We start from the raw sequence: 57,671 nt of genomic DNA on the forward strand, positions 1-57,671 counted from the left end.
ATTCTTGTAGAATGTTAATCGTTCTCTCTATCTCCCAACGGTTTTTATACTTCTCCGCATATATTTGCCTCAATTGAATGCCCAGCCAACGAGCCTGACACTGTTTTTCCAGTGATACACCTTTCCTTTTGTTTGTGTCTATTACTGGTATCATGCTACTACAATCGAATATATAACGGTATATCTGTTGCGAATCATATGCGCTGTCTGCGAGGAAATACTTATATCCCTGGCCAGAATCTATTTGTGCCTTTGCCACCGTCGAATCGTGTACAGCTGCTGGCGTTGTCATCCAATCTTGAATCAATAGGTTCTGTGCATCCAAACTCATATGTACTTTTCTTCCATATTCCCAGCCTTTTGTCGTCTTTGTCCAACTGGATTGGGGGTCTTTGTATTTCCCTGTCCTTCTTCGTCTTTGTGCTGTATGGGCTTTACAAGTCTTGGTCACGAAAGGAATCCACCACCAACTCAATCCTTTCAAGTCCTTCTATATCCAAAAAGAGGTTTACAACATCTTTGTTTATCCTGTGAAGAGGCAATTCTCTTACTCTCCTGGATATAGTCTGGAATGGTGGTATGTTTTTCAAGTCCAAGAGTTCCATGTATTTGGGATTCTTTTCTAAAAAGTTCTTTGCCCCACGATATGAGACATCGCATAGCTTCAATAAAATGGAAAGTTTCAAGATGCTCTTGTCAGAATAAGCCTTTCTTCTACCTCTGCCTTGTTTGTTAACGAAGTTAGAAGGCAAAAGCTTGTCTAACTGCTCAATAATCTTTACAATATCGCTTTTTGTGAGTTCTTGTGGTACCATTTATTTGGGCCTCCTTTCTTGTTTTGGGCTATTTCAATGGTACCACCATTGGAACTTGGGAGGCCCGCTTTTTTTCGTGACACCCTATTTTTGAATGATATTGTTAGTGTGTAGCTATATTAGATCAATCTGGATTTCTTTTGTTCTACTGTACTGAGTATTTTACGTTTACTGAGCATAATTTTCTTTATTTGGTCTTCTTTATCACTTTTTCTTTGGTTTCCTTTTCTGACTGTAAAAAGTGAGGTCCACAAGGGACCTCACCAGATCATTATTAGTCTTTACTGTTGGAAGGTGGTGCTCTTCTCCTATCTTACATCTCCTTATATCAGTAACCCAGAGATCTCGGGTCAAGCGCATCTCTCAGGGCGTCACCAAGCAGGTTGAACGCCATAACAACGATAAAGATGAAGATACCGGGTACGAGAAGCCACGGCGCTTCCGTCATAACCTTTATATTCTGAGCCTGACTCAGCATCAATCCCCAGCTGGCAGAAGGTTCCATGATCCCGAGCCCAAGGAAGCTGAGTCCAGCCTCACCGAGTATGTATCCGGGTATAGACAGGGTTGCAGATACGATGATGTAGGTTGCGGTATTCGGAATGATGTGTTTCCAGATGATCCGGCTTGATGGATATCCCATTGCGATTGCTGCCTGAACGAATTCCCTTTCTTTTAACGGAAGTACCATACCACGTATGACCCTGGACATACCGGGCCAACCAAGGAAACTGAGGATGACAACGATGAGCAGATAGGTTATGTGTGAGGGGAGATTGGTCGGCAGTATGGCTCTAAGGGATATCAACAGGTAGAATCCAGGGATTGACATCAATATTTCCGTCATTCTCATGAGACTTTCATCAACCCATCCACCGTAGTATCCTGCAACTCCACCTATGAACAAACCGAGCGTGAAGGTTATCATGATAGCCAAGAGACCGATAGACATGGAGATTCTCGAGCCGAATAGAATTCTCGAGAATACGTCTCGTCCGAATTTATCTCCACCGAAGAAATAGATTCTTGCCGGGTCATCAACTCCTATTAAATGGATATCCATGGGGATGAGCCAGAGGAGTTTGTATTCCCAGGAGCGAACGAAAAACTTTAGCGGGAATTTCCTCATTTCGAAGTCCACTACTTTTGGGGTGACTACCACATCGAAAAGCTCAGGATCTATGTCCAGTTCGGCGAGGAGTTCCTTTCCCAGTTCAAAATCCCCGCCTTCGACATCTATTATTTCATTAACCAGACTTATGGCTTCTGTTACCACGTCTCTTACTTCATTCCTTTTTTACAGCATAGATCCTGTGAAGCCTTTTCTCAGTGACAACCTTTACGGGATCACCGATATTTCTGAGGGTTCTATATTTGTTTGGAGCCAGGGCGTTGAGAACATCTTCGCTGGTGTTTTCTTGGAACAAAGGTTCTTTCAGCATACCGATTTCCGATAGTTTGACTATTTCCAGGGTCTTATAGTCTGGATTCCCTAATATTGCTTTCTTACCTTCGGCGTCTTCAGCATATCTAATGGTCTCCACCACAAGATATATAGATCTAACGTCATCATTTCCAATTGTGAAGACCTTCTTTTCACCTGTTGATTCATCAATCGCAGTAATACTTTGCAGAGATGACCCCTCTGCAAAGGTTGTTTTGTACGTCACTGGATCCCTTTCGAGAACGTAGGGATAAACATAGGGCGGGTGAATTTCCCATCTTCATCCTTCCAGTGGATGTTGGAAGGGGGAGAATAGGACAAACCCTGCCATTGTTCATACGGGTCGTGCGGAGAAAGGAAATCTGCGAATATGGCAACCAGGTACATGATTATGAGAATCCAAAGTGAGATCATACCAAGCTTATGGCGCCTTAGGACTCTCCAGGCGAGTTGCCAGCGGTTCATGTATTCAACTTCGAACAGATCATCTTTTTTTACATCTTCTGTTTTTATAACTGCTTTTTGTTTTTTCAAGGCCACATCACTCCTGACTATCTCAATCTGAACCTGATTCTTGGATCTACCCAGGCAAGCAGAAGGTCTGCAACCAGGTTACCAGCTATCAGCAACAGCGAACTGAGTAATAGAGAAGCCATGACCATGAAAAGGTCCTGAGCAGTCAAGGCTTCTATAACTAACCTTCCCATTCCAGGCCAGCCAAAAACTGTTTCTGTAAGGACAGCACCACCAAGCAACCCTGCGAGTGCGTATCCAAACATAGTGACTATCGGGTTTATAGCGTTTCTAACCGCATGTTTGTAGATGACATTATCCTCAGGCATACCCTTGGCTCTGGCGAAGAGAACATAATCCTGCCTCAGCTGGTCGAGAAGCTGTCCTCTCATTTGTCTCATCAGACCTGCAAGTCCAGAGGTACCAAGAGTTACAACTGGACCGATAACGTGCCATAGATAATCGAGAATCTTTCTCCACCATGTGAACTGATCGTAATTGTTGGATATGATACCACCGATCGGGAACCAACCGGTCTTAGCGGACATGTACAACCATAGAAGAGCGAAGAAGAAATTAGGGATTGAAATACCAATGAACGCCAGGAATGAAAAGAGTTGATCATTGAAGGAATATTGATGGAGCGCTGAATAAATCCCCAGAGGGATGGCAATTCCCCATATAAATATCATCGTCGAGATACTTAAAAGGAGTGTTGCGCCCAATCTTCTCCAGATGATACTAAAAACGGGAACATGATACACGAATGAATAACCGAAATTGCCTTTTAAAACCTGTCCCAGCCATTTGAAGTATTGAACGATGATTGGTTTATCAAAACCAAACTGTTTTTCAAGCAGTTTTACCTGCTCCGCACTTATAGAAGGATTGAGCCTGTAGTTATCGAGAAAGTCACCAGGCGCTAAAGAGATTATTATGAACGAAAGGATGGAAACACCTAACAAAACCGGTACAGCGAGTATAAGTCTTCTAAGTATATATCTGAGCACCTTCTTCCCTCCTTAAACCAGTAAAGACAATGAAAGCGGGAGGGATGACCCTCCCGCAAACACGAGGTCACCCCCGTGGATTATTCCCCTTCTTTCCAGATACCGTAAACCTTCCAGAGCATGCCAGCTGCTGGGTTGGGTTCAGGATTGGCGAGATGTATGTTGCCCTTAAGAGCGTAGAGGTAGTTCTGTGCAACGGTGTAAACCAGTGGCATATGCTCTGCACAGATCATCTGGAATTCGGCAAAGAGGTTGTATCTTTCCTGTTCGTCAACCGCGGATGTCTGGATCCTGAAGATTTCGTCGATTCTCTTTTCCCAGTCGGGGCTCCACCATATCTCTTCCGGAACTGTGTCGGGTCTGAGTTCAGGTGAGTAGTTCCAGAAGTGCAGACCACCGTCGAGTCTCCAGACGTTCCATCCGGATCCTGGATCGACAGAGCCGGTGAGACCAATGATGACAGCTTCATAGTCGGGTGTGAGGAGTTTCTGAACGAGTGTGTTGAACTGTATCGGGGTGAAGTTGATCTTCATACCGAGTTTCTTGGCGCTGTCAACGAGGATGTTACCGATGGCTTCACGGACGTTGTTACCGGCATTGGTCATGAGGTTGAATTCAACAACGTTGCCATCTTTGTCGACAAGTTCACCGTTTGCATTCCAGCTGAATCCACCCTTCTTGAGTTCGAGCCTTGCCCTGATGATGGAGTACTTGTAGGCGAACTTCTCGATTTCGGGATAGTAGAATCCGCTGGATGGGCTAACAGGTCCGTAAAGTGGTGAACCGAGACCATTGTAGAGGGTTTCGATCAGAGTGCCTCTGTCGAGCATGTAAACAAAGGCTTTTCTGAAGTGTTCATTTCTGAACCATTCTCTCTTAACAGGATCTTTGGTAACCCAGTTGAAGGCGATGAACTGGGAACCGAGTGCGGGTCCACCAACACCGACAACCCAGCCTTTTTCCTCGGCCTGTTCCTTGATTCTGGGGAAGTTTTCAGCTGTTGGACCGTAAAGGTCGATTTCGCCAGCCTCGAACTTCAACAGCTCGGTGTTGAGGTCGGGAACTATGAGATAAACAACCTTGTCAAGGTAAGGCAGTCTTACGCCATTTTTGTCGAATCTGTAGTAGTTGGGGTTCCTTTCGAGGACGACCCTTACACCTTCGGTGTACTCAACGGGCAGGAATGGCCCCATACCGACGATCTTATCGATATCGGCAACGGTCCAGGCTTCGGAGAATTTACCGTTCTCGACGGCTTCTTCGAGAACGTGTTTGGGAAGAATGCCGGTGTAACCGACCCATTTGAATCCCCAGACGTTCGGGACGCTCCATGTAAAGGAAATCGTGTAGTCATCAACGATTTCAACCACAGGGAGCTGGTCATTGGCGTCCATGGCTCCACCAGGTCCATTGGCAGTCATGCCCTCGACGAGAGCGACCTTTGTGAAGGTCCAGTAAACGTCTTCGATGGTGAAAGGTTCACCATCTGACCATACGATTCCCTTCCTGATCTGGAAGAAAACCGTCTTACCGTCGTCGGAGAACCACCATTTGGTCGCGAGAGCCGGTACGGTGGGCATCCCTTTGTTATCAGAGTTGAACAGAGAATCGCTGAAATAGCCAATGATGTCTGAGGAGCTTGTTTCCTGAGACCAGAATGGATTCAGAGTCTTGGGACCGGAAGTTGTAGAAAGATAGAGAGTGCCCCCGGGTTTCCCGTTAAAGTCCTCAATAACGTACTCTGGCTCGACGGCAACAATCATTGCGGCAACAAGGAACACCGCCAAGAGTACAAACAGTTTCTTCATGCTTTTTCCCCTCCTTCTTTAGAAGATGTGGAATAGAGATGACACGCAACATAATGGTTATCTGAAACCTTGAATAGTGGTGGATATTCTTTTGAACAGATTTCCATCTTATATTTACATCTTGGGTGAAAGAAACAACCGCTTGGCCTATTAATGGGACTCGGTACCTGTCCACCTATCAGTTCTTTCCTGTTCCTCTTTTTCTTTGGATCTGGAATCGGAGCAGCTGCTAGCAAAGCTTTCGTATATGGGTGCAAAGGATTGTCGAATACCTCTTCACTACCACCCTTTTCCACAATTTTTCCCAGATACATGACAGCAACTTCGTCGCTTATGAACCTGACCAGAGCCAGGTCATGGGAAATGAATACATAACCTGCGTTCAGTTTTTCCTGAAGTTCTTTTAATAGTTTAACAATCTGGGCCTGGACGGAAACATCCAGAGCTGATGTTGGTTCATCAAGAACTATCAATTCTGGATTGACACTGACAGCCCTCGCAATGGCGATTCTTTGCCTTTGCCCACCACTGAACTGGTGCGGATATCTATCGATATGATAAGGTTTCAAACCAACCTGGGTGAGAAGGTTTTTAACTATCTCAATAGCTTCGTCGATATTTTGAGCTATTCCATGGAACAAAAGCGGTTCCGAGAGCATTTGTCCCACGGTCATTCTTGGGTTCAAGGAGGACATTGGATCCTGGAAAACGATCTGGGCTTTTCTTCTTATCTCGAGAAGTTTTTCTTTGCGATTAGCCGAAAGGATTTTAAGAACCTCTTTTGGATTTTCATTGGCTTTTTTATAGACGTCGTATATATGTTTTTCATGGGGTTGCAGATTCTTTCCACCATTGGAGAATTCTGGTCTTGAAAGGTATTTTTCTTTCAAATACTCCATGGCTTTTCTGGGTTTCATGAAATAGAAGGTGGTGTCCTCACCATCGATGATAATTTCCCCGTCAGTCAGGTCGTGAAGCCTGAGGATAGTTTTTCCTATGGTTGTCTTACCGCAACCGGATTCACCAACAAGACCAATGGTTTTTCCTCTGTCAAGATCAAACGAGACATCATCTACCGCTTTAACATAACCAACCACCCTGTCAATGAGAAAACCCTGTTTTATGGGGAAGTATTTTTTTAAGTTCCTCACTTCTAACAATTTCATTTAATTTCCTCCTTGACAACAGATACTTTATTAACAACAGGATTGAAACATCTAACAAAATGACCGCTTTCCACTTCCTCCAAAGGTGGCAGTTCTTTCCTGCATTTTTCTGTAGCGCGTTCACAACGTGGCAGGAATGGACAAAGTTTAGGAGGATTCATCATTACAGGTGGCTGGCCGGGTATTGGTGCCAATTCTTCCTGTTTTATATCGAGTCTGGGAATACAATGCAAGAGAGCGTGCGTGTACGGGCTCATGGGTTTTTCGAATATCGTTTCTGAAGGTGCAATTTCCATCTGGTAACTTCCGTACATGACGGAAACCTTTGTGGCAATCTCCGCAATTACCGCAAGGTCGTGGGTAATAAATATCATACCACTTTTGTATTGCTGTTGAAGATTTTTCATCAACTCGAGTATCTGTGCCTGAACGGTAACATCCAGAGCAGTTGTTGGCTCATCGGCAATAAGTATTTCTGGATTACAGGATAACGCGATAGCGATGACGACTCTCTGCCTCTGTCCGCCGGAAAGCTGGAAGGGATAATCATCGATCCTTTCTTCAGGTTTAGGAATACCCACCTGTTCCAAAAGACGGATCGCTCTTTCCCTTGCTTCTTCTTCGGAAACCCCTTCATGATGAACGATGGTTTCTATCATCTGGTCACCAATGGTGTACATCGGATCCAGTGAAGTCATAGGGTCCTGGAAGATCATACCGATATGCTTTCCGCGAATCCTGGAAAAATCCTCTTTTTTTAGTTTGGCTAAGTCCATGTATTCGGGATTCCCGTCCTTTGAAAATTCATCAGTGTAGAATAAGATTTCGCCTCCGGCAATGTACCCCGGCTTATCGATAAGACCAGCGATACTCTTTACAGTAACACTCTTACCGGAACCGGTTTCTCCGACGATTCCAAGGACTTCATTGCGGTACAGGTCGAAAGAAACATCTTGAACAGCTTTAACTGTCCCTTCGGCCATGTCAAAGTATGTCCTCAGATTCTTGACTGAGAGTATTGGTTTGTCACCCAATGGGATCACCTCATTACAGATTTTGGTTTGAAAAGAATTCCCCCGGAACAATTTACAGTATAATTATTACATAGAAAGGCATCAAATATCAAGTGGTGGGGGCGAGATGAGTGAAACAAAGGATTCTGATGACGTTTGATAAAAAGGATTTTTCTTTGTTATGCTTCGAAAAAGGGACATTGTATGTCGATGGTGAAGGTGGACAACTGGGGGATAGGGGGAAAATAGATGGTAATAAAATCCTTCAGGTTAAGAGAGTAGATGGATATCCTTGTGCCGTGATAGAGAAGAAAAATAATTACAGTACTGGTGAATTTGTTGAATTAGAATTGGATTTAGAGAGAAGGGTCGATATTGCTCAACAGCATACCGCACAACACCTGTTATCTGCAGTTGCACTTCGTGAACTTGATGCTGAAACAGTTGGGTTTCAAATGGGCGAAGAGTTTTCCACAATAGATCTCACCATCGGTTTGCTGGAGGATAAGATGAAACGTTTACTCGAAGATGTTTCTAACGATTGCATTTTGAAACTTCTTCCAGTGACGGTAAAAGAGGTAGATCCTTCGGAGATCTTTCGATACAACCTTAGAAAATCTGTGAGTGATAAGATACTGGAAAAGGCTGAAAAAATCAGGCTGGTGAAGATTGAGGGAATTGACGTAAGTCCATGTGGCGGATTTCATGTGAAGAATACAGGCGAGGTCGGGTTGCTTAAAATCCTTAAGGTAGAAAAGGTAAAAGGAAATCTTACGAGAGTATATTTTGTTGCCGGAAAGAGGGCTATCAGGGTTTTTCAAAATGAACATTCAATTCTAGGATCTCTTGGAAAACTTCTGACTTGTGGTTATCATGAACTGGTATCACGGACTCAATCAATTCTTGAAGATCTGAAAATTATGAACAACAGGATAAAAGGATATGTAGAGAGGATCGCTAAAGAAACAGCTAATAATTTATCAGAGAATAGTTCAGAACTTTTACTTTATGAAGACGATGAAGAGATACTTTCAATGATTCCACGTTTTCTCGATAAAGAGTGTTATATTTTCTTTGGTAAAGCAGGTGAAAAGATTATCTTAGCCTCAAAGGGTTACGACCTTACAATTCTTGTCAAAGAGTTAAAAAGCCGGTTTGATATAAAAGGCGGAGCTGGTAAAACCAGAGGGCAGTTTGTCTATTCGAAAGAGCTTGATGAGCTTATTGAATTTACCCTTCACTGGATGAAAGGAGAGAAATCATGAATCCGAAGATACCACCACATAGCAACGAAGCAGAGGAGGCAGTTATAGGTAGCATACTCATAGACCCTGATGTCATTCCAGATGTTATGGAGATCCTCAGGAGCAATGATTTTTATTCCATCAAACATCGCACCGTGTTTGCCGCAATAGAGGATCTCTTTGATCATGGAAATCCTGTGGATGTCGTCTCTATCATTGAAAAATTAAGGAGTCAGGGTTCTCTAGAAGATATTGGTGGAGAGGTTGAAATTATGAAGCTTGCCGATATCGTACCCACCGCAGCGAACGTTGTATATTATGCAAAGATAGTGAAGGAAAAGGCGTTGATGCGCGCCTTGATAAATGCTGGAAGTAAGATTGTAGAGGAAGCGTATCAAGCGGAGGATGTGGATCAGCTACTTGATGATGCTGAAAAGCGAATATTCAGGATAACGGAAAGTCATACATCCCGGACCTATGAAAACCTTGGAAAGGTTATGCATTCGGTTTTTGAGGATCTGGAAAAACTTAAAAATACAGCGGGAACGATAGAAGCTGGAGGCTTGATAACGGGGATTCCTACGGGATTCAGACAGCTTGACAAAATGACAACAGGTTTTCATCAATCTGATTTGATAATTATTGCGGCGAGGCCTTCGATGGGAAAAACCGCTTTTGCGTTGAATATCACGAAAAATATGGCGTTGAAGCACGACATTCCCGTGGCTTTCTTCTGTCTTGAAATGACAAAGGAGCAGCTCGCCCAGAGGCTCCTGTGTTCGGAAGCCAGCGTCGATCTTCACAAGGTGAGGACGGGTTTTCTCAGCAAGCAGGAGTGGGAGCTCCTTACGAATGCTGCGTCGCGTTTGTATAAATCAAAGATAGTGGTAGATGATGAACCATCCCTCGATCCCAGAACTCTAAGGGCCAAGGCAAGGAGAATTAAATCGGAATACGGCGTACAGGTTATCTTTATAGATTATCTTCAGCTTATGCACCTGAAGGGCCGTTCTGAAAACAGGCAACAGGAAATTTCAGAAATCTCCCGTTCTTTAAAGCTTCTGGCAAGAGAGCTCAATGTGGCGGTTGTTGCATTGTCGCAGCTTTCCCGTGCTGTCGAGCAGCGTGAAAATAAGAGACCGCGATTGAGCGATCTTCGAGAATCGGGGGCCATCGAGCAGGATGCAGATATGGTTATGTTTCTCTATCGTGATGACTATTACAAGAGCAAATCTGAGGTTCAGGATCAACCGCATGAGTCGGAGGTTATAATAGGAAAACAGAGAAATGGTCCTATAGGTACGGTGAAGCTGATATTCAATCCGAAAGTCGCGACATTTTTCGATGAAGTACCGAGTGAGTTTGTTGAGTGAGACGAGAGTCGCTACGCGGCTGAAGTGCTGGGCTACGCCCAGGAGGCTCACGACGTTGACGCTTGCGAGGCTGAGGCTTGCGGACGCTGATAAAAAAACGAGATTCGAGATCCGGGATCCGAGAACCGGTAGCCGCTGTGCGGCGGAAGTGCTGAGCTGCGCTCAGGAGGCTTGCAGACGCTGTGTTCGGCTTCGCCGGGGCTATGTGTGACTTTGTCACGGCCATGCGCAACTACGTTGCGGCCATAAAAATTGAGATCAGGTAACCGAGATCCGAGAGGAAGTGCGGTTCGCTAACGCGAACGAAGTGAATGTGGCTACGCCACAGAAGTGAGGTTGACTGTGTCAACGAAGCGAATGCATTTTGGTACTGATGATTTCCCGGATCTCGGGTTTTATTCAGCGTATGCAAGCCTCAATCTCGTGAGCGTCAGCCTCAGCAAGCGTCAGGAGCGAAGCTCCGCGCATTAATCAGTGAAACTCATTTCCAGCATCATTTGCGTCGGCAAATCCAAGCGTCAATGGTATTAGCCGTTCTCGGATCTCGGATCTCGAATTTCGACTCTCGGTTCTCGTCATTTAGAGAGGAGGTTACACAATGATTCACGCAAAGGATCTTACCAAGCGTTTTGGTGATCTTGTCGCTGTTGATCATGTTTCGCTGGATATTCCGGCCGGGCAGATATATGGTTTTCTTGGCCCTAATGGGGCTGGTAAAACGACAACGATAAAAATGTTAACAGGTATTTTGAGACCAACCGAGGGAAAGATTCGGATTCTAGGAATGGATATGGATAAAGATGAACTTGAAATAAAGAGACAGATAGGGGTTGTACCAGATGAACCGAAGATGTACGATAACCTTAAAGGATTCGAATTTGCGAGATTCATAATGGAGATATATCGTGTCCCAAAAGAAGAGACGGAAAGAAGATTTTACGAAATTTGCAAGGCCTTCAGCATCGACTACCTTGACAAATTTATAAGCGATTATTCTCATGGAATGAAACAAAAGCTCATGATGGCGGTAACTTTGATGAGACAACCCCGGGTCATCTTTCTCGATGAACCGACTGTGGGACTCGATGCCAGAAGTGCGAAGATTCTGAAACTGTGGCTCAAGAAGATGGCACAGACGGGTGCAACGATATTCTTGACCACTCACGTTCTTGAGGTTGCGGAAAAAATGTGTGACAGGATTGGAATAATAGACAAAGGCAGGTTGATAGCGCAAGGTACTCTGGAAGAGTTGAGAGAACTCTCCGGCGATAAAAAGTCAAGTCTGGAAGACCTTTTCCTGGAACTCACCGGTGGTAACGAATTCAAAGATATAATCGATCAGCTCGGAGAGTGATATGAAATGAACGATCTCTTGTTGCTTTTGAAATACAGGTTTCGAAACACCGGTTTCAGTAAGAATCGTGGAAAAAGGTCCGGAAAATTATGGGGCATCTGGTTCAACTTTATCATTCTTATAATGGCATTTGGTGTACCGCTTTTTCCTGTGGCACTGACAACTTTCGAAAAACTCTCAGCGTTTTCTGTTGCCTCTGGATTTAATATGGCCGATGTCTATTTTTCAGTTCTTTCTCTCGTGATGCTTACGATGGCAGCGATGAATTTTATTCCTTACCTATTGTACAGCTTTTACGATTGGGAAGAACTGCATTTTCTAATGGGATTACCGATCAGGCGCAGCACCATATTCTTTTATAAATGTACGGAAGCCTTCATAGGCACTTTTATGTCATTTGCCATTTATCTTCCAATTGCTGCAGCCTATGGATATTCCCGGAGAACAGCTGGTCTTGTTCTCGCAATTCCGGCTGCATTTCTGGGATTTGCCTTTGTGTTAGGGATTTCTCTCTTTATTTCGGCTCTGCTTACTTCAAGGATATCCAGAGCCATGGCAAAACGTATGAACGGGATCGTGATTCTTCTCAACGCGGGTGTTTTTCTTTTATTGTTGAATCTTCTCTCGGGAGAGGCTTTGAACGGAGAAACACTGTATAAGATGATAAATCTTGGACTCAATAGATTCCTTCCTTCAACATGGCTTATGAAAGCCACCAAAGGCGGGTTATTGGAATGGGTTTTCCTGTTTCTTTTTACTTTATGGTTATTCAGAATAGCAACGAGGATCTCTTCAGCGAATTTTTATGAACCATCGCATTCTAAGGTCAACAGCCAAAGAGCAGCTAAAGCACGAAAAATAGGGTTGTTGAAAAAAGAATGGCTCATTATGATGCGCAGTGAACACGCCGCTTTTTTTCTTCTATATCCGGTTGCTTTTTCTGCTATTATGCTGGTAACAACAAAGAACTTTTTGAGTGCCACTCTTTTCATGGTTATGATAGCTGCCTTTTATTCTTCACAGATGGTGATAATAAGCCTATCTTCCGAATTTCAAGCCTGGCCTTTGCCTTTTATACTGCCGGTGAACTTCAAAAAGGTCGTTAGAAGCAAGATATTCATCGTTTCCGGGATGTTCAGCGTACTTTACTCCATTATCGTTATTTTCTCGATTTTCTATATACAGCTTTCTATATTATTACTGTTCACGATTGTGGCTGCGATGACGACCTTTTACATCTCTTCCGCTCTTGGTGCAACGCTTTATATGACCTCGGGAGCATATCGATCCGGTGCACATAAAAGAAGGCTTGGCTTTTCTGCCACGCTTCTTCTTGAAATCTTAACCTTTGTTACCGGGGCTGGTAATATCATAGTTCTGGCGTTGTATATGCAATCACGCACAGACGCCATGATGAAAGAAACACTTTTGAGGTTTTTGAAAAGCGAGCTTTTGCTGAATACGCTTGGAGTTTCAATTCCTTTGGTTGTTTCTGTTATTGGTATAATTTGGGTTACAAGGTGTATTAATAAAGAATTGGATAAGCTTAAAGAAGGGAAGTGAGTAAAATGCAGGTTTCGCTTGAACAGTTACTTTCTGCTTTGATAGCAAAGGTCGATGCCCTTGAAGCAAGTGTGGATGATTTAAGGGTTCGAACAAATATCACGCTCAGGCTTCTTAAAAATCTCGGAAAAGAAGAAATAGATAGAGATACCGTGAAGAAGGCTGTGGAAGAGGAATTCAGAGTTTCAAAAGAAGCGGGGCTTATAGAAGATTCTGCAGATGTGGTGAAAATGATAGAGTCTTTTGCGGATGATATCTACAAATGGCTTACCGGTGACGTTAGAGAACTCAGAGAGAAGATGGATGAGTACAAAAGGAAACTTGAGGAAGCACTCATGTCCCAAAGCAAGGTAATCGATGTTGCTCCCGCTGACTTCGTCAAAAAGCTTAAGCCAAAAGGACCGAAAGATCCTGATGGTGGAGGGAAAATACTCTTTTAGAGAAATGAGGGGGCTTGGAAGGCCCCTTTTTTTGTTGATTAATCTTCCACGCTTTTTTTGAGTATTTCGTATCTATTGACGAAGTCTTTCATCCTCGAGTAGATCTGTTCATATTTCTGACGATTAGGATTATTTTCTGGAATTTTCTCAATCCTTTCTTTGCGGAAGTTTTTAAGCTGTTCTCGGTTCCATTGGTATGCTTCTTCATAAAGTGAGAGTATCTTTCTTTTTAGTCTTAACGCTTCGTTTCCTTTCATTTCCTGAGATAGTATAAGTAAAAGATCGAACGTGTTATCAGGAATACTCCAACGAGTTTCCTTCATATATCTACAAACGTAGAGTTCTTTTTCTACAATTTTGAGGATCTTATCTAAAGAGTCTTTGGGTCCATAGAGTAGAACTAGTTCTCTCGCATAATCACTGTAAATGTATTCCCAGTTATTAAAATATCTCCATGCACCGGGAATAAGTGAGATAGTCCTATCATAGATGTATTCAAATTCATCACGTAATTTCAAAGGAAGGTTTTTGATCCTCTCGATCAGTTCGTAAAGCTTTTTCCTGTCTTCTTTATTCAGGTAAGGTATCAGTTTTTTCAGTTCGGCGGTGACATCTTTTGCCTGAGTGAAAGCGTCAAAATATGTTCTGGCGGTATTTCGCATCACCTGGGCATCAGGTCCAAGCTGCATTGATAGTATGTAGTAATCGATAGCGTCCCACTTTGCCTGGAAAGAATACAAAATGCTGAAATTGATCTCGTTAAGTAATCGGGATAGATCAGCCCGGGTTAAAGCTTTGTTAAAGAGAATCGGGAATTCTTCGAGGAAAAGATGTCTCTGGGATCTTTTAAGCAAAGGTTGAACAATTTCTCTTGGTTTTTTGTATCCAGTCAAATATTCTGTATTCAAATCTTTGCCTGTAAAAGCGTCCTCTATCAGTTTTAGTTGAGCTTCGCGTGGTGAGTTCATCAATCTCAGTACGAAATCCTCTGTTCTATCTGAGGTTTTGAGGAAATCACCCATGAAGGCAGCTGATAGGTTGAATCCTCTGGAGAAGAACAGAGAGGAATCCAGGTTGGAGATCCCGCTATAATATCCTCTGATTGCTGCGTGTTGAGCCATCATCAAAGTGTCTGCGGCGGTTTTGAGCTTGTCTTTTATCCTATTTTGTTTGGTTGAGAATTCACTTTTGTGGCTTTCGGTAGCTATGAGATATAACAGGGTATCAGGAGCTTTGGGGTACGTTTCTTTGAGTGAATCGAGTTTTTGATTAATGTAGGTATCCGTTGCGAGATAGCTGAATTCCCCATCAAAGTTTTCGAGACTGTTTAAATCTCTTTTTATCTTTACAACTGAGTTCCTGAGATCAGGAATTTGGGCAGTGGCAGATATGTAGGTTTTATATCCTATGTAACCTCTGGTGAAGAAGGCTTCTGTGAGGTAGTTGCGTGACATCAGAACAGCCGCTATCAGGGAGATGACGATCATTAGCATTCCCGTCCATCTGTTGATAGAAATCTTTTTCAGTTGAAAACTGTTAGACCTAAATACCGGTGATAGCGCTGCTCCAGCAACCGTCACAGCCAGCAAAGCGTTCGGCATAAAGTGAGCCGGAAAGGATACCACGCTGTGCAAAACGATTACGCTGAAAGAACCAGCGAGTACGGAAAAGAGTAAGAGGAGGTCAAAATCCTTCAAACGAAAGATGATTCTGAAGTAATAAAGTACCAGTGAACCAAGTGCAAGTAGAACAAGAGAAAGGCCGATCAATCCGGTTTCTGCCAGTTGCTGAAAATATTCTCCGTGTGCCCTGATACTGTTTAATCCGGCGATGTACATATATCGGGGTTCTTCGTTGAGCACTCTTCCCATGTTCTCTGAAGAGAAATACTTGTAGCTCCCGAACCCCGTGCCCAGAATCTTTGAATTCTCCCATTGTTTTATGGCTGTTTTCCATAAAAATGTTCGAAAATCCGCAGCGCTTTTATTTGCGCTAGATGAGAGCCTTTCGGAGATACTAAAAGTGCCACGTGTAAATATCGAATCGGTCGAATAGCCATAAATAAGGAAAATAGTGATAACCAAAAGCACAACCAGTGAAAGGGGCCTTATCTTCGGCTTTACTTTTTTTTGCATTCCGGCGAGTACCCCTAGAAGAACCACCAGAAAGGCACCGATGAGCGAATAGTAAACACCCCTGGTTTGTCCGGCCAGCACAACGCTCAGAAATAATGCATAGGTGATGGTATAAAAAAGTACTCTCGCTCGTTCGTTTCTCCAGAGTCTTCGTGTTATTATCGCCAGATACAAGACGATTGGCAGCAGCATTCCCATAAGGTCAGTGGTGAAGTTGACGTTTCCAACCACTGAAGAGATATTCCCGCGCATCAGCGGTTGGCCCAATATGCCCCAGAAAATCGAGTTGCCGGTGTAAAAACCCAAAAGGGCATCAACAGCTATGATAACACCAAAAAGCACGAATATCTGAAGCAGCCACAAAATACCATTAACGGATTTTTCAGAGATATGTATTGAAAACAGGATAAGGACCAGGAGACTCAGTGAAAAACCCAGAGAGGTTGCAAAAGCTTCTGGAATGGTCCTTAAAAGCAAAAAACTCGATAGAATCCCATAAACAGCATACACGACCGCAAAAAAATGGGGAATAGATAAGGAAATACTTTGAGGTTGCTTAGAGAGCCGCATTCCTTTTGCGACGAAGAGGGCGGCTAAGAATACCGAGGCATAGAAAAACTTTGGAAGAGCCATATCCCAGGTTATGCCTTTAACAGCAAAAAGTGAAGATCCCGCGATGAAGAGCAAATAAAATAGCTTTTCCCCTTTTTTCATCAAATCACCCCCGACAGTTTAGGGTTATGAGATTTGCAGTGCCTACTTTGGGTCGCAGGGGGTGGCTGTAACGATGAAACGTCTCGTCCTGGGACCATCAAATTCGCAGAAGAAAACGCCCTGCCAGGTGCCAAGGAGCAGTTTTTTGGATTCAAAGGGTATAGAAAGAGAAGCCCCAACAAGGCTTGCTTTTATATGAGCATCAGAATTACCTTCCAGATGTTTGTAATTTCCTCGATAAGGAACGAGTTTTTTGAGGTAAGTAAGGATATCTCTTACCACCGACGGATCGGCGTGTTCATTTATTGTAACGCCAGCAGTAGTATGGGGTATGAAGACGAGAAGCACCCCGTTTGTTATATCTATTTCATGGAGGTATTCCTGGAGATATTGAGTAATCTCCACAAAACATTCCCTTTCAGGTGTTCTTATCGTATAAACTTTGCTCTTCACCATAGTCATCAATGGAAAACAACGTTGGTAATTATAACAACATACCCGTTGTGTTCTTCGAGCTGAACCTTTACATTCTCTTCTTTAACCTTGAATCTTTCGGCGACATAGATTTTTATTTGTTCTATCATATCTCTTTCGTTGTTTTTCAACAATTCGGCGGGAATGACCTCCTGTACGGGGACAGAATGACGCCTGCTGGCCACAATGGCTTGCAATCTATCTTTAGCTTCTTTTCTGCTTCCAAATTCCTTCTTTTTCTTTCTTCTGAACAGTCCAAAGAACATCCCTCTCAACCCCTTTTCAACTACGACCAAAGATTCGCTTTAACAGATCAAGAAATCCGAGACTCTGCTGACTGTGAAGATCCTTTTCTATGGAGATTAGTTCGCCTTTCATTCGTAGGGCGATGTTTTCAAAAACCTTTGCTATGCCTTCTCCCTGATTTCCGTTCAACACAACGGGAATTCCGCGGTTTGTAGCGACGATTACATCTTCGCTGTCTGGAATTATCCCGAGCAGATCAATGGCAAGGTTCTCCTGAATGTCCTCCTTGGTCAGCATATCTCCACGTTTCACCATCTGCACCTTGAAACGATTTATTACCAGCTTTATTCGGTCTTCCGTCATGCCAGCATTTTCAAGGAGACCGATTACTCTGTCTGCATCAGTAATGGCAGGGAGTTCAGGGGTGGTAACGATTATGGCATTTTCCGCCGGTGCTACGGCATTCCTGAAGCCACGCTCAATACCTGCTGGAGAGTCTATGATTATGTAATCAAACTTTCCGTAAAGCTCTCCAACTATCCTTTTCATATCTTCTGGAGACAACATTTCTTTTGTGGCTATCTGTGAAGCGGCAAGAAGGTACAAACTTTTCATTTGTTTGTGCCTGACGAGGGCTTCTGAGGCTTTAACTTTTCCGTTGACCACGTCAAGAATTGTATGCACAACTCTGTTTTCAAGCCCAAGGGTTATGTCCAGGTTCTTTAACCCTATGTCCGCGTCTATGAGGCACACCTTGTCCCCTTTTGCTGCTAACGCACAGCCTATATTGGCTGTGATGGTGGTCTTTCCGACCCCACCCTTTCCTGACGTAACGACATAAACTTTGGCCATGGGTACCTACCTCCAGAGAATAACTCTTTAATAGAATTATACATCATTTGTAGCAAGGTAAATCAAAATTCGCTAACACTGCTTACAATATAGCTTCTAAACTTTAGATAGTTTGATTCGTGCATACTTGTTAGAGCCGGATGATCGAAAGGTTGCCCGGCTGAAAACAGTAGTTTGCCAATCTTTTTTGAATCTTTGAATGCTTCCGTTATCTTTTCGAGCCATTCGGATTCGCGAATGAGCTGTGTACAAGAGGATGTTGCAAGGATTCCTCCATCTTTCAACGAACGAATAGCTCTCAGGTTGAGTTCTTTATAGGCTCTTAGCGCGTTGTGCTTTGCGGTTGCTGATTTCAACATCGCTGGCGGGTCGATGACTATCAACTCGAATTCCCCTATCTTCACATTTCTTATAAAATCAAAGGAATTTGCGTTTATCGTTCGAATTTTTTCTTTGAAGCTGTTTATCCTTGCTATCTCTTCAGCAACCGCTAATGCGCGTTCAGAATAATCAACGAGGATCGCTTCCCGTGCTCCACCTTTCAATAAATGGAATGCGAAGTTACCGGTGTATGAGAAAAGATCGAGAACCCTTCTGTCTGTGGAAAACTCTGACAGATTTTCAGCGTTGAATCTCTGATCGAGAAAAAACCCTGTTTTTTGTCCGTGTAGATCGGCAAGGAAGGTGATTTCATGTAGCTTAAAGGGTATTAAATTTGGCCCGTTTCCATAAAGCCATCCAGAATAGGGTTCTATTCCTTCTTTGGCAATGAAGCTGCCCTCAGATTTTTCGTAGATCCCTTTTGGATTAAAGAGTTCAATCAGGACGTTCACTATGGTTTCTTTGAATTTACTCATACCGAGGGTGGAGATCTGAACAACGAAAAAATCGGCGAATTTATCCACTATAAGCCCGGGCAATCCATCAGCTTCACTGTAAATCAATCTGAAAGCTCCCTTTTCTTTGAGCCAGCGGGTTCTGAGTGAATAAGCCCTTTGTATCTTGTCTTTGAAAAACTTTCTGTCTATGTTTACATTCTTCCTGGTCAAAAGCCTGACGCGTATCAGAGAATTCCTGTTGTAATAACCTTTACCCACAAATTGACCGGAGTAAGTGAATACTTTGACCAGAGAACCGTTTTCACATGAAGGCTCTTCTGCTATCTCGTTTTCGTATATCCAGGGATGGCCGAAGGCAATTCGTCTTTTTATTTCTTTTTTTAGTTTTACTCTGTATTCTGGCACTTTCTCACCTTTTTATAGAGGTTTCTATAAAACTCGACATCGAACTCACCCGGGGTTCTTGCATTGTGTGGAGCTCTGGCAGCTTTTTCCGCCCAGCTTTCCAGTTCATCGTCTGAGAGTTCTATCTTATATTCGTTTACCCCGAAAGAGTTCAAGAAAGCTTCGAGTTCGTTCAGCGACTCAAAGGGGTCAATGGCATTTTTGACTCTATCCGGATCTGATTCTTCGACTTTTCGAAGCACTTCTACCAGAAAAACGGCATTCGCTATGCCGTGTTTTATCCCTCTTTTACTGGATAAAGGGTATCCTGCGGCGTGAACCACTGTTGTCCCTGTGTGAGCTATTACTATTCCTGCAAGCATCGCGGCATATTGCAATAAAGACCTTACAGGGATATCTTCCGGGGTGATTGTTGCATTTTTCAGATTGTTTTTGATGAGTTCATTTGTGACCCTGGAATGGTTTTTAACGATAGGGTTAACGGCGTTGTTCAACAGTTCGCCTTCAATAGAATGGGACAGGGCATCTAGAGCGGTAGCTATGGTAGTTTCTTCGGTCATTGTTATCGTGTAGCGGGGGTCGAGGAAGGAATACATCGGGAAGGCATGAGGTGTGGCAAAGCCTTTCTTATTGCCTTCGTCGTCCGTTAGAACAGAATACTGGGTGACTTCACTTCCTGTACCAGAGGTTGTAGGGATTGCGACAACAGGCAGTGAGAAAAGATAACTCTCGCGATCGTAAAGATCTTCCACTTTAAGATCAGGATCGGTACCCATTATGGCCATAGCTTTCCCGGCATCTAATGGGCTTCCGCCACCAATGGCGATGACAAAATCACAATTTTCTTTTCTCAGAAGTTCGGTGCCCTTTCTCACCGTTTCAAAGGACGGGTTTTCTTCCACCCTATCAAAATGTATGTAAGGGATCTTCAATTCAGTCAAAACCTTTATAATGTCGTGCAACGCTCCTGATAACCTTGCAGAACGCCTTCCGGTAACTATGAGAGCTTTTGCTCCGCATTCCTGCACCACTTTTCCATGTTTCTCAACAACTGTTTCACCGAAAAAAACATGTGTTGGTAAATAATAATGCCACATCGAACTCACCTCCCCCGGTTCAATCCAGGATTTTATTTATGAGTTTTATTGATCTGTCAACGGTTTCATCTAATTTCTCTAGATAGGTAGCCCTTAACTTATCAAAATCATACCTCAAAGCGCCGTTTATTGCGAGGACGATACTCTCAAGACTGTTGTTAAAACTAAAACAATAATCATTTACCAGAGAACTCACAAAACGGTTGGTTTTTCTGTTCTTTTTCCAGACAAAGGGTGTTCCCTGCACTGTGGCCAGTATGGCTCCGTGGAGCCTTTCGGTCACAACGATTGAGGCTTTAGACAGTAGCTCCATAACCCCATCTATATTCTGAGGTGGCCTTATAATCTCCATTCCGTTGTTAACAGCATAATCTTCAAGTTCCATCTGCTTTTGCGAATCGTGGCTATTGTGAAATCCCACCGCACATAGCTTTCTGTACCCGAGATATTTTAGCGCTTCAACAACCTCTGAAGCAGAGGTTCCTGATTTCAAGACTGTGAATGCCAGTTCAGGATCTTTCTCGTGATTGGGAGTTATCAGTTTTTTCTTTAAAAGGTAGTAAGGCCCGTAATCGGTTCCCATCTGATAATTCTTTGAAAATCTTCTTGCGTAACGGTAAGAGACCTTATCGCGAATCACGCCATAGCTTCTCTCATTGCCTAAGATTTTTTTCAGGTGTTTTCTATTGCGCTGCTTGTGAATAGGGCCAAACCCCTGTGATAAAAACGCAAGCGAATTTTTTCTTTTTAAGGTACGCTTCGCAATGAAATGATAATAGAGAAAACTTCTGGTACTCGTTTCATCCTGAAAAAGATTACCCCCCCCAAATATAGTACAGCAGGAGCGGTGAAAATAACGTTCCAGGGTATAAGGGTTATACCTTGGAATCACCTTGATTTTCAATTCTTTCGGAAAGCTTTTTCTTAACTTTTCTATATTTTTCGGTGCCGGAATATAGATTTCATTTTTGACATTAGCCTCTTTCAGGATCATCAGGGTAGAAAGTAATAAAAGATCATCACCAAGGTTGTCATGACCGTAATAACCCATCAGAATTATCCCGCTTCGTTCTAAAGTATTCACGCTCAACCCTCCAAGAGTTAACGTCAATATTTTAACATAGAGAAAGAAGACCGTATGCTGTGCTAAAATTTATTTGACAGCAAAAAAAGGAGGAGATACGATGGATAGACAGGAGTTTATCAGCAAACTGGTAACCAGGAACGATACAAAAATAGTTTTGCTCGTTATGGATGGTGTTGGAGATTTACCTGTGAACGGTAGGACACCTCTTCAGGCTGCTCGTACACCAAATCTCGATGCGCTGGCGAAGAAATCTGAACTTGGACAGGCCGTTCCGGTAATTCCAGGTGTTACACCAGGGAGTGGACCGGGACATCTCGGACTTTTTGGATATGATCCGATAAAGTATCAGATTGGAAGGGGCATTCTTGAAGCACTTGGTTCTGACGTCGAAGTTGGTGAAAAGGATCTTGTGGCACGTGCTAACTTTGCTACCATCGATGGGGATACCGTTGTTGATAGAAGAGCGGGAAGGCCGGCAACGGAAGAAAGTGCAAAGGTTGTAGAAAAACTTGCGGAAGAAATAAAGAAAATAGAGGATATAGAGATATCGCTTTATCCCGGTAAGGAACACAGATTTGTTGTTAAGTTCACTGGTGAGGGGCTGGATGAAAGGATTTGCGATGCGGACCCACAAAAGACGGGACTTCCAATAGTGTGGGCTGAAGCCCTCGTACCGGAAGCAGAAAAAACCGCCAGAGTTGTCAATGAATTTCTCAGGAGGGTAAAGGAGATTTTGAAGGATGAAGAAAAAATGAATTTTGCTCTTTTGAGAGGATTCTCAAAGTACCCGCAGATCCCCAATTTTGAGGAGGTTTACAAGTTAAGGGCTGCTGCTATAGCTACATACCCAATGTACAGAGGGCTGGCAAAACTTGTCGGCATGAACGTTGTTGCGACAGGTACAACGATTAAAGATGAGGTAGAAACCCTCAAAGAGATCTGGAACGATTATGATTTCTTCTTCTTTCATGTAAAGAAGACAGATTCTTACGGTGAAGACGGTAACTTTGAATCGAAGGTTCACGTTATTGAAGAGGTTGATGATCTGCTTCCAGAAATTCTGGCTCTGAATCCTGATGTTCTTGTTGTAACGGGTGACCATTCGACACCCGTACCCATGAAAGCACACAGCTGGCATCCCGTTCCATTTATGGTTTATTCCGGATACGTTCGTGCGGGTGCCAGTGAAAAGTTCGATGAGTTTGAGTGTGCGCGTGGGGTTATCGGTACCATATATGCGGTTGATGAGATTCCATTGATGCTTGCCCATGCCATGAGACTTGAAAAATACGGAGCGTAAGGGAGGAGGTATCCTCCCTTGCCTCTTTTTTTCCTTTTTCTTTCACTTGCTTTTGGGGTATCTTCTGGAATTTCGATGCATTTTACGCTCTGGAGTACCACAGCGCTCTTTTTTCTTTTTGTAGCTTTTCTTTTTATTACCCGAAAAAATAGGCTGGTTGTTTTTATTTCCGTGTTTTGGTTATTTGGTATACTTCTTGGATACAGTACTTTCCCGGTTTTAGAGAATTCGCAGGTTGAATACGTTGGAATCGTGGAGAAGGTTGAATGGGAGAGAAGTGTCGTAGCCTCTTCTGGATATATGCTCGAAGAAGGTTCATGGAAGAAACTTCGCATACCTGTAAAAATAAAATTGCCGAAGTTGAGAAATTATCAAAAAGCACCGGAAGACAGGCAGGTTATCTGGGTTGCCGGAGAGCTTCGTAAGGTCAATAGGTATCCTTTCTATGAAATCACCGCTGAGATTTTCGGAGTTGCACCTTCGTTTGGGCCTGTGGATAGACTTGCCGGTAACACCAGAGAATACTTTGAACGCAGACTAACAGGGGCAGGGATTAATTCGGCGATTCCTTTCGCTTTGTTTCTTGGGAATAAGAGCAAGCTCTCCTATGGTCTAAGGAAGGCTATAAATGATCTCGGTCTCTCGCATATTTTTGCCGTCTCGGGAATGCATGTGGGAATTTTTTATCTTATAACGGAAATGCTTCTTGCAGTGTTTTTGTTGCCAAAAAGGTTTAGGCTACTTACCGTTGTGCTCCTGCTTTTACTTTATATATTGTCAACAGGACCATCGATTTCAGCGACAAGGGCATTCCTTGTTTTCGCACTGTACAGTTTTTTTGCCTGTTTGGATTATCCTCAACATCCCTTGAACATTCTCGGATTTGCTGGTATTCTGATGCTGGTTCATTCTCCAATAATAATAGCTTCGGTCGCTTTTCAACTTAGTTTTGTAGCTACCGCCGGGATTCTCATTTTGCTTCCCATACTTATGGCAGGGAATTCGGGGCTCTTTAAGGGGATGGTATCGGTAAGCATTGCCGCACAAATAGCAGTATTTCCTTTGACTGTGGTGACTTTTGAAGCTGTACCTCTTTTGACTATTCCATTAACAATCGTCATGGTACCTTTTTTTGTTTTCCCGATATTCGTCGGTCTGATTTTGACCATCGTTTTTTCATCACTAAAAATAATCCCCCTTGCAATCATAACAGCAAAGGGGGTAAATTTTCTGTCTTTGTTTTTTGAAAAAGGGCTTCACAAAATTTCAGAGCTTGGACTGATAGTAACTGTACCTTTTCCGTGGTCTTATTTTGTGGCGTTGTTAGTCTCTTATTCTTTGTTTGCAATACTCTTCTGGCATTCAGAGCAAAGCCCGTAAAACTTAAGTTGGTGGTCGGTTATTTTGAAACCGGTTTTTTCCTCTATGAGATTCTCAAGACCATCGAGAAGATCTTCCGGAAATTCGATAACCTTACCGCAGCTGTTACATACCAGGTGGTGGTGATGATGTTCACCTTTATCGACGAGCTCGTAACGAACCACACCATCACGAAAAACGATTTTTCTGAGAAGGCCTACCTCCGTTAAAAGTTCCACCGTTCTGTAAACCGTAGCCTTACTTATTCGAAGCCTTCTTTCAAGCACCTTTCTGTAGACTTCCTCGGCGCTCATATGTTCTTCTCCGGATTCCATGAAAGCTTTCAATATCAACTCTCTTTGGGCGGTCATTCTTTGTTTTCTCTTGCGCAACTCACTTCTAAGAATGTCTTGCTTCACTTTCAAAACCTCCCTGCCAAAACTGTTGGTGAATAAGGATCATCAGATTCATTTTACATGAGTTCATTTACAGAGAGTAGGTAATATGTTACAAAATATCTACATCAAAGGTTTGATGTCAACCTTCCAGCCGGTTAATTTTGCTGCAAGCCTGGCATTTTGACCACCTTTTCCAATTGCGAGTGAGAGCTGTGTGGGAGAAACATAGACAACGGCCTCACGGTTTGCGGAACTGACTATTTTAACCTCCACGGCTGTGGCTGGAGCTATTGCATTACCGACGAATTCTGCCGGATCGTCGCTCCATTTTAATATGTCAACCTTCTCAGGCCTTATTTCGCGCAGAACCTCTGCGATTCTGACCCCGCCTTCACCAATGCAGGCTCCTATGGGATCTACTTTGGGATTGGTAGATGCAACGGCAACCTTTGTCCTGATACCTTCTTCCCTTGCGACGGCTTTAACCACCACATCACCGCTCTCGATTTCTGGAACCTGGAGTTTTAACAACTCCACTACGAACTCTGTCCCTTTTCTGGTAACGAGAATCTTTGGACCTTTCGTTGTTCTGACGACATCTACTACGAATACCTTTATAAAACTGCCTGCCCTGAGCCTCTCGCCGGGAATCATTTCGCGGGTAGGAAGCCTTGATTCAAGTTTTCCTATTCTTATGTCAGCCCAGTTTTCGGTTACTCTGAGTATTTCTGCTGTGGTGACGGAACCTTTAAGTGCAGAATACGTCTGGAAAAGATTTTCCTTCTCCATTTCCCGAATTTTCTGAATCAAAACCTGTCTGGCCGTTTGAGCGGCTATTCTCTTGAATTTCTTTATATTGAGCTTTCTGTAGACATAACCATCGATCTCAGCATCAGAATCTATCTTCTTAGCTTCTGAAAGAGTGATCTCACGATAAGGGTTCTCAACTTCGTCAACAACCTTTAATTTTTCATATATGGCGATATCACCGGTGAGACGGTCTATCCTAACTTCAACCTCATTTTCGGTGCCAAAGTTTTTTCTATAAGCGCTCTGGAGTGCTTTTTCAAGAATACTGATAACTTCGTCTTTTTTAATATTTTTTTCTTCTTCAAGTTGTTCCAGCGCTTCCAGAAGATTGAGATTCATCTTCTGCACCTCCCAAGATTACCGTTCAAGTCTCAAATTTGCTTTCTTTATCATTCTGTATTCAACTTCAAATGTCCTGTTGCTGTCAGCCTCGATTATGGTCACGAGGTCTTCATTGGCATTAATTAGCTGGCCTACAAGCACAGAACGGTTTTCCAGAGGTTCTTTTAACACGATCTTTACGGATTTACCGGTGAATCTCATGAAATCCCCGGGTTTTCTGAGTTCCCTTTCAGCACCTGGTGATTCAATCACCAGATTGTAAGAAGAGCTTATTATTTCGGTTTCGTCAAGCTTCTTTTCGAATGCGCGAGAGAAATTTTCGCAATCTGAGATCGAAATATAACCGTCTTCTTTATCTATCGCAACTGTCAGAACCGCTCTTCTTCTTCCCTTACCAAAGGTCAGTTTGTATATCTCGTATCCCAACTCTTCTGCCACTTCTTCAGCTAGCTTCCTCAATTTTTCCGTTAGCTCATACATCCCATCCACCACTTCCATACTAATAAAAATAGAGGGCACAAACAGCCCTCTCCCTTAGGGAGTATTCACTAATTTAATTATATACATTTCCTGGTTATCAGTCAAGCGAAATGTATCTGAATTTATAGATAGTTGTTAGAGCTTATCCTCCGGCTGCTTTTCCCGGGATAATCCGCAGCTAACACGGTGTGATGGTTTTCCTTTCTGGTGTATAATTTATTTGAAGGAGGTGGTACGATGAAACAACTGATGGTGACGCTTCTGGTTATTGTGATGGTTGTTATAGGCTTTGGTAACTATCTCTATATAAACCCTATTGGACCAACGCTCGTTCCAATAGCACGTTTGATACATGATTCTCCAGACGGAAAGACGATCGCTGAAGGCTTTTCCATTGAGTTCTGGAAAACCGTTGATCAGGCTTTAGCACTCGTGATAAGTGGAAAAGCCGATTTTGCTCTTCTTCCCGTCACTATCGGTGCAAAACTTGCTGCAGAGGGTGTTCCGATAAAACTCGCGGCAGTTTCCATGTGGGGCGGTTTTTATTTTGTTTCCCGTAATGAGCCTATTGAAGGTGTTGAAGATCTATTGGGAAAGGCTGTTTACACGCTTCATGCCCCCGGACAAACGGCGGATGTTATACTGCGTGGTGTACTTGAAAAACTGGGGTATGAGGTGAATAAGGACATTAGGATCGTTTATGTGGCGGGACCAGAAGCGTTGCAATTATTCGCTGCCGGAAAAGCCGATATACTTTTGCTTCCTGAACCTTTCGCTTCTTTAGCCCAGGCCAAGGTGAAGGGGTCTATTAAATCCATGAGTATCGATGAATTGTGGAGAATTCTGAGCCCTGGAAATGGTCCGATACCGAGTTCCGGGATCTTTGTTAGAAAAGATGTGGACCCAACCGTTGTTGATCTATTCCTTCTTCTTTATAAACAATCTTTGACCCTTTCTCTTCAGGATCTGGAGCTCACCGCGTCGATTGTTTCCGAAGCGATGGGTGGATTTCCCGTTCCAATATTGAAGAAGTCCTTTTCAGGAATAGACTACGAATTCAAAGCAGCTTCTGAAATAAAAGATGAAGTGGTTTCCTATCTGGAAACGTTAAGAGAACTTGATGAATCTTTAGTTGGTGATTTAAATTTTGACGAGTTTTTCTATGAGAAATAGTCAACTTGGCCTGTTTGCAGCTATATTGATAATTCTTGGGATCTGGGAGCTTGCATACCTCGCGGTAGGCAATTCCCTTTTGCTTCCAGGACCAATTACAACCTTCAAAAGGCTGGGAGAACTGTGCACGAACCTTGAGTTTTATCTCACGGTTTTCACAACCTTTTCAAAGGCAGTTCTTGGTTTGGCTCTAGCTCTTATCGCTGGCGTGCTCGCTGGTTTTTCCATGGGGCTCTCCAGGACGATATATACGCTTTTTAGGCCCCTGGTGATTGTCATGCAGTCTGTTCCAATCGTATCGTGGCTGGCTTTAGCGGTGTTGTGGTGGGGTATTGGTTTCAGGTCACCTGTGTACATAGTTTTTCTCACACTTTTTCCGATTATCACATTGAATATTGTTGAGGGTGTACGTAACGTAGATGTCAAGCTCGTTGAAATGGCAAAGGTTTTTTCGGTCAGTAAATCACGTATTTTTAAGGACATTTATTTCGGGTCGACCTTACCGTTTATAGCTTCGTCTTTGAGAATAAGTGTTGGTGTTATGTGGAAATCCGTTGCTGTGGCTGAATTTATGGTAGGAACTACCGGTATAGGAAGGAAAATATTCGACGCTAAATCGTACCTTGAAACCACTGATGTCTTTGCTTATACCCTTGTTCTGGTGATTCTCGGGATATTGAGCGAGAAGATGCTCGATCAGTTTGCGAAAAGGACTTTTAGGTATGTTGATAAAAGCTGAAGGTGTATCAAAGTCTTTCGGGAATAATCAAGTGATTCAGAATTTGTACCTCTCCGTTACTGAGGGGGAATTTTTATCCGTACTAGGGAGCTCGGGATGCGGTAAAACGACCCTCTTGAGGTTACTGGCCGGGATTCTAAAGCCTGATTCCGGGAGGATTGCAACGAATCGCTCGAGGATAGGTTTTGTTTTTCAGGATGATAGGCTGATTCCGTGGAAAAATGTTTTGTACAATGTTTCTCTGGTGTCTTCCGAAGAAAGAGCGAAAAAGATGTTGAAAAGGGTTGAGCTTGCAGATGCGCTGTACAAGTATCCCGGCGAATTGAGCGGTGGAATGGCAAAGAGGGTTAATCTTGCGCGTGCCCTGAGCTATAATCCTGAAATTTTGTTTCTGGATGAACCTTTTTCTTCTTTAGATGTGGTAACCAGGGAAAAGATGATGGAATTAATTGCCTCGCTCTGGAAGGAAGTGAATTTAACAATAATCATGGTTACCCACGACCCGCTTGAAGCTGCTGAGCTGTCCACCAGGGTTGTGGTATCTTCGAAGGGGTTCAAAAGGCTTCAAGAATTTGAACTCGGGGATCCAGGTGGAAGAACCTTTGAAGAAAATGCCAGAATTTCAAAGAAACTGCTCGATTCGCTAAGGAAAGTGTCGGATTTTGTTCAATAAAACGTCTAATAAACGCAACCCCGTTGTTGTAGCATTGCAACGCTGAAGATTTGAAAAGAGGGAGAAAGACAATGGTGAAAGTGACGGAACTTTTAATAGACTTGAATTCCTTTGAATCGAGAAAAGAGATCGATGTGGCTTTTGATAATCCTTTTGCTGAAATCAAATGTAGCACGCAGATAGTGGTGCATGCAGTTCTTTATAAGACCAGGGATTCAGTTGTACTGACTGGTGATATCCAAACAGTGGTGATTGACAAGTGCGCACGGTGCTTGAAGGATGTCGAAGTACCAATAAATGGAACACTTGAAGCGGTATATATACCTTTTAATAAGTACATAAAAGAAATAAAAGATGGCCCGGTAGATAATCTTGAAAACACTTTGCCGTTAAAAGAGGAAGTATTAGACTTGTCAGATCGAGTCATTGAGGCTATAATAGTGGAGATACCGCAGAAGGTTCTTTGTGTGGAAGACTGTAGAGGGCTCTGCCCAGTTTGTGGAGTTGATTTGAACGAAAATCCGGATCATTTCTGTGAAGGTAAGGAAGAACCGAGTGATAAGTGGCACTCGCTTCTTGGTGAATTGAAAAAGAATATTGTTGATAATAATTCTGACTGGGAGGGATAAAAGTGGCTGTACCCAAGCAAAAGCGTTCGCGCTCCAGGACACATCATAAGCGTGTGAAGATCTATAGGCCTATAAAGGTCGCTGTTTCTGTTTGCCCGAATTGTGGCGAACCAAAGGAACCTCATAGAGTTTGTCTGCACTGCGGATACTATGGAGGCAAACAAATACTTGAAATAGGTGAATGAATATGTCAGGGATAAAAATAGCCCTGGATGTATATGGTGGAGATCTGGCGCCCGATGTAAACATCGATGGCGCCATTTTAGCTTTGAAGGGGCTGAAAGATCTTGAGATTACGCTGGTAGGCAAAAAAGATGAGATTAATAGATTGTTGGAGAAAAGAGGTTTTGCCAGCGAACGCTTGAGTATCTATGATGCTCCGGACGTTTTTGGAATGGCCGAAAAACCATCCCAATTGTTGAGAAAGAGGAATTCATCACTTTTCAAAACTGCTGAACTTGTCAAGAAGAACGAAGTCGATGCCATGGTATCCGCTGGAAACACCGGTGGGGTTCTTGTGGCCGGCCTTTTTGTTGTGGGCAGGATTAAGGGAATCGAGAGAGGGGCCATTGCTGTTCCCATATCCAGCAAAAGAGGTTTTACTGTGCTCCTGGATTGTGGCGCGAATCTTGAGGTTCGACCGGGGCATCTGAGAGATTTTGCTAAGATGGGGTTCGAATATGCAAGAATTCTCGGGAAGGAGTCCCCACTGGTAGGGTTATTGAACGTTGGTGAGGAAGAGGAAAAGGGCACGGAGTTAGTAAAAGAAGCCTTTGGAATGATAAAAGAAGCTTTAGGTGAAACCTTCGTTGGAAACGTTGAAGGAAGAGACATCCTTTATGGTAATGTGGATGTTGTGGTAACCGATGGGTTTAAGGGAAATGTTGCTATGAAGACAATAGAAGGAACCGCCAAATTCATAGGGGATCTTCTTAAGATGCATATAAAACAGGCTGGAATATTGGGGCTGCTTGGAGGATTGCTTCTGAAGGGGGCTTTCAATAATTTGAAGAAGAGCCTGGATCCGAGGATCTATGGGGGAGCATTTATTCTCGGGGTCAAGGGTGTTGTGGTAAAAGCACACGGGAATTCTGATGCGCTGGCGATTTCAAATGCCATAAAAGTGGCTTGTAACGGTGTCAAAGGCAGACTCGTGGAGAAGTTGGAAGCACGATTTGGGAGTGAATAGGTGTGTGCGGGATAGTTGGGATAGTTGGTAGAGAGTTCTACCTGGAGCAACTCATGAAGGGGCTTAAGAAACTCGAATACAGAGGATACGATTCTTCAGGTGTGGCTTATGTTGAAAACGGGGAACTTATTATAAGGAAAGCCGTTGGAAGGATAGCTGCTCTTGAGGAGAAACTTGGAAAGGAAAACAAAAATAAGATACCTATTGGGATAGCACATACGCGCTGGGCCACACACGGGATCCCATCTGATGTAAACGCTCATCCACATATAGACTGCTCCGGCAAACTTGCTGTGGTTCATAATGGGATTATAGAAAATCATACGGAATTAAAAGCAAGGCTTCAGAGAAAAGGGCACGTTTTCAAATCTGATACGGATACGGAGGTTATTGCACACCTTATAGAGGAGCATTTTAATGGGTCTCTCCTTGATGCCGTCAGACATGCGCTTGTGGACCTTGAGGGTGCTTATGCCATAGCGGTGGTTCATGTGGACGTTCCGGATAGAATTGTTGCCGCACGAAAGGGAAGTCCTCTTGTTGTTGGTGCGAATGGCGATGGTGCATACCTCGCATCCGATGTTACTCCATTGCTACATTACATACGGGATGTTTATTTCATAGAGGATGGAGATGTGGCACTTCTGAGTGCAGGCGAGGTCAAAATTTTCAGGACTGATGGCACACGTGTTTCCAGACCTTTAACTCATATAAATTGGACGGAGGATGCTGCGGAGAAAGGCGGATATCCTCATTTTATGTTGAAAGAGATCTTTGAAGAACCACAGGTTATCAGAAATGCCATAACCGGAAGAGTAAAGAACGGGAAAACAATTATAGCGGAACTGGAATCGATAGCCGATAAACTCAAAACCACCCGTAATGTGCAGGTAGTTGCCTGTGGCACCAGTTATCATGCCGGGCTCGTTTTCAAGAGATTTCTTGAAGAATATGCGGCGTTGAATGTTGAGATCGATGTGGCTTCAGAGTTCAGATATAGAAAGATAAAATTCGATGAAGATACCATCGTTGTCGCTATATCCCAATCGGGAGAAACAGCTGATACCCTTGAAGGGATTAGAATCGCAAAGGCTAGAGGTGCTACGATAATCGCGGTGACGAATGTTGTTGGTTCAACGATTTCTCGTGAAAGTCATGCTGTTGTTTATCTCAACGCGGGACCTGAAATAGGCGTCGCCGCAACGAAAACCTATGTTTCTCAATTGACAGTTTTGTTATTGATAGCCAGTTATATCGCCCAGCTCCGAGGTTTCGGGGATAAAAAGCTGATGCAGATAGTAAATGAAATCGAAGGTATGCCAACGATATTTGAAAGCATTCTCGCTACTTCAAATGACCTGACCCGGGAACTGGCGAAGGAGTACTTCGATTACATTCATTTCATGTACATAGGGCGTGGATACGGTTATCCGAGTGCACTTGAAGGCGCGTTGAAACTCAAAGAGATAAGTTACATCCATGCATCAGCTTATCAGGCTGGTGAGCTGAAACACGGGCCTATCGCGCTTTTAGATAGGAAGTTTCCGGTGTTTGCAATTGTTCCTGATGATTCGTTGAAAACTAAAACCCTTTCAAACATAATGGAGACCCGTGCGCGCGACGCCAAAGTGGTAGCGATTTGTACTGAAGGCGACCAGGCGGTTGCGCGTATAGTTAATAGCAGAATTGAGGTTCCGAAGGTATCAGAGCCGTTGTATCCGCTTGTTATGTCGCCCTATCTACAGTTGTTTGCTTATCATGTTGCTGTTATGCGCGGCCATGATCCGGATAAGCCGAGGAATCTCGCGAAAAGCGTAACCGTTGAATAAAAAACATAACCCAACAAATCGGGAGGTGACCTTTTGGACGGGAATATAAGAGAGATTGTAAAGATTCTTTATGACAAGGAGGCAGCGGATATCGTTCTTTTGGACGTTTCTGAAGTCTCTAACCTTACGAGTTATTTTGTAATAGCGACCGCTAACTCCGATCCGCATATGGAAGCGTTGAGAGATGGAATACTCGATTTCTTAGAAAAACATAACGTTCCTGTAATTTATTACGATAAGGGTAAAGGCTATGATTGGATGGTAATAGATTGTGGTTATTTTATCGTGCACATCTTTAGCAATAGAGGAAGGGAATTTTACGCACTTGAAGATCTCTGGTTGAATGCTAAACGGTATGATGTTGAAGAAATAATCTCTTTGTGAGTTTCAATTCACACGACCGATAATTGGCTGGTCTCGGTGCCTAAGGGTCGATCAGCCGGGGTCGGAGGGAGAAAACCAAAAGTGGAGGTGTTTTTGTGGCAGTTGTAACGATGAAACAGCTTCTGGAAGCAGGTGTCCATTTTGGGCACAGGACCAGAAGATGGAATCCGAAGATGAAACCCTACATCTATGGCGAGAGAAAGGGCATTTATATCATTGACTTGCAGAAAACCCTGAAGCTTCTCGACCAGACTTATGACTACGTTAGAGAAAGAGCCCGTGAAGGGGCTACGTTTATGTTTGTTGGAACCAAGCGCCAGGCTCAGCAGATCATCGAGAATGAAGCCAAACGTTGTGGTGCGGCGTACGTAAACAACCGCTGGCTCGGTGGGCTTCTCACCAATTTCACAACCATAAGAAAGAGAATAGAGGTTTTGAAGCAGTACGAAGAGATGGAAATTAGCGGAGAACTTGATGCACTTCCCAAAAAGGAGCAAAGCAGGATCAGGAAGAAGTTAGAAAAACTGAGAAAGAATCTTAATGGTGTCAAAGATATGGAACGAATTCCTGACGTTATCTATGTTGTTGACCCGAAAAAAGAGGAAATCGCTGTCGCTGAGGCCAACAAGCTTGGGATAACAGTAATCGGGATAGCTGATACCAACTGCGACCCGGATGTTCTTGATTATCTGGTGCCAGGCAACGATGACGCTATCAGGGCTATTCAGCTTATCACCCGAACCATAGCCGATGCGATTCTTGAAGGCCGGGAAGGTATGAACCTCTCAGAGGAAGCTGCCGAGGTTGTCGAAGAGACAAAAGAAGAACCAGAAGAAAAAAGCGTTGAAGAAGAAAAGGTCGTTGAGGTCGAGGTTTCGGAGGCTTCCGATGATGAAACGCAAAATAGCAAAGAAGAACTCTGAGGATTTCTGAAGATGGTAAAAGCGACGGCGTGGATGCCGTCGCTTTTTTGTAACGGTTGAAAAAACACATAGAGGTGATATCACGATGAAAATAGCTTTCAGAACCTTTGGATGCCAAATGAATGTGAACGATACGGAAACTATGGCCGGCATTCTCAAATCGAATGGGTATGTGATTGTCGATAATGAAGAAGAAGCTGATGTTGTTATCGTTAACACCTGTGCGGTTAGAGAGAAGGCCGAAGAAAAAACTTTATGGAAAACTTGGAAGACTGAGATCCCTGAAGAAGAAAAACAGGAACCTGATAATCGGCGTTTCCGGTTGTGTGGCCGAGAAAGAAAAAGAGGCCCTTTTGAAGCGCGAAGAGGTGAACTTTGTCTTCGGGACTCGAAGTATATCAAGGGTTAATGAATTTTTGGAGAGAGCTATTAAGGGAGAGCGCTTTGTCGAGTTATCGGATTTCATAGACGAAATTAATTCAAGCACCCCACGATTAAGAACTAGTCGTCATCATGCTTGGGTGACGATAATCTATGGCTGCAACAAATTTTGTTCGTATTGTATCGTTCCTTATACTAGAGGGAGAGAAAAAAGCAGGTCCATGGAAGACATACTCAATGAAGTCAAAAGGCTCGCCTCAAAGGGCTATAGAGAGGTAACATATCTAGGGCAAAATGTGGATTCTTACGGCAAAGATCTTGCTGATGGCAGCACCCTTGCGAAGTTGATAAGAGAGACCCTCAAGATAGAGCAGATAGAAAGAATCTGGTATCTGACATCTTACCCGAAAGATTTCAGCGACGAGTTGATCGATGTTATAGCAACCTCCAAACGTGTCTCGCGTTCTATTCATTTACCAATACAATCCGGGAGTAATAGAATACTGAAAGCAATGAATAGAGGTTACACACGTGAAGAGTATCTAGATCTTATCCGCAGGATCAGGACAAAGGTACCCGATGCTTCAATAAGCACCGATATCATTGTCGGCTTTCCGGGCGAAAGTGAAGACGATTATCTCCAGACCAAATCGCTGCTTGAAGAGGTTATTTTCGAAAGGGTTAACCTGGCAATCTATTCCCCACGGGAGGGAACGATATCAGCGAAGTATATGAAAGATGACGTTCCTTATGAAATTAAGGTGAGAAGACTTCAGGAGCTTCTGGAGCTTCAAAAATGTTTGAATAGAAAAATCAATTCGGAGTATATCGGGAAAACAGTCGAAATAATCGTCGAAGCCAAACACAAAGATGGGATGCTTTATGGTAGAACGATCAACAACAAAATCGTTTTCTTCCACGGTTCTGAAGAGTTGATAGGTTCAAAAGCGAAAATAACCATTGAAAAGACAACAGCCGGCCCTCTTTATGGCCAGCTTGTTGAAAATGAGCTCATAACTAAAAAATAACAAAAGTAAATAGATTTATCCGTTCATGAGATCGTGGTATTTCTTATCGATCTCAGCTTTTTTGTTTTGTACCACAGCAAGTTTTTCCCTGCAGAGCATTAAAAGTTCCATTCCCCTTTCATAGAGCTCAATGGCGTCTTCTATATCTATCTCATCACGCATTGAGTCAAAAAGGTCGGAGATTTTTTCAACCAGAAGCATGGCTTCTGAGAAGCGAAGTTCTTTCATTTCTTCTTCCGTGAGGGTTTCCAGAAAATCTTTGAATCCTTTCAGGTCAAGTTCATTTATATCCTGCGGAAGCATGTTATTTTCACTCCTTTACTAAATTTTTTTTCTTTGTGGTGATCTTTTCGAGGATTTCGGAACGCAGAGAACCATCTGAAAGTCTTATAAGAACCTCATCGCCTATTTTAACATCTTCAATGGATACGATAGCCTTTCCTTCTTCGTCCATTACAATGGCGCCGCCTTTTACTAAAGCGTATATTGGGTTTATTGATCGAATCTCGGCTATGTATCGCTGCAATCTTTCGCGTTGCCAGCGGTAAAAGCTTTTGGCATTGCTGCTGAAGTATCCGGTGAGTTTCTTGAAATCCCTGCTTTTTTCCATCAAAAACCTCTCGAGATCGATGATTTCCGGTGTGATCCTTTCTTCGAAGTTTTTAATCCTGCTTGATAGTTCGTTTTCATGGCGTCTGAATTCTTTTAAATTGAGCCAGAACCATTTTGTTTTTTCGTTCATGATATTCGCGGAATTTGAAATTAAATTCTTACGTGAACGGTTCAAAGCTTCTTTCATATTGTCTGTCAGAAAATCTATCCTGTTCAACCTACGAACAAAGGATAGAAGTTTTTGGTGGTCGAATTTTATCATTCTCTCGATACTGTAAGCACTAAGAATCCTTGAACGGGACTGGATATTGCTAACAAAAGAAGATAAGAGTTCCGAAAAAACTGAATCCAGCTTTTCTTCCAGTTCAGATAGGGAGTGAATATAATCCCGGTTGATCTGCGATATCTCTCTTCCGACCGCTGTCGGGGTTTCAAAGGACATACTTGCGACATAGTCGAGCAGGGTTTTATCTTCAGAATGACCGATCCCTACAATTACCGGGAGTTTTGAGGAAGCGACGGCTCTTGCTAGTGATTCGTCATCGAGATAAAGTAACCCTCCCTGAGCGCCACCGCCCCTGACGATGACGATCAGTTGATGGGCCCTATTGTTGGCCTTACCAAGAGCTGAAACGAGTTCTTTTGCTGCGCTTGCCCCCTCAATTGAAATTGGGTAATATGTAAAATCAGGGATTAAAGGGGAATCCTGGAGCATTCTTAGAAAATCGGAAAGCCCCCGGGTGTTTGGCGAAGCCAGGATGGCTATGTCAAGTATGGGTTCGCCAAGTTCAAGGAGAGAGGACAGTTGTTTTACCGGATAGAGCCCTTCGGATCTCAGTTTCTCGAGGATCTTTTGCCTGCGTTTTTCGATGGCACCTTTTCCGTAGGTTCAATCTTGATGACTTCCACAACGTACCGATTTTGAGTAACACGAAAAACGAGCTTTCCAATGACACTGTAAAGCTCACCCTCCATTTCTTTATAACTTTCAATGCCAAGTTCATCGAGGATACTCTCCGGGTAATCTATCTGACATGGGATCTGGTACGTAAAGCTTCCGCTTCTGTATCCTTTAACAGTTTCCACCACTTCTATGTTCAAAACATTTCTTCTGTTTACTCTTGCATCGCGTACTTCTCCAAAAAACTCAACGGGTTCAGAGAAGTACTCCTCTGAAAAATCCCGTATCCATCTCATTAATTCAGAGACGCCCTTAAATCTCTTCATGTCATCGAACCTCCAAAACAATGTTATCACATAAGGAGGTTGAGTGATGTAAAATATCCTTAGAAGAAGAAGATATGGAGGTGTTTGGTGTGTTCAGGATTATGCAAAAATCAAAGATACATAGGGCTACTGTTACAGACAAGAACCTCAATTATGAGGGAAGCATAACCATAGATTACCGGCTTATGAAATTGGCGGATATAAGGGAAAACGAGCTGGTGCAGGTCGTTAATATAAACAACGGTGAAAGATTTGAAACCTATGTCATTAAGGGTGAAGAAGGGTCTGGCGTTATCGCGTTAAATGGTGCTGCTGCCAGATTGGCGGAGATCGGTGACAGGGTTATTATAATTTCTTACGCTATTTATAACGATGATGAGTATAAACCTCCGAAGATTGTGAAGGTTACTGAGAAAAACGAACCGATCGAGAAGTAACATGAGTATCCTCGGGATAGTTGTTGAATACAATCCTTTCCACAATGGGCATCTTTTCCATTTGAAAAAGGCGAAAGAGCTCATAAACCCAGACCTGACAATTGCCGTTATGAGCGGCAACTTTGTTCAGCGTGGGGAACCAGCTATAATGGACAACTATTCCCGGGCTGAAATCGCATTAAAGGCTGGCATTGACATTGTGGTACAGCTTCCTGTTGTTTATTCCGTTCAGGATGCAGGTGGGTTTGCCCTAGGTTCTGTATGGACGTTGTCCCTTTTAGGTGTTACTGACATCGTTTTTGGCAGCGAAACGGGAAACATGAAACTTCTCGATGTTCTTTCCGATATTTTGATAGAAGAACCAACCGTATACGTGAAGTTGTTGAAGCAGCATCTGAAAACAGGTTTGTCTTTTCCAAATGCGAGGAAGGCAGCACTAAAGGACTATCTAAAGCTTCATCTTAGTGATTTTGCCGAAAGTATCCAAGAGATAGAAAGATCTAACAATATCCTGGGGCTCGAATATTTGCGTGCTATCAAACAGATCAGAAGTGATATTACGCCGCACAGCATAGTGAGAACGGGTGCTGATTACAACGACCCTTACTTTAAAGGCAGGTTTTCGAGCGCTACTGCCATCAGGAAGTTAATCATAACCGGGCAGTGGGAGAAGGTCAAACAAGCTGTTCCGGATTATTCTTACGCCATTATAAAAAGAGAGTGTGCATTGAAGAAATGCCCCGTACACCTTGAAAAAATGGGACGATTCATTCTTGGCCTGTTGAGACGGCTGGATAGGGAAGATTTCAAGAATTACTACGGGTTTACTGAAGGGCTTGATGCAAGGTTCGTTCGTTGTTCTAGACAATGTGGAGAAATATCCGAATTTCTTGAATGTGTGAAGGCCAAACGCTTTACCTTTACAAGGTTGAAGAGGCTGTTGATGAACGTGATTCTCAAACTTTCCCCGAAGCTGATAGAGCAGTCAAACAAACAGGGGCCACAGTATATTAGAGTACTTGGATTCAATGAAAATGGAAGATCGCACCTTTCAAGAATAAAGAAAAAACTGAAAGTTCCATTATTGACTACCCCATCCACATGGAAGCGGGTTATGTATAAAGCGATATCCGGTGATTTTGAGATAGACCAGGATCTTTTCCAGTTACAGATGAAGAGAGACATAATGGCAGCGGATATTTATTCTCTCTTTTTTGATGATGTTAAGGTTATAAAAGCCTCGAATGAAATGAAAAGAAGGATAATCTATATCAGGGGTTGATATTATCTTTGTAAAAGTGGCCATATCGGGTTCCCCTCTTCTCGATACTTTCACCTATCATACTGATTTCCCATTAACTCCGGGAGAAAGAGTTGTTGTTGATTTCGCAAATAGAAGTGTTGTGGCTTACGTGGTCGAGATCACAGATGAGCTTCCGGAATTCGCCACAAAACCCGTTCTTCAAAAACTCGATGAGAAGCCCTTTCTAACTTCTAAAGACGTAGAATTGGCATTGAGGATAAGTGAGCGGTTTCTTTGTCCTGTTGGTAAGATCTTCGATCTTTTCTTTCCGCCAGGGAAGGTTATGAATGTAAAAAGTTTCGTCGTTCCGCAGTCTCAGGAGCTTCCCATAAAGGACATAATACCGTTGACCGCGGCAAGGGAAAAATTTGGTGCTGTTACTATTGAAAACTGGAAAAAATCAAGGAAAATAAGGATAGTACACAGTTACGAGCAAAAAAAGACAAGAGTCCAAAAGAAGAAGTTCGTTAGGTTGCGTCTGTCTATTAAAGACTTAGAGAAAATAAAACTAACGGATCTTCAAAGGAAGGTCGTAGAGCATCTGTTTTCCTTTGATGTTATTGAGGTTCGCGAACTGATTAAGAATCTTGACTTAAAGAGCATCTCACCCATTCAAACGTTGGAGAAGAAAGGCATTTTAGAGGTCTTTGAAGATGAGACTTACGAATTCAGTGACTGGACAATAGCTCCGATAGATGAATTAACCTCCGAACAAAGAAGGGTTTTAAATTCCATTGTGTACGATTTTAAAGGTGTTCATCTCATATATGGGCTTACGGGAACGGGAAAAACAGAAGTTTATTTCAAAGCAATGGAAAAGGTGTTAACTGAAGGTGCTCAGGTGCTTTATCTCGTTCCTGAAGTATCTCTGACACCGCAGCTTTTGGCCAGAGTTAAGGGAACATTTCCCGGTCGGGAGGTAAGGGTATACCACAGTTATCTCAGTAAGGCTAAACGGCAGGGTATCTGGCTGGACGCTCACGAAGGTAACGTCGATATAATAATCGGTACGCGTAGCTCTATCTGGATACCTATGAGAAAGCTTGGACTGATAATTGTCGACGAGGAGCACGATGCCAGCTTCTATCAGCAGAGTTCGCCTCATTACGATGCCGTTGAAGTGGCTGTGGAAAAGGGGAAGCTTCACAACATCCCTATTATACTCGGTTCTGCAACCCCGAGAGTTACCCATTATTTTAGGGCCATCGAAGGCGAATACAAGCTGCATAAGCTCAAGCACAGACCGGTTGGTAAATTACCATCACTTGAATTGATAGATATGAGAAAATCTAAAGGCTTTTATGTACTTTCTAAAAAAGCTCTGGAAGAGATAAAAGAACTTCTCAAAGATGAGAAGCAGATTTTTGTTTTCGTTCATCGGAAAGGCTTTTCAAATTACGTGGTGTGTACCAATTGCGGAACGGTTATAAAATGCCCAAATTGTGATATATCACTGACGTATCACCGCCACGGGAATATTCTCAAATGCCATTATTGTGGGTTTACTACCCCACCTTTCTCAAACTGCCCCAATTGTGGAAGTGCGGCATTATCAGCACGTGGTTTCGGAACCGAAAGGGTAGAGTATGAACTTAGGAATTTCTTTCCTTCGGTGAAGATTATAAGACTCGACAAAGAGACGATAGAGAGTCCTTCGGATTATGAGAAAGCGCTTCGGATGATAGAACAGGAAGATGCTCAGGTGGTTGTTGGTACCAAGATGATCGCGAAGGGACTCGATTTTCCAAAGGTGGGTTGTGTCATTGTAGTTGATTCAGACAGACTTATAAATCTTCCCAGGTACGATGCCACTGAAAACGCTTTTCAGTTGATTACACAGGCATCTGGAAGATCCGGCAGGGGTACCTTTGGGAAGACGCTCATACAATCTTTCAATCCAGATCATCCCGTCATACAAAACGCTGTAGAAAACGACTTTGAAAGGTTCTTTGAAACAGAAATAAAAACAAGGGAACTTTTGAAATATCCACCATTCTCGTATTTTGTAGAAATGATAGTCGAGCATGTAGACGAGAAACGGTGCCAGAAAAAAGCGGAAGAAATCGCTGAACTTATTGGAAAAGAATTTTCTGAACAATTCTTCGAGATACATGGGCCTGTAGTACCGGTGATAAAGAAGTTCAAAGGACGCTTCAGAATGAAGATATTCCTTAAACTGAAACCTGAGGCATCAATGAAGGAACTCAGGGAATTGATAAAAAAACATTCCGCCCAGATCGACCTTGTCGTCGATGGTATAGGCGGAATGCTCTAGAGAAAACCAGACTTCTATTATCTTTTCAGTTCTCCAGGGAAGAAACAGGCGACCTTGTGGCCGTTTCCGACATCCTTCAATGGCGGTTCTTCCTTCGAACAAACTTCTTTTGCTATTGGACAGCGTGGGTGGAAACGGCAGCCACTGGGTGGATTTATAGGACTGGGGACATCGCCTTTGAGAATGATTCTCTTGCTCTTTTTCTCTGGATCGGGGATCGGTATTGCTGACATCAATGCTACAGTGTAAGGGTGCAAAGGATTTTCAAAGAGCTCTTTTTTGTCGGCGATCTCGACGATCTTTCCAAGGTACATAACAGCAACCCTTTTACTGACATGTTTAACAACAGCGAGATCGTGGGCGATGAACAGATACGTCAAACCAAATTCTTTCTGCAAATCATTAAGCAGATTCAATATCTGAGCCTGTATTGAGACGTCAAGAGCGGAAACGGCCTCGTCTGCTACGATGAGCTTCGGATTGAGTATCAAGGCTCTAGCAATACCTATTCTTTGCCTTTGTCCTCCGCTGAATTCGTGAGGGAATCTTCCCATATGATCTGCTGAAAGCCCTACTTTTTTCAATATATCGGCAACTTTGTCCATGACTTCTGAGCGTGTCGCAAGGTGGTGAATGAGAGCGCCTTCGGCTATGATGTTCTTGACTCTCATCCTGGGATTGAGTGAAGAAAATGGATCCTGAAAGATCATCTGGGCCTGGCGTCTGAATTTTTTTCGTTTCGCTTCCCTGGCACTCATCATGTCACGAATGAAGGCCGAAGCGGATCCGTTGTGAACCTCGAAAAAAAGTTTAGCCATCTTGCGATCAAAGTCGTCTTCAATACTCTTGATAGCGGACTCAACTGAACCCGCGGCGTTTTTAAGGTCAAGAAAACGTTCCACATACATGCGTTTGAGATATGCCCTTGCTTTCATTATCGGAAGAAAATAATGGGTAGTATCCTCATCGTTCAGGATAATTCTTCCGGATGTGGGTTCGTAGAGCCTTAGAACGGTCATACCCGCTGTCGTCTTACCACATCCAGATTCGCCGACGAGCCCGAGGGTTTCCCGTTCATAAACCTCGAAACTAACATCATCAACAGCCTTAACCTGAGCAACCACACGTCGGAAAACACCCGCTTTTACCGGGAAATATTTGACTAGATTATCTATCCTGAGCAACGGTTTGGGGGTGTTTTTTGGGTTTGTCTGGTTATTCATGCACCTTCACCTGCCCTTGCCACTTTGATCATTTCTTCGAGTTTATCTACGTGCCAGCAAGCTACTTTGTGACTGGATTCAATCTCTTCCAGTGGTGGTTCTTCTGTTCTACATTTTTCAGTAGCCAGTGCACAGCGGGTATGGAATCTACATCCTTTGGGGAAATCCAGAGGATCCGGAACCACACCAGGAATATTGTAGAGAACCTCTTTATCTTCATCGAGTCTCGGTATTGCGTTCATTAATCCCCATGTATATGGGTGCTTTGGATCTTTGAAGAGGGTGCGGATATCAGCGTATTCGACGACCTTTCCGGCGTACATAACAACGACTCTATCTGCCATTTCTGCGATAACACCGAGGTCATGGGTTATCATGATTATGGACATACCGTATTCTTTTTGCAGCTCTAGCATTAGCTCCAGTATCTGGGCTTGTATTGTAACATCAAGGGCGGTTGTTGGTTCATCGGCGAAAAGGATCGTAGGATTACAGGAAAGCGCCATGGCTATCATTGCCCTCTGTCTCATTCCACCAGACAGTTCATGGGGATATTCATCAACGCGTTTTTCCGGTTCGGGAATACCAACTTTTTTCAACATTTCGATGGCCATTTCTCTGGCCTTTTCCTTGTCGACGTCCTGGTGGAGTAGAATGGCTTCCATTATCTGGTCACCAACCGTGTACACAGGGTTCAAAGCGGTCATGGGTTCCTGGAAGATCATGGCCATATCGTTACCCCTGATCTTCCTCATTTCCTCTTCTGAAAGGTTCAGGAGGTTTTTGCCCTTAAAGTAGATCTCCCCACCGGCGATTTCGCCCTTTTCATCCAGTAGCCTCATTATTGAAAGGGATGTGACGCTTTTACCGCAACCTGATTCGCCGACGATACCGAGTGTTTCACCCTGATACACCTCAAAACTGACTCCGTCAACGGCTTTAACGATACCGTCATCTGTATGGAAATAGGTTCTTAGATTTTTCACTTCGAGAACAGGTTTTTTCTCCACTTTTGAACCCCCTTAACTTCTCAATCTCGGGTCGAAGATGTCTCTCAAAGCATCGCCAACAAGGTTCCACGCGAGAACGAATAAGACCATGGCGATACCGGGGAACACAATTGCAAACCATGATTGGTCTAACATGGTCATCCAGTTTCTGGAATAACTCAGTATGGTACCCCAATCTGCGTAGCCAGGTTCAGCACCAACACCAAGGAAGCTGAGTGCAGCGGCAGTAATAACGTATGATCCCATTCTCATTGACATCTGAACGACGACCGGAAAAATAGTATTCGGGAGAATATGTTTAACGATAATCAGCCAATCCTTTTGGCCGAGAGCGCGTGCGGCAAGGACATATTGTTCTTCACGTGCCTGAAGGATGTTACCCCTTATGAGCCTGGCGGTGGCCATCCAACCAAAAGCGACAAGTGCTACCATCACTTTATCCAGACCTTTTCCGAGTATAGTTGTCAGAACCATTGCGGCAACCAGGAAGGGGATTGACATGAATATATCAACGATTCTCATCAATATTTCATCAACCCAGCCTCCAAAATATGCTGAAATCGAACCAACGAAGATACCGATAAGGGTTGCCAGACCGGCAACGGTGAGGCCGAGTCTAAAAGCAGTGCGCGTTCCCCAGACGACTCCATAGAAAATATCTCTTCCACCGATCACCCCGAAGGGATGTTCGGAACTTGGTGCGATGGGTCGCGATGTCCACGCAACCCGGGGCATCTGGTAATTATCACCTGTTGGATTGGTCCCAGCGATTTTGGGAGCGAAGATAGCCACGATTATGAAGAATATGAGCAGAGATGCGCCAAGAACGGCTGTCCCGTTGGTCCAGAATTTCTTCATCATCTTTTGAAAATCACTTTTTCTCTTTCTTTCAGACATCAGCACAACCCCCTCACTGTAACCTGATTCTGGGATCGATGATTGCGTAGCTTACGTCGACGATTAAGTTACCGATGACTAGCAAGAATGAGAAGAACAACGCACCACCGATGATAGACCAGTAATCCAATTGAGTAGCTGCATCAGCGAGGAAGCGGCCGATTCCGGATCTGCTGTAAACTGACTCTATGATAACAGTTCCGGAAAGTAATCCTATGACTGTACCTCCCGCGACGGTAACAACGGGAATGAGGGCGTTTCTTTTGGCGTGCTTGTTTATGACTATTTTTTCTGGAACCCCCTTTGCCCTTGCAGTTCTTATGTAATCCTTTCTCAGTACCTCAAGCATACTGGAACGGGTTATTCTCAACAGATACGCCCACCAGAGATATGCCAGGGTGATCACCGGAAGGATCATATGCCTCAGAGCATCCAAAAAGACGTCAAAACGCCCATTGAGCAGTGCATCAAAGGTTGGCATATGGGTTATTGTGTGCCATTCGGCGCTTCGCATAACAAGGTCATATTCCGGGCTTACCATGCCTGGTGGGAACCACCCCAGTTTCGCATAGAAAATCCACAGTAGCAGCAACCCGAAAACAAAATCCGGGAGAGACCAACCTATAAGGGCGAATACCCTTATAAATTGGTCTATGAATTTGTTGTGGTTTACTGCTGAAATCACCCCCAGAGAGATTGCTACAAGGACTACCGGAATAAAGGCGTATATAGCCAGTTCAAAGGTGTAAGGGAATCTTTCAGCTATCGCTTTTGCAACCGGTTCTTTCCCGACAAGGGAATAGCCCATATCGCCTCTTACAACATTCCAGAGCCATTTAGCGTACATTACAGACATTGGCTGATCGAGCCCGTATTTGCGGATTAACCTCTGGGCGGCATCAGGGGTTTTTAAGGCTTCTGGGCTCTTAACGTAAGATGCGAGAAGACGTTCGGGGCCCAGGGCCCAGATCATCGCGAAAATGATGAGTGTTACACCAATTAGAATCAAAGGAAGCAAAAGCAACCTTCTTATGATGTACGCGGTCACCTGTGTATCACTCCTTCGGCATAAAAAAATTTGAGATTTAAGAAACTAATTAAATTATACATGAGGAAAGAAAAAGATAAAAGAGGCCAGGGTTAACAAACCCTGGCCTCTAAAGTGAAATTACTTGAAGATTTGCTTATTATTCTTCCTTGGAGAGTTCGTAGTAATTGGCACCAGATCTCAACGGATGTGGATACCAGCCTTTGACCCAGGTTCTCTCTACGTGGAATCCGAGAGGCATGTAGAGAGGAACACCAACAGCATTTTCGATAACGATCTTCTGAACTTTTATGTAGAGTTCTTCACGTTTCTTCGGATCGATCTCCTTAACAGCCTGGAATATGAGAGGATCCAGGTATTTTTCAGCGAATTCAAGGAAGGGTTTACCCTGTCTGGAAGCGTAAACACCCTTCGTGGAGTAGTAGGTCGCTATGAAGTTGTGTGGATCAGGATAGTCGGCAAGCCATCCGATTATGAATGCAGGCATGTAACCCGCTCTCTGAGCCTTCAGGTAGGTCGGCCACTGGACACCCTGAACCTCAATCTTGAACTTAGGATTGATGGATTCGATGAAGAATTTCAGCATTTCAGCGGCTGTTTGTCTGGCTTCGTTACCGGTGTTGTAAAGAAGTGTGAGTTTGAACCCTTTCTTCCAGAGTTCTCCGTTGAAGGCTTTCTTGAATTCTTCAGTGGCTTTTTGCAAGTTGAACTCGGGCACCGGAAGCGTAGGATCGAATCCTAAGTAGCCTTCGGGGAGGTCGGTCGGAACAAGCTTACCGAGTCCATTGAGAACCTCGTTTATGAATACTTCACCATTGTAACAGTATGCAAATGCCTTTCTAACATGCACATCGCTGAAGAAGTTAAGCGGTATACCATTTCCGTCGAGTTTTCCGCTTCCGACGTATTCACTGCCTTCCCTGACTTCCCAGTTAAAGTGGAGGGAAGCGATGACGGATGTTGGGTATCCTTCAATAACCCTGACACCGGGGAGATTTATAACCTGATCCCTGTATTGTGCAGGGACATAGACCATATCAGCGTCTCCAGCCTCAAGCATGGCTTTTCTGGTGGAGTATTCGTCGATACCCCAGATGATGACTGTCTTTAGCTTGGCGGGACCTCTCCAGTATTCGTCATATCTTTCGAGGATAACCTTCTGTTGTGCACGATCCCATTCGACGAGCTTGAATGGACCGGAACCGGCTTCAGCAGAATGCAGTGGGGTTTCTTCAGGCTGGAGGTCATGCCATTTCCACCAACCGTCGGCATTTCCGTCCCAGGTACCGTTGGCCTTTGCCCATTCAGAATCAAGAACGGCGCTCCAACCGGCATAGTGGGAGATTATCCACATGAACGGTGCAAATGGAGCGTGAAGTGTAAATATAACGTTATCGCCTTCGACCTCAACCAGAGGATCGATGACTTCGTTGTAGAAAGCGATGAGCTTTGCCTTTGCCTCTTCAGAGGTTGGTTCTCTATTCTCATCTACAGCCTCGGAGTAGGGCATGCCAGCGTAAGCCTCGAACCAGTCTTCGAGACACTGGTAATCCCCACCGGAAAGGGCCTCGATGATCATCCACATTGGTCCTCCAGCAGGATCAAAGAGGATACCTCTTTCAAAACTGTACTCGACATCGTAAGGTGTGAGTTCTCTACCTGTGTGGAACTTGATGCCTTTTCTTATCGGGAATATGTACTTTGTACCGCCATCCTGAATGAGACCGTTTTCGATAGACGGTACTTCCGTGGCGATCATGGGTTCAAATTCAGTAACTGAGTCACCTTTGTACTTTATAAGGTTATCATAAACGTTAAGGATGACTCCTCCGCCAGCGGTTTCATAACAATAATGTGGATCGAGCGTTTCAGGCTCACCGATGGTCAGTGTAATGAATGTGTCGGGATTCTTGACTTCGGCGAGACCGACGATCGCAACCAAAAGAACTGCGAGTGTAAGCAAAAATGCTTTCCTCACAACAACACCCCCTTATACAAAGTTGATTGACACCATAGGTATTATATCGCATTGTCCTTCAAATTCAAAACTTCATGATGATGATCATCTTGCTCTTTACGTCGTGCGGTTGAAAGGCTCAAAAACCTCAGGATCCTTTTTCGTAAGGAATACCATCGGCTGCAGGCGGGCGGGTCTTACCGATGAATCCGCCTACCACAATGAGCGTAACCACAAAGGGAATCATGTTGAAAAGAGGTTTCACAGTCGCGGAAACGGAAACGATTGAACTACTCTGAAGCTGGAGGTTCATGGCTTCAGCAGCACCGAAGAGAAGAGAAGCTCCGAGTGCTCCCAGAGGATTCCAGTTTCCGAGAATCATCGCCGCCAGAGCTATAAAACCACGACCACGAACCATGTTTTCGCCAAAGCTTCCAACATCTCCAATAGATAGGAAAGCTCCACCCAAACTTGCAAACAGACCGCTCATCAAAACACCAAAATATCTTATGCCGTACACGTTTATACCCAGAGTATCCGCTGCTTCGGGATTCTCACCAACGGCTCTCATCCTCAATCCAAGAGGAGTACGGTACATGATGAACCAGCTAACAAAAACGGAGAGCAAAGCAATGTAAACAAAGGGGCTGAGTTCACCAAAGATTTCACCGAGGAAGGTTCCCTTTTTGAAAAAGGGAATGGAAAATTCACTTATTTTAGCTACCGGGTCAGTTCGTCCTTCATGTCCAAAAATAGGTTTCATTAGGAATGAGGTTAATCCCTGGGCGATTATTATCAGAGCGGTTGCACTGACTATCTGGTTTGCTGCCCAGCGAATACTGGCCCACGCATGCAACCACGCAAAGCCAAGGCCAACAATTGCAGCTGCGAGAACGCCTATCCAGGGCAGCGTAACACCAAAAGCCTGTTGTATAACATAGGTTACCGTTATGGAAGTAAAGGCTCCCATTAACATGATACCTTCAAGTGCTATGTTGGTAACGCCGGTTGATTCGCTGTAAACCCCTCCCAGAGAAGCAAATATCAATGGGGTAGCAGACAATAACGTAAGCTTGTAGAAAAGTGGATTTATCAGAATCGCGAATATAGCTTCAAGCCAACTCATGCCGCCTCACTCCTTTTCTTTCTCCAGTAAATAATCGTAGCCACGATTCGTTCAGCTGCCACGAGGAAGATAACGATACCCTGGATGATGATGACAATATCGTCCGGGATTTGAGCGTTAATCTGCATCGCATTTGATCCGGTTCTAAGAGCTGCGATGAGGAGAGCGGCGAATATGATTCCAATGGGATTGTTTCTTCCTATCAGAGCTATGGTAATACCATCAAAACCTCTCCCACCGGTTAACTCCCCAACAAATCTGTGAGGAGGAACTCCGAGGATATCTACTATACCGGCCATTCCAGCGAGGGCACCACTTATGGCCATCGTGAGTATAATATTTTTCCTGATACTTATTCCACCGTATTCTGCGGCATATGGATTAAACCCAACGCCTTTTAACTCGTAACCCATCGTGGTTTTTTCGAGAATTATATACATGACTATTGCCGCTACTACCGCTATGAAAATCCCTATACTCAGCTCTGTTGCTTGCACCTTGAGAATAACAGGCAGTTTTGCGGAATCAGCTATCTCAGGGCTTTTTGGGGTTCCAGATCCGACAGCCAGCGGGCCAACCGCCATGAAAGAAGCGAGATTGGCAGCTATCCAGTTAAGCATAATGGTGGAGATAACCTCATGGGCACCGGTGTAGGCTTTCAAAAAACCTGCTATTGACGCCCAAATCGCGCCTGCGAACATTCCAGCGATTATGGATAGCGGTATCGCTAAAACAGGAGGTACCGCTCCTACATTCATTGCCACTATTGAACCCAGAAGTGCACCTATGGCCATCTGACCTTCGGCACCGATGTTGAAAACGCCGGCTCTAAAACCAAATCCCACGGCAAGACCGGTGAGCACCAATGGTGTCATTTTAACGATAGTGTTAGCGAGCTGCTCACTGCCACCGAAAGCACCTTTTAACATGATTCCGTATGCTGTTATAGGATTTTTGCCGATTGCGTAGATAATTATGGACGCTATAAGAAGTGCAATAATAACAGCAACAGTGGGAACTAAAAAAGCGTATATTTTACCCTGTCGGTTCATTTAGCATCACCCCGTACTAAGACTTCGGCTTTTCTTTGACCTGCCATCATTAAACCGATTTCCTCCCTGGTGATTTCGTCTGGAAGGACCTCGCCCATTATTTCTCCTTCATACATTACCAGTATTCTGTCAGAAAGAGAGAATATTTCATCGAGTTCCATGGATACGAGTAATATACCGATGCCTTTATCTCTCATAGATATTATTGTTTTGTGAATGAACTCAATAGCACCAATATCGAGTCCTCTGGTTGGTTGAGCTATAATGATAGCTTTCGGGGATATGGGTACAGTATCGAGTTCACGAGCCACGATTACTTTTTGCTGGTTTCCACCCGAGAGATTTCCGGCAAGCATATTGATGTTTCTTGGCCTGACGTCAAATCTTTCAACCAATTCTTCGCTATATTTTTTGATCACCTTGTGATCTAAGAAACCGTTCTTTGAAAAGGGTTCATTCTGATGTTTTCCGAGAATCATGTTGTAAAAGACAGGATAATCCGTAATCAATCCGCGTTTTAGCCTGTCTTCTGGAATATGGGTTAATGCAGATTCTCGAATTTCGAGAGGCGAACTGTGAGTAATATCCTTTCCTAATAGGGTTATCTGCCCCTTTTCTGGTTTTCTTAAGCCGGTTATCGCTTCAACAAGCTCACTCTGTCCGTTACCGGCCACACCAGCTATTCCAACAACTTCGCCCTCACGAACTTCGAGAGATACGCCTCTAACCGCATCCAGCCCTCTGTTATCTTTAACCCAGAGGTCTTCAACTTTGAGAACCACATTGCCGGGTTTGTGGGGGCCTTTTTCAACTCTGAGGAGTACATCTCTACCAACCATCATTCTTGCGATCTCTCTAGGGTTAGTTTTTTCTGTATCAACATTACCCGTGACCTTTCCTAACCTCATGACCGTGACCCTGTCCGTTATCGCCATGACCTCATTCAGTTTGTGGGTAATAAAAATAATGGTTTTGCCGCTTTCTTTCAAGCGTCTCATTACGTTAAAGAGCTCCTCGGTTTCCTGAGGCGTTAAAACCGCTGTTGGTTCGTCGAATATCAAGATATCAGCACCGCGGTACAGGATCTTGAGGATCTCCACGCGTTGTTGCATACCAACCGGTATGTCTTCTATCTTGGCATCTACGTCAACAGCTAAACCGTATCGTTCAGAAAGCTCTTTTACTTCTCTGCGGCTGCGTTCTCTGTCGAAAACAAGCCCAAAGCTTTTTGGTTCACTTCCTAAAACAACATTTTCTGCAACTGTCTGATTATCCACCAGCATAAAATGCTGGTGAACCATGCCGATTCCAGTAGCAATGGCGTCTTTAGGTCCCTTAAAGTGTTTTTTGGTACCGTTTATGTAGATTTCTCCTTCATCTGGAATCAAGAGACCGTAGAGTTGCTTCATCAACGTAGACTTACCTGCTCCATTTTCTCCAACGAGTGCGTGTATTTCACCTTTTTTTACGTAGAGGTCAACATGATCATTTGCCAGAACAGAGGGAAATTTTTTTACTATTCCCTTCATGACGACAGCGTATTCCGAGAAATCTTGAGCTTGCATTTTTGCTTCAGCGCTCACGTACTCACCTCCATCGCTAACGATACCAAAACTCGGGAGATTACTCTCCCGAGCTTTGGCAAGGTAACGATTCAGAACAAGGGGGTGCGCTAAACGCACCCCTGATTAAACCTTACCTCAATCACGGAAGAGTAATAGCGGGAACTTCAAAGGCATCAAGAGCTTCCTGGGTATCTGGAACAACCAGAATACCTTTCTTTATCTCTTCCTTGAGGAAATCAAGTTCCTTCAAGACCTGAGGTGGAACGAGGTGCTTCGTGTATGTCATCGGACTTATACCCACACCTTCATCCTTGATGCCAAGAATGTGGAGACCGGGTGTGAATGTACCGAGTGCAACGCTGAGGACCGCCTGATAAGCGGCAACATCGACTCTCTTCATTGAACTTGTCAGGACTCTTCCAGGGGCCATGTAATCCTGGTCAGCGTCAACACCGATAGCGAAGTAACCTTCACCTTTTTCTGCGGCAGCTTCAATGACGCCGTTTCCACATGCACCGGAAGCGTGGAAAACAATATCTGCGCCTTCTGCAAACTGTGCAAGAGCGAGGTCTTTACCTTTCTTAGGATCGTTGAAGTCCATGGTGTAGCCTCTGAGGATTTCTATTGTTTTACCGTGGAGTTCTTCGTAGACCCTTATACCGGCTTCGTACCCGTAGCGGAATCTTTCAACGGGTGGTATCGGAATTCCACCAATGAAACCTACGATATTTGTTTTGGTCATTGCAGCGGCGAGATATCCAACGAGGAAAGCACCTTCCTGTTCTTTGAAGATGTAACAAGCAACGTTATCGGCTTCTACACCCTCCGGCGGAACGATGTCTATACCTATAAAGTAGGTATCCGGGAACTGGGGTGCTACCTTGAAGAGAGCGTCGGTCATCATGAATCCAACAGCAAAGACGATATCCGCTTCTTTAGCTGCATTGGAGAGATTGGAAATGTAGTCAGCCATTTCATGTGATTGAACAACTTCAGCTTCGATGCCAAGGAATTCGGCAGCTTGCTGGATACCGGCCCATGTACCATCGTTAAAGGACTTATCACCAAGACCTCCTACGTCAGTAACCATGATGACTTTCATGGCAAAAACTGGTAGTGCAACAAGCAAAACTAACGAGAGAACAAGCAGAGTTCTCATTTTCATACTCTTTCCCTCCCCTTCATGTAAGATGAAATAACGGTAAAGATTGACAGTACAATTATACCGACAAAGACGATTAAAAACCAAACGTTCAGTCCAGTGCTTACGTTCACGTTCAAGGCGGGAGAGCCCGAATGCACGAAGATATTCAGCGTATCGGAGTTTGTAACGGAAATAATCAGCCCAGTAAGCAATATTATAGAACCTATGAGTATGCTTATTGCGCGTCTGGAAATGGTTGCTATGGATACGAGTAACATGAGTCCAAGAATTAACGCCATAAAGCTTGAAACTCTGTAAGGTCTGATGATAGCTGGCATGGGTTCTGATGATAATTCATCGGATATTGCTTTCTCTATATTATCCAGTGCAACTGCATACTCGGGTTTTGCCGATAGCTTAGTTTGCAGGAAGTTTTCGAAATCAACTCTGAGTTTTTCCCCACCAAAGGTGACTATTTCTTCCGACATCTTGCCTATGGTTTTTAGTTCGGAGAGATAGCGGGAATAATTTCTTCTGCTGGATCGTGTGAAATTCTTAAGTCCTTTCTGGAGATCTTCGAAGGCCTGTATGTATTGAGGATTATTCTCAATTGAGAAATATTCATCGAAAGAAGGCAGGTTAACCCTCAAACGATCTCCTTCAGCAGAAAAGGTAGCCCCGCTTTCTTTTGCCATACTGTTTAATTGGTTAGGTAACACCACCCTTATCATTCGTTTCAGATCAGTTAATTCGCTGGATATGAGAGAAGTGAACTTTCTGATCTCAATATTGAGCAAGGAATCTGGAGATTCATAAAGGTCGGATTTCAGGATTTCGTAATAAGGTGAGTCGTAGAATTCCGGGAAATTATCCATCCTGATTTCCGGTACTTCGCTGTAAAGCCTTATGACAGGTAGGATAAACGTCAGGACTACGGCGATTAGCATGATCACATCGAGAAGATTTCTTTTCTTCGGTTTTAATAATCTTGATATCAGAATGATGGTGGCAAAAGTCAGGACAGGAAACACTGTTATCGCGTAGATGGATAGATCAAAGATATCGTAATTGAAATTAGAGAAGAAAACAAGATATCCCATTTCAAGGATTAATAGAATATCCAGAATGAACTTTTTCCACGAAGGAAGGAAGAACCATATAAGGAGTGCCAGGCCTGCGTAAACCAGAAGGCGCAGCCAGCTTAAATGGATTTCCTTTAGCGTATTTTTCACAAAAACCGCTGAGTACTCGTTTTTTAATTCCCCAAGAGCCTTCATCAATGGAGCAACGAGTTCACTCACAGCACGGTGAATATCGGCTTCTACGAGTTTGACTGGCGAAAAATCTTTACCATCAATTATTCTCTTACCAAATGTCAGGTTCAATATCAACCTGCTTCTAAGCCCCGGAGTGGAATCGATAATTTCTACGATTTTCTTGTAGTTATCATCCTGTAAGGGTATGGGATTTGTAAATCCGGGGACAGTTTTTGTACTGATGGGAAGTTCCTGAGGATAGAAAGGAGCTTCATCTATGATTGATAAGGACCTGAGGATCCAGAGTTCAAAGAGATTCTTTGCTGATTCTTTCAAAGATTGCTCTAAATCCTTCGGGAGCAGCCTGAGAGCCACTGAAGCGCGTTCTTCGAGTTCAGAAAGCAACTGCTGGGAAACATTGTATTCCTTCTTAGAAATCTCCTCAATTTGTTGAGCGAGCGTGGCTATGATTTGATCGTTAATGAGGGAGGCTATCTCTTTTTGTGCGAGATCGTCGATTGTTATATCCAGACTGTACACGCCTTTGTAAGTCATGGGTTCCGGAAGTTTCCCTTTCGGAAATCCAGAAGGCTCAACATCGATCAATCCAAGAGAATACAATATCCAGCTCTTAAATACGTTGTTTGCAACCTTCCTGACGCTACTTGTATATTCATTGAAAGCAGCGGAATATGCAGGCATTTCATTGAGCACACCGAGCTGGTATCCTTTCCCCGTTAGATGGGAATAAACCCATGCTAGAAAGGCACTGTAGGCTATTTTGTCTTCGTAGCTTTCAAAGTAACGGTCATCGAGGGCTTTCATGTGGACGGTTAATAAGTCGCCCATTGTGGTAGCGCTTTCCTTTTTTTCCACGCTACCAACTATCTGAAGTTTGTAAAGCCTGTAAAGAGCAAGATCCTCAAGATCGACTTTTAGTTGAATAATTTTTGGAGACTGAGCATTTTCTGATTCATACTCGGTGATGTAGTTCTTAAAGAACTGAATTGTTTTGTCCTGATCTAACGCAAAGAAAAGAGTCGAGAGAAGGAGTAGTAAAACTACGAGAAAAGTGGGACGTTTTGTCACAACTTCACCTCCGGAAACTTCTAAAATTAATTTTTATCAATTTTCAGCATATTCTCGATGGCATTTATTATGACTTTCAATCCAACTGTATTATGAGCACCGTCTGGCAAAACTATATCACAAAAATATTTCTGAGGTTCTATAAAACTTTTAAAAGCGGGAGCAACGAATTGCCTATACTGAGTAATTATACTATCAATAGATCTTCCACGCTCCCGGGTATCCCTCTCTATACGCCTTATCAATCTTTCGTCAGCGGGGGCGTCGATGTACACCGAAAAGTCGAATAGATTTCTTAAATTCTTGCTGTACAACACAAGGATTCCTTCAACAATTACAAGATGGCCAGGTTTGAAAGAGCGGGAAATCCCGGATTCTCTTCTGTAAGTAACCATGTTATATACGGGTACCTCTATGCTTTCTCCTTTTTTCAGGGTTTTGAGGTGTTCTATAAAAAGTTCAAAGTCGAAAGCTTTAGGGGTATCAAAATTGTAATTTCGTGGATCCACACCGGGTTCAAGGTTTTTGTAATAATCATCCATTGAAAGAATATCTGCGCAATCGCTGAAATGTTCCTTTATTTTCATTGCTACAGAGGTTTTTCCAGCTCCGCTCCCACCTACGAGAGCGACGAGAATCGGGCGTTTCATCACCATTCTCCCTTCTGTAACATATTTACATGAAACGCGAGAGATCTAAAAACGACCGATATATCGATCTCTTCAACCCGGACATTTTTGGGGACACTTATCTTGGTCGGTGCAAAATTAACTATACCTAGAATCCCGGCGTCAACAAGTGCATCAGCAACTTTCTGTGCCTCAGAAGCGGGTACGGTTATAACTCCAATGGTTATATTTCTCTTTTTGATGACTTCCGGCATGCTCTGGATATCATCGATTATTATGCCGCTTGCCAGTACCGAACCGATTTTCTTTGGATCATTATCAAAAACGGCTTTGACAAAAAAACCGCTTTTGGTTAATCCCGGATAATTAGCAATGGCAACACCCAGATTACCTGCTCCGACGATACAGGTGTCCCATTCCTTCTTTATTCCCAGTATCTCACCGATACCTTCCAAGAGTTTTTTAGTGTCGTATCCTACCCCACGTTTCCCGAACTCTCCAAAATAAGAGAGATCTTTTCTGACCTGACTTGCTTTTATTCCAAGGAGTTCACCTATCTCTTTCGAAGAAATGCTATTTTTTTCCTGTAAAAGTTGTTTTTCAAGGCACCTGTAATAAATTGCGAGTCTTTTTATAGTAGGGCGAGGGATTTTTTCTTCTGGCACAAAATTCCCTCCTCAAAAAATTTTATACGGTGTTGGTGAAGATACGTGTTTGTGAAATTATATCACGAAATGTGCAGTTGTCACTGTGGCTTTGAATTTTTTTCAGGTAACACCTCTCTAACCATGATATAATTTTTTCATGCGAAGTAAGCTATTTTTATTGTTTTTTCTCGTATTTTTGGGGATATGTTTAACTTTACTTTTCTTTGAATTGATATCTGAGGTTCGAAGTTTGAAGAACTCTATCAACGCCTTTGAAATCTACGGCAGCACGAGCCCTTTAACCGTAAACGTTGGAGATAAAATTCGGATAATAGAGACAAAAAAGAAGGTTAGAATAGAGTTATCGAAAGAAAAAGAAATCGAAATCCTTCAACTCCCCGGGAACAGTTATTATGTAAGAAGAGGAGATACGGTTTACAAAATTTATATCCCGAGAGTAAAGGTGAGGATCGAAGAATGGGAGCATTGAGAAGAGTTGAACTTGTTAATCTGGTGATGTTTGTTTTTTCATCTTATATAGATTATAGGTTTTCTGAGGTCCAACCATTGCTTGAAGAGAGGTTTGGCCCTGTTGACTATATCTCGAAAAATCTGGATTTTGATAAATACACCTATTTCTATAATAATGAGATGGGCTACAAACTCCAGGGGAAGCTGATAAGCTTCAAAAATCTTATTCATCCTTCGGAACTTGCGGAAATAAAGTTAACCACCAATAAAATCGAAGAGCTGTTTAAGGTCGATGGAAAACGCAAGATAAATCTTGATCCAGGATATATTCATCATACGCAGTTTGTTCTTGCGTCCACGAAGCACTGGGCCAATCGGATATATATAGGTAGAGGCATATACGCTGAAATAACACTCATGTACGTTAACGGGAAGTTCATGCCATTGGATTATACCTACCCGAATTACAAAGATCAGGAATATATTCAGGAATTGACCGGTATCAGAGAAATTTATCTGAAAAAGAGAAAGGAATTTTATAGATGAGAATAGGAACACTCGTACTTGGTTGTCCCAAAAACATCGCCGATATGGATAATTTCAAAGGAATAATGCTCAAAAGAGGCCACGAATTCGCTAATGGCGTGGAAAGTGCTGGTATTGTCGTTATCGATACCTGTGGGTTCATAGATGAAGCAAAAAAAGAAAGCATAGAAGAAATCCTGAGGCTCTGCTCATTCAAAGAAGAAAAACCAGATCTTAAGGTAATCGCTGTTGGGTGCCTTGTTCAGAGATACTATCGGGAATTAAAGGAAGGAATCCCTGAAATCGATGGGTTGATAGGAGTTACATCTCCGGAAAAATTGGCCGATCTTATTGAGGCAGGGAATTTTTTCTTTATTGAAAAACCGTCAACAGTTTATGATTTCAAATTTCGAACGTATGGCAAACCTTATTCTTATGTGAAGATTGGCGATGGTTGTGATCGTGGCTGTGCCTTTTGTTCTATCCCATCGTTCAAGGGTTCATCACGGAGCAGACCTATTGAAGAAATAGAGAAAGAGGTTTGTTTTCTCGTTTCTGAAGGGATAAGAGAGATTGTACTGGTTTCACAGGATACCACACAATATGGAGTGGATATATACGGCAAGCAGGCTTTGCCGGATCTGTTGAAATCTTTGAACGAGATCCCTGGAGATTTCTGGATCCGGGTAATGTATTTGCATCCTGACCATCTTACTGAAGGAATCATTAATTCAATTTTGAAACTTGAAAAAGTAGTGAATTATTTCGATGTACCAGTACAAAGCGGTTCTGACTATATTCTTAAACGCATGGGAAGAACAAAAAAAGCTGGAGAATTGAAAGCCATGTTTGAAAAGATAAGGGCGAAAGAATCCGATGTGACTTTGCGAACCACGATAATGGTGGGATTTCCCGGGGAGACACGAAGGACTTTCGAAGAGACGTTGGA

Annotated in this window: 53 protein-coding genes and 2 pseudogenes (1 of these 55 running past the window's edge); 23 read left to right on the forward strand and 32 right to left on the reverse strand. The window is 43.4% G+C overall.

All coding sequences use genetic code 11. The features are described from left to right. The 7 genes and pseudogenes from DU53_RS07900 to DU53_RS07930 all read right to left on the reverse strand — a co-directional run. Nucleotides 1-451, reverse strand: a 451-nt coding sequence (locus DU53_RS07900) for a transposase (RefSeq protein ID WP_082853886.1), incomplete at its 3' end; no start/stop codon positions are given. Further along, nucleotides 435-815, reverse strand: a complete 381-nt coding sequence (locus tag DU53_RS07905) for a hypothetical protein (protein WP_012744961.1) — start codon at nt 813-815, stop codon at nt 435-437. The genes DU53_RS07900 and DU53_RS07905, both read right to left, overlap by 17 nt. A gap of 328 nt (nt 816-1,143) precedes the next feature. Then, nucleotides 1,144-2,793 (reverse strand): annotated as a pseudogene (locus DU53_RS13350) (ABC transporter permease). A gap of 17 nt (nt 2,794-2,810) precedes the next feature. Further along, a complete protein-coding gene (locus DU53_RS07915) occupies nt 2,811-3,782 on the reverse strand; it encodes an ABC transporter permease (RefSeq protein WP_063728332.1) in 972 nt (323 codons plus the stop codon). A gap of 80 nt (nt 3,783-3,862) precedes the next feature. Continuing rightward, nucleotides 3,863-5,590 carry an ABC transporter substrate-binding protein gene (locus DU53_RS07920; RefSeq protein ID WP_063728334.1) on the reverse strand — a complete coding sequence of 576 codons (1,728 nt, stop codon included), beginning with the start codon at nt 5,588-5,590 and terminating at the stop codon, nt 3,863-3,865. After that, nucleotides 5,587-6,756 (reverse strand): ABC transporter ATP-binding protein, encoded by a 1,170-nt coding sequence (locus tag DU53_RS07925; RefSeq protein ID WP_063728336.1) that lies wholly within the window; start codon nt 6,754-6,756, stop codon nt 5,587-5,589. Before DU53_RS07925 ends, DU53_RS07920 begins: the two co-directional genes overlap by 4 nt. Beyond that, the gene (locus DU53_RS07930) at nt 6,753-7,739 is read right to left on the reverse strand and encodes an ABC transporter ATP-binding protein (RefSeq protein WP_063728395.1); all 987 of its coding nucleotides are present in this window, start codon (nt 7,737-7,739) and stop codon (nt 6,753-6,755) included. The genes DU53_RS07925 and DU53_RS07930 overlap by 4 nt, the downstream gene beginning before the upstream one ends. 161 nt (nt 7,740-7,900) lie before the next feature. Between DU53_RS07930 and DU53_RS07935 the strand changes: the two genes are divergently transcribed. The 5 genes from DU53_RS07935 to DU53_RS07955 all read left to right on the forward strand — a co-directional run bounded on the left by DU53_RS07935 (nt 7,901) and on the right by DU53_RS07955 (nt 13,743). Next, a complete protein-coding gene (locus DU53_RS07935) occupies nt 7,901-9,034 on the forward strand; it encodes an alanyl-tRNA editing protein (protein WP_015868849.1) in 1,134 nt (377 codons plus the stop codon). Beyond that, a complete protein-coding gene (dnaB, locus tag DU53_RS07940; protein ID WP_015868850.1) occupies nt 9,031-10,386 on the forward strand; it encodes a replicative DNA helicase in 1,356 nt (451 codons plus the stop codon). Before DU53_RS07935 ends, dnaB begins: the two co-directional genes overlap by 4 nt. 598 nt (nt 10,387-10,984) lie before the next feature. Beyond that, nucleotides 10,985-11,740 (forward strand): ABC transporter ATP-binding protein, encoded by a 756-nt coding sequence (locus tag DU53_RS07945; protein WP_015868851.1) that lies wholly within the window; start codon nt 10,985-10,987, stop codon nt 11,738-11,740. A 6-nt stretch (nt 11,741-11,746) separates the two neighbouring features. Then, complete coding sequence (locus DU53_RS07950) at nt 11,747-13,303, forward strand: hypothetical protein (RefSeq protein ID WP_015868852.1); 1,557 nt, start codon at nt 11,747-11,749, stop codon at nt 13,301-13,303. Between the two features lie 5 nt (nt 13,304-13,308). Next, a complete protein-coding gene (locus tag DU53_RS07955) occupies nt 13,309-13,743 on the forward strand; it encodes a hypothetical protein (RefSeq protein WP_015868853.1) in 435 nt (144 codons plus the stop codon). Between the two features lie 38 nt (nt 13,744-13,781). Here the strand turns inward: DU53_RS07955 and DU53_RS07960 are convergent, their stop codons facing one another. The 7 genes from DU53_RS07960 to DU53_RS07990 form a co-directional block, all read right to left on the reverse strand. Beyond that, nucleotides 13,782-16,592 carry an O-antigen ligase gene (locus tag DU53_RS07960; protein WP_015868854.1) on the reverse strand — a complete coding sequence of 937 codons (2,811 nt, stop codon included), beginning with the start codon at nt 16,590-16,592 and terminating at the stop codon, nt 13,782-13,784. A gap of 42 nt (nt 16,593-16,634) precedes the next feature. Beyond that, nucleotides 16,635-17,054, reverse strand: a complete 420-nt coding sequence (locus DU53_RS07965; RefSeq protein WP_015868855.1) for a secondary thiamine-phosphate synthase enzyme YjbQ — start codon at nt 17,052-17,054, stop codon at nt 16,635-16,637. Next, entirely contained in the window at nt 17,054-17,332 is a 279-nt protein-coding gene (locus DU53_RS07970; protein ID WP_015868856.1) for a cell division topological specificity factor MinE, read from the reverse strand. The genes DU53_RS07965 and DU53_RS07970 overlap by 1 nt, the downstream gene beginning before the upstream one ends. Before the next feature lie 16 nt (nt 17,333-17,348). Continuing rightward, nucleotides 17,349-18,164, reverse strand: a complete 816-nt coding sequence (minD, locus tag DU53_RS07975; protein WP_015868857.1) for a septum site-determining protein MinD — start codon at nt 18,162-18,164, stop codon at nt 17,349-17,351. 62 nt (nt 18,165-18,226) lie between these two features. Continuing rightward, entirely contained in the window at nt 18,227-19,408 is a 1,182-nt protein-coding gene (locus tag DU53_RS07980; protein ID WP_015868858.1) for a class I SAM-dependent rRNA methyltransferase, read from the reverse strand. Further along, a complete protein-coding gene (locus DU53_RS07985; RefSeq protein ID WP_015868859.1) occupies nt 19,390-20,505 on the reverse strand; it encodes an iron-containing alcohol dehydrogenase family protein in 1,116 nt (371 codons plus the stop codon). The genes DU53_RS07980 and DU53_RS07985 overlap by 19 nt, the downstream gene beginning before the upstream one ends. A 19-nt stretch (nt 20,506-20,524) precedes the next feature. Beyond that, nucleotides 20,525-21,589 carry a polysaccharide pyruvyl transferase family protein gene (locus DU53_RS07990; protein ID WP_015868860.1) on the reverse strand — a complete coding sequence of 355 codons (1,065 nt, stop codon included), beginning with the start codon at nt 21,587-21,589 and terminating at the stop codon, nt 20,525-20,527. Nucleotides 21,590-21,689: 100 nt separating this feature from the next. Here DU53_RS07990 and DU53_RS07995 point away from each other — a divergent pair, with 100 nt between their 5' ends. Next, nucleotides 21,690-22,892, forward strand: a complete 1,203-nt coding sequence (locus tag DU53_RS07995) for a 2,3-bisphosphoglycerate-independent phosphoglycerate mutase (RefSeq protein WP_015868861.1) — start codon at nt 21,690-21,692, stop codon at nt 22,890-22,892. A gap of 18 nt (nt 22,893-22,910) precedes the next feature. After that, nucleotides 22,911-24,272, forward strand: coding sequence for a ComEC/Rec2 family competence protein (locus DU53_RS08000; protein ID WP_015868862.1), 1,362 nt, complete (start codon nt 22,911-22,913; stop codon nt 24,270-24,272). On the opposite strand, the gene DU53_RS08005 is transcribed toward DU53_RS08000, so the two are convergent. The 3 genes from DU53_RS08005 to rimP form a co-directional block, all read right to left on the reverse strand. Further along, complete coding sequence (locus tag DU53_RS08005; RefSeq protein ID WP_015868863.1) at nt 24,224-24,670, reverse strand: Fur family transcriptional regulator; 447 nt, start codon at nt 24,668-24,670, stop codon at nt 24,224-24,226. The genes DU53_RS08000 and DU53_RS08005 overlap by 49 nt on opposite strands. 99 nt (nt 24,671-24,769) lie before the next feature. Next, the gene (nusA, locus tag DU53_RS08010; RefSeq protein ID WP_015868864.1) at nt 24,770-25,798 is read right to left on the reverse strand and encodes a transcription termination factor NusA; all 1,029 of its coding nucleotides are present in this window, start codon (nt 25,796-25,798) and stop codon (nt 24,770-24,772) included. A gap of 18 nt (nt 25,799-25,816) precedes the next feature. Beyond that, a complete protein-coding gene (rimP, locus tag DU53_RS08015; protein ID WP_015868865.1) occupies nt 25,817-26,320 on the reverse strand; it encodes a ribosome maturation factor RimP in 504 nt (167 codons plus the stop codon). A 198-nt stretch (nt 26,321-26,518) separates the two neighbouring features. On the opposite strand from rimP, the gene DU53_RS08020 reads away from it, so the two are divergent. The 10 genes and pseudogenes from DU53_RS08020 to miaB all read left to right on the forward strand — a co-directional run bounded on the left by DU53_RS08020 (nt 26,519) and on the right by miaB (nt 35,229). Next, nucleotides 26,519-27,454, forward strand: coding sequence for an ABC transporter substrate-binding protein (locus tag DU53_RS08020; protein WP_015868866.1), 936 nt, complete (start codon nt 26,519-26,521; stop codon nt 27,452-27,454). Then, a complete protein-coding gene (locus tag DU53_RS08025; protein WP_015868867.1) occupies nt 27,444-28,193 on the forward strand; it encodes an ABC transporter permease in 750 nt (249 codons plus the stop codon). Before DU53_RS08020 ends, DU53_RS08025 begins: the two co-directional genes overlap by 11 nt. After that, a complete protein-coding gene (locus tag DU53_RS08030; RefSeq protein WP_015868868.1) occupies nt 28,177-28,866 on the forward strand; it encodes an ABC transporter ATP-binding protein in 690 nt (229 codons plus the stop codon). The genes DU53_RS08025 and DU53_RS08030 overlap by 17 nt, the downstream gene beginning before the upstream one ends. 71 nt (nt 28,867-28,937) lie before the next feature. Beyond that, nucleotides 28,938-29,495, forward strand: coding sequence for a DUF177 domain-containing protein (locus tag DU53_RS08035; RefSeq protein ID WP_015868869.1), 558 nt, complete (start codon nt 28,938-28,940; stop codon nt 29,493-29,495). 2 nt (nt 29,496-29,497) lie between these two features. Next, nucleotides 29,498-29,680 carry a 50S ribosomal protein L32 gene (gene rpmF / locus DU53_RS08040; protein WP_015868870.1) on the forward strand — a complete coding sequence of 61 codons (183 nt, stop codon included), beginning with the start codon at nt 29,498-29,500 and terminating at the stop codon, nt 29,678-29,680. An 11-nt stretch (nt 29,681-29,691) separates the two neighbouring features. Continuing rightward, the gene (gene plsX / locus DU53_RS08045; RefSeq protein WP_193334264.1) at nt 29,692-30,684 is read left to right on the forward strand and encodes a phosphate acyltransferase PlsX; all 993 of its coding nucleotides are present in this window, start codon (nt 29,692-29,694) and stop codon (nt 30,682-30,684) included. Nucleotides 30,685-30,686: 2 nt separating this feature from the next. Continuing rightward, nucleotides 30,687-32,513, forward strand: a complete 1,827-nt coding sequence (glmS, locus tag DU53_RS08050) for a glutamine--fructose-6-phosphate transaminase (isomerizing) (RefSeq protein WP_015868872.1) — start codon at nt 30,687-30,689, stop codon at nt 32,511-32,513. Between the two features lie 33 nt (nt 32,514-32,546). Further along, nucleotides 32,547-32,897, forward strand: a complete 351-nt coding sequence (gene rsfS / locus DU53_RS08055) for a ribosome silencing factor (RefSeq protein WP_015868873.1) — start codon at nt 32,547-32,549, stop codon at nt 32,895-32,897. A 95-nt stretch (nt 32,898-32,992) separates the two neighbouring features. Then, nucleotides 32,993-33,820: a 30S ribosomal protein S2 gene (gene rpsB / locus DU53_RS08060; protein WP_015868874.1), complete on the forward strand. Its 828-nt coding sequence runs from the start codon at nt 32,993-32,995 to the stop codon at nt 33,818-33,820. A gap of 85 nt (nt 33,821-33,905) precedes the next feature. Then, a pseudogene (gene miaB, locus DU53_RS08065) lies at nt 33,906-35,229 on the forward strand (tRNA (N6-isopentenyl adenosine(37)-C2)-methylthiotransferase MiaB). 15 nt (nt 35,230-35,244) lie between these two features. Here the strand turns inward: miaB and DU53_RS08070 are convergent. The 3 genes from DU53_RS08070 to DU53_RS08080 are packed head-to-tail and all read right to left on the reverse strand — an operon-like array spanning nt 35,245 to nt 37,068. Further along, entirely contained in the window at nt 35,245-35,532 is a 288-nt protein-coding gene (locus tag DU53_RS08070; protein ID WP_015868876.1) for an exodeoxyribonuclease VII small subunit, read from the reverse strand. 7 nt (nt 35,533-35,539) lie between these two features. After that, a complete protein-coding gene (locus DU53_RS08075) occupies nt 35,540-36,712 on the reverse strand; it encodes an exodeoxyribonuclease VII large subunit (RefSeq protein ID WP_082853887.1) in 1,173 nt (390 codons plus the stop codon). Further along, nucleotides 36,676-37,068: a hypothetical protein gene (locus DU53_RS08080; protein WP_063728339.1), complete on the reverse strand. Its 393-nt coding sequence runs from the start codon at nt 37,066-37,068 to the stop codon at nt 36,676-36,678. Before DU53_RS08080 ends, DU53_RS08075 begins: the two co-directional genes overlap by 37 nt. An 89-nt stretch (nt 37,069-37,157) precedes the next feature. Here DU53_RS08080 and panD point away from each other — a divergent pair, with 89 nt between their 5' ends. The 3 genes from panD to priA are packed head-to-tail and all read left to right on the forward strand — an operon-like array spanning nt 37,158 to nt 41,083. Next, nucleotides 37,158-37,505: an aspartate 1-decarboxylase gene (gene panD, locus DU53_RS08085; protein WP_015868878.1), complete on the forward strand. Its 348-nt coding sequence runs from the start codon at nt 37,158-37,160 to the stop codon at nt 37,503-37,505. Between the two features lies 1 nt (nt 37,506). Continuing rightward, complete coding sequence (locus DU53_RS08090) at nt 37,507-38,787, forward strand: nucleotidyltransferase (RefSeq protein ID WP_015868879.1); 1,281 nt, start codon at nt 37,507-37,509, stop codon at nt 38,785-38,787. A gap of 16 nt (nt 38,788-38,803) precedes the next feature. Further along, nucleotides 38,804-41,083, forward strand: a complete 2,280-nt coding sequence (gene priA / locus DU53_RS08095; RefSeq protein ID WP_015868880.1) for a primosomal protein N' — start codon at nt 38,804-38,806, stop codon at nt 41,081-41,083. A 17-nt stretch (nt 41,084-41,100) separates the two neighbouring features. Here the strand turns inward: priA and DU53_RS08100 are convergent, their stop codons facing one another. From DU53_RS08100 to DU53_RS08155, 12 genes are all read right to left on the reverse strand, one after another. After that, nucleotides 41,101-42,306 (reverse strand): ABC transporter ATP-binding protein, encoded by a 1,206-nt coding sequence (locus DU53_RS08100; RefSeq protein WP_015868881.1) that lies wholly within the window; start codon nt 42,304-42,306, stop codon nt 41,101-41,103. Beyond that, nucleotides 42,303-43,316: an ABC transporter ATP-binding protein gene (locus DU53_RS08105; protein ID WP_015868882.1), complete on the reverse strand. Its 1,014-nt coding sequence runs from the start codon at nt 43,314-43,316 to the stop codon at nt 42,303-42,305. Before DU53_RS08105 ends, DU53_RS08100 begins: the two co-directional genes overlap by 4 nt. A gap of 12 nt (nt 43,317-43,328) precedes the next feature. Next, complete coding sequence (locus tag DU53_RS08110) at nt 43,329-44,213, reverse strand: ABC transporter permease (protein ID WP_015868883.1); 885 nt, start codon at nt 44,211-44,213, stop codon at nt 43,329-43,331. A gap of 13 nt (nt 44,214-44,226) precedes the next feature. Beyond that, on the reverse strand, nt 44,227-45,261 hold the full coding sequence (locus DU53_RS08115; protein WP_063728341.1) for an ABC transporter permease: 1,035 nt from the start codon (nt 45,259-45,261) through the stop codon (nt 44,227-44,229). A 139-nt stretch (nt 45,262-45,400) separates the two neighbouring features. Continuing rightward, on the reverse strand, nt 45,401-47,239 hold the full coding sequence (locus DU53_RS08120) for an ABC transporter substrate-binding protein (RefSeq protein ID WP_015868885.1): 1,839 nt from the start codon (nt 47,237-47,239) through the stop codon (nt 45,401-45,403). A gap of 127 nt (nt 47,240-47,366) precedes the next feature. Further along, a complete protein-coding gene (locus tag DU53_RS08125) occupies nt 47,367-48,344 on the reverse strand; it encodes an ABC transporter permease (RefSeq protein ID WP_015868886.1) in 978 nt (325 codons plus the stop codon). Then, nucleotides 48,341-49,396: an ABC transporter permease gene (locus tag DU53_RS08130; protein WP_015868887.1), complete on the reverse strand. Its 1,056-nt coding sequence runs from the start codon at nt 49,394-49,396 to the stop codon at nt 48,341-48,343. The genes DU53_RS08125 and DU53_RS08130 overlap by 4 nt, the downstream gene beginning before the upstream one ends. Continuing rightward, nucleotides 49,393-50,961, reverse strand: coding sequence for an ABC transporter ATP-binding protein (locus tag DU53_RS08135; protein ID WP_041288990.1), 1,569 nt, complete (start codon nt 50,959-50,961; stop codon nt 49,393-49,395). The genes DU53_RS08130 and DU53_RS08135 overlap by 4 nt, the downstream gene beginning before the upstream one ends. A 139-nt stretch (nt 50,962-51,100) precedes the next feature. Continuing rightward, nucleotides 51,101-52,120, reverse strand: a complete 1,020-nt coding sequence (locus DU53_RS08140; protein ID WP_041288991.1) for a BMP family protein — start codon at nt 52,118-52,120, stop codon at nt 51,101-51,103. Between the two features lie 2 nt (nt 52,121-52,122). Then, nucleotides 52,123-54,450, reverse strand: coding sequence for a hypothetical protein (locus DU53_RS08145; RefSeq protein ID WP_063728343.1), 2,328 nt, complete (start codon nt 54,448-54,450; stop codon nt 52,123-52,125). Between the two features lie 26 nt (nt 54,451-54,476). Next, nucleotides 54,477-55,100 carry a uridine kinase gene (gene udk / locus DU53_RS08150; RefSeq protein ID WP_015868892.1) on the reverse strand — a complete coding sequence of 208 codons (624 nt, stop codon included), beginning with the start codon at nt 55,098-55,100 and terminating at the stop codon, nt 54,477-54,479. After that, nucleotides 55,100-55,744 carry a redox-sensing transcriptional repressor Rex gene (locus DU53_RS08155; protein ID WP_015868893.1) on the reverse strand — a complete coding sequence of 215 codons (645 nt, stop codon included), beginning with the start codon at nt 55,742-55,744 and terminating at the stop codon, nt 55,100-55,102. The genes udk and DU53_RS08155 overlap by 1 nt, the downstream gene beginning before the upstream one ends. A 232-nt stretch (nt 55,745-55,976) precedes the next feature. Here DU53_RS08155 and DU53_RS08160 point away from each other — a divergent pair, with 232 nt between their 5' ends. The 3 genes in view from DU53_RS08160 to rimO are tightly spaced (each overlapping or abutting the next) and all read left to right on the forward strand, a layout consistent with a single transcriptional unit that may run on beyond the window. Beyond that, entirely contained in the window at nt 55,977-56,216 is a 240-nt protein-coding gene (locus tag DU53_RS08160; protein WP_015868894.1) for a hypothetical protein, read from the forward strand. After that, nucleotides 56,204-56,743 (forward strand): DUF4416 family protein, encoded by a 540-nt coding sequence (locus DU53_RS08165; protein WP_015868895.1) that lies wholly within the window; start codon nt 56,204-56,206, stop codon nt 56,741-56,743. The genes DU53_RS08160 and DU53_RS08165 overlap by 13 nt, the downstream gene beginning before the upstream one ends. Further along, nucleotides 56,740-57,671, forward strand: the 5' portion of a protein-coding gene (gene rimO / locus DU53_RS08170) for a 30S ribosomal protein S12 methylthiotransferase RimO (protein ID WP_015868896.1). The gene runs 370 nt beyond the window's last position; 932 of the gene's 1,302 nt are visible here — the first part of the coding sequence; it begins with the start codon at nt 56,740-56,742; its stop codon lies beyond the right edge, outside the window. Before DU53_RS08165 ends, rimO begins: the two co-directional genes overlap by 4 nt.

The sequence above is a fragment of the Kosmotoga sp. DU53 genome, from assembly GCF_001639905.1.
In the GTDB taxonomy this organism is placed as follows: domain Bacteria; phylum Thermotogota; class Thermotogae; order Petrotogales; family Kosmotogaceae; genus Kosmotoga; species Kosmotoga olearia.

Excerpts from the sequence above, each read along its gene's own strand:
- DU53_RS07945 (WP_015868851.1), top strand. The coding sequence starts at position 10,985 with ATGATTCACGCAAAGGATCTTACCAAGCGTTTTGGTGATCTTGTCGCT.
- DU53_RS08130 (WP_015868887.1), bottom strand. The coding sequence starts at position 49,396 with ATGAACCGACAGGGTAAAATATACGCTTTTTTAGTTCCCACTGTTGCT.
- DU53_RS07970 (WP_015868856.1), bottom strand. The coding sequence starts at position 17,332 with ATGTTCTTTGGACTGTTCAGAAGAAAGAAAAAGAAGGAATTTGGAAGC.
- nusA (WP_015868864.1), bottom strand. The coding sequence starts at position 25,798 with ATGAATCTCAATCTTCTGGAAGCGCTGGAACAACTTGAAGAAGAAAAA.
- DU53_RS08100 (WP_015868881.1), bottom strand. The coding sequence starts at position 42,306 with ATGAATAACCAGACAAACCCAAAAAACACCCCCAAACCGTTGCTCAGG.
- DU53_RS07960 (WP_015868854.1), bottom strand. The coding sequence starts at position 16,592 with ATGAAAAAAGGGGAAAAGCTATTTTATTTGCTCTTCATCGCGGGATCT.
- DU53_RS07950 (WP_015868852.1), top strand. The coding sequence starts at position 11,747 with ATGAACGATCTCTTGTTGCTTTTGAAATACAGGTTTCGAAACACCGGT.
- minD (WP_015868857.1), bottom strand. The coding sequence starts at position 18,164 with ATGGCCAAAGTTTATGTCGTTACGTCAGGAAAGGGTGGGGTCGGAAAG.
- DU53_RS07905 (WP_012744961.1), bottom strand. The coding sequence starts at position 815 with ATGGTACCACAAGAACTCACAAAAAGCGATATTGTAAAGATTATTGAG.
- DU53_RS08135 (WP_041288990.1), bottom strand. The coding sequence starts at position 50,961 with ATGCAAGCTCAAGATTTCTCGGAATACGCTGTCGTCATGAAGGGAATA.
- DU53_RS08165 (WP_015868895.1), top strand. The coding sequence starts at position 56,204 with ATGGGAGCATTGAGAAGAGTTGAACTTGTTAATCTGGTGATGTTTGTT.
- DU53_RS08090 (WP_015868879.1), top strand. The coding sequence starts at position 37,507 with ATGAGTATCCTCGGGATAGTTGTTGAATACAATCCTTTCCACAATGGG.
- DU53_RS08125 (WP_015868886.1), bottom strand. The coding sequence starts at position 48,344 with ATGAGTTGGCTTGAAGCTATATTCGCGATTCTGATAAATCCACTTTTC.
- DU53_RS08020 (WP_015868866.1), top strand. The coding sequence starts at position 26,519 with ATGAAACAACTGATGGTGACGCTTCTGGTTATTGTGATGGTTGTTATA.
- DU53_RS07955 (WP_015868853.1), top strand. The coding sequence starts at position 13,309 with ATGCAGGTTTCGCTTGAACAGTTACTTTCTGCTTTGATAGCAAAGGTC.
- DU53_RS07920 (WP_063728334.1), bottom strand. The coding sequence starts at position 5,590 with ATGAAGAAACTGTTTGTACTCTTGGCGGTGTTCCTTGTTGCCGCAATG.
- DU53_RS08140 (WP_041288991.1), bottom strand. The coding sequence starts at position 52,120 with ATGAGAACTCTGCTTGTTCTCTCGTTAGTTTTGCTTGTTGCACTACCA.
- DU53_RS08080 (WP_063728339.1), bottom strand. The coding sequence starts at position 37,068 with ATGAAGAGATTTAAGGGCGTCTCTGAATTAATGAGATGGATACGGGAT.
- DU53_RS07930 (WP_063728395.1), bottom strand. The coding sequence starts at position 7,739 with ATGGCCGAAGGGACAGTTAAAGCTGTTCAAGATGTTTCTTTCGACCTG.
- DU53_RS07995 (WP_015868861.1), top strand. The coding sequence starts at position 21,690 with ATGGATAGACAGGAGTTTATCAGCAAACTGGTAACCAGGAACGATACA.
- DU53_RS07925 (WP_063728336.1), bottom strand. The coding sequence starts at position 6,756 with ATGAAATTGTTAGAAGTGAGGAACTTAAAAAAATACTTCCCCATAAAA.
- DU53_RS08070 (WP_015868876.1), bottom strand. The coding sequence starts at position 35,532 with ATGCTTCCGCAGGATATAAATGAACTTGACCTGAAAGGATTCAAAGAT.
- DU53_RS08035 (WP_015868869.1), top strand. The coding sequence starts at position 28,938 with ATGGTGAAAGTGACGGAACTTTTAATAGACTTGAATTCCTTTGAATCG.
- DU53_RS08025 (WP_015868867.1), top strand. The coding sequence starts at position 27,444 with ATGAGAAATAGTCAACTTGGCCTGTTTGCAGCTATATTGATAATTCTT.
- dnaB (WP_015868850.1), top strand. The coding sequence starts at position 9,031 with ATGAATCCGAAGATACCACCACATAGCAACGAAGCAGAGGAGGCAGTT.
- DU53_RS07985 (WP_015868859.1), bottom strand. The coding sequence starts at position 20,505 with ATGTGGCATTATTATTTACCAACACATGTTTTTTTCGGTGAAACAGTT.
- DU53_RS08110 (WP_015868883.1), bottom strand. The coding sequence starts at position 44,213 with ATGTCTGAAAGAAAGAGAAAAAGTGATTTTCAAAAGATGATGAAGAAA.
- udk (WP_015868892.1), bottom strand. The coding sequence starts at position 55,100 with ATGAAACGCCCGATTCTCGTCGCTCTCGTAGGTGGGAGCGGAGCTGGA.
- DU53_RS07965 (WP_015868855.1), bottom strand. The coding sequence starts at position 17,054 with ATGACTATGGTGAAGAGCAAAGTTTATACGATAAGAACACCTGAAAGG.
- DU53_RS08030 (WP_015868868.1), top strand. The coding sequence starts at position 28,177 with ATGTTGATAAAAGCTGAAGGTGTATCAAAGTCTTTCGGGAATAATCAA.